This window comes from Lysinibacillus sp. UBA6686 (assembly GCF_002455205.1).
Lineage (GTDB): Bacteria > Bacillota > Bacilli > Bacillales_A > Planococcaceae > Lysinibacillus > Lysinibacillus pakistanensis.
In genome coordinates this window covers 1-57,671 of record NZ_DKJS01000032.1, presented here as the reverse complement: position 1 = coordinate 57,671, position 57,671 = coordinate 1, and the positions used below count along the sequence as shown (strand labels likewise).

Annotated in this window: 53 protein-coding genes, 2 pseudogenes and 1 other annotated feature (1 of these 56 running past the window's edge); of the genes and pseudogenes, 20 read left to right on the top strand and 35 right to left on the bottom strand. The window is 36.4% G+C overall.

What is annotated here, in order from left to right:
- Window positions 1-761, top strand: partial view of a C40 family peptidase gene (locus tag B2R82_RS08220; protein WP_286924401.1) — the 3' portion only. The gene continues 154 nt to the left of window position 1, outside the view; 761 of the gene's 915 nt are visible here — the last part of the coding sequence; its start codon lies off the left edge, out of view; it ends in the stop codon at window positions 759-761.
- 181 nt (window positions 762-942) lie between these two features.
- Here B2R82_RS08220 and B2R82_RS08215 read toward each other — a convergent pair whose 3' ends face one another.
- The 7 genes from B2R82_RS08215 to B2R82_RS08185 all read right to left on the bottom strand — a co-directional run bounded on the left by B2R82_RS08215 (window position 943) and on the right by B2R82_RS08185 (window position 7,050).
- On the bottom strand, window positions 943-1,650 hold the full coding sequence (locus tag B2R82_RS08215; RefSeq protein WP_286924400.1) for a DNA alkylation repair protein: 708 nt from the start codon (window positions 1,648-1,650) through the stop codon (window positions 943-945).
- Between the two features lie 67 nt (window positions 1,651-1,717).
- Complete coding sequence (locus tag B2R82_RS08210; protein WP_286924399.1) at window positions 1,718-1,933, bottom strand: hypothetical protein; 216 nt, start codon at window positions 1,931-1,933, stop codon at window positions 1,718-1,720.
- A 170-nt stretch (window positions 1,934-2,103) separates the two neighbouring features.
- Window positions 2,104-2,274, bottom strand: coding sequence for a hypothetical protein (locus B2R82_RS08205; RefSeq protein ID WP_286924398.1), 171 nt, complete (start codon window positions 2,272-2,274; stop codon window positions 2,104-2,106).
- Between the two features lie 189 nt (window positions 2,275-2,463).
- Window positions 2,464-2,853 (bottom strand): GNAT family N-acetyltransferase, encoded by a 390-nt coding sequence (locus B2R82_RS08200; protein ID WP_286924405.1) that lies wholly within the window; start codon window positions 2,851-2,853, stop codon window positions 2,464-2,466.
- Window positions 2,854-2,948: 95 nt separating this feature from the next.
- Window positions 2,949-4,472 (bottom strand): DHA2 family efflux MFS transporter permease subunit, encoded by a 1,524-nt coding sequence (locus B2R82_RS08195; RefSeq protein ID WP_286924397.1) that lies wholly within the window; start codon window positions 4,470-4,472, stop codon window positions 2,949-2,951.
- A gap of 358 nt (window positions 4,473-4,830) precedes the next feature.
- Complete coding sequence (locus B2R82_RS08190; protein WP_286924396.1) at window positions 4,831-4,980, bottom strand: hypothetical protein; 150 nt, start codon at window positions 4,978-4,980, stop codon at window positions 4,831-4,833.
- Window positions 4,981-5,619: 639 nt separating this feature from the next.
- Window positions 5,620-7,050, bottom strand: coding sequence for a PLP-dependent aminotransferase family protein (locus tag B2R82_RS08185; protein ID WP_286924395.1), 1,431 nt, complete (start codon window positions 7,048-7,050; stop codon window positions 5,620-5,622).
- A 355-nt stretch (window positions 7,051-7,405) separates the two neighbouring features.
- Here B2R82_RS08185 and qoxA point away from each other — a divergent pair, with 355 nt between their 5' ends.
- The 4 genes from qoxA (at window position 7,406) to qoxD (ending at window position 11,181) form a co-directional block, all read left to right on the top strand.
- On the top strand, window positions 7,406-8,284 hold the full coding sequence (gene qoxA, locus B2R82_RS08180) for a cytochrome aa3 quinol oxidase subunit II (RefSeq protein ID WP_286924394.1): 879 nt from the start codon (window positions 7,406-7,408) through the stop codon (window positions 8,282-8,284).
- Window positions 8,285-8,352: 68 nt separating this feature from the next.
- Window positions 8,353-10,302, top strand: a complete 1,950-nt coding sequence (gene qoxB, locus B2R82_RS08175) for a cytochrome aa3 quinol oxidase subunit I (RefSeq protein ID WP_286924393.1) — start codon at window positions 8,353-8,355, stop codon at window positions 10,300-10,302.
- Window positions 10,299-10,895 carry a cytochrome aa3 quinol oxidase subunit III gene (gene qoxC / locus B2R82_RS08170; protein WP_283868049.1) on the top strand — a complete coding sequence of 199 codons (597 nt, stop codon included), beginning with the start codon at window positions 10,299-10,301 and terminating at the stop codon, window positions 10,893-10,895. The genes qoxB and qoxC overlap by 4 nt, the downstream gene beginning before the upstream one ends.
- 1 nt (window position 10,896) lies before the next feature.
- Window positions 10,897-11,181 (top strand): cytochrome aa3 quinol oxidase subunit IV, encoded by a 285-nt coding sequence (qoxD, locus tag B2R82_RS08165; RefSeq protein WP_286924392.1) that lies wholly within the window; start codon window positions 10,897-10,899, stop codon window positions 11,179-11,181.
- A gap of 61 nt (window positions 11,182-11,242) precedes the next feature.
- On the opposite strand, the gene B2R82_RS08160 is transcribed toward qoxD, so the two are convergent.
- The gene (locus B2R82_RS08160; RefSeq protein ID WP_286924391.1) at window positions 11,243-11,797 is read right to left on the bottom strand and encodes an XRE family transcriptional regulator; all 555 of its coding nucleotides are present in this window, start codon (window positions 11,795-11,797) and stop codon (window positions 11,243-11,245) included.
- A 145-nt stretch (window positions 11,798-11,942) separates the two neighbouring features.
- Here B2R82_RS08160 and B2R82_RS08155 point away from each other — a divergent pair, with 145 nt between their 5' ends.
- Entirely contained in the window at window positions 11,943-13,142 is a 1,200-nt protein-coding gene (locus B2R82_RS08155; protein ID WP_286924390.1) for a CynX/NimT family MFS transporter, read from the top strand.
- 3 nt (window positions 13,143-13,145) lie between these two features.
- Here B2R82_RS08155 and B2R82_RS08150 read toward each other — a convergent pair.
- From B2R82_RS08150 to B2R82_RS08135, 4 genes and pseudogenes are all read right to left on the bottom strand, one after another.
- Window positions 13,146-13,900: pseudogene (locus tag B2R82_RS08150) on the bottom strand (nucleoside hydrolase); the annotation flags it as partial.
- A 143-nt stretch (window positions 13,901-14,043) separates the two neighbouring features.
- The gene (locus tag B2R82_RS08145; RefSeq protein WP_286924389.1) at window positions 14,044-17,214 is read right to left on the bottom strand and encodes an ATP-binding cassette domain-containing protein; all 3,171 of its coding nucleotides are present in this window, start codon (window positions 17,212-17,214) and stop codon (window positions 14,044-14,046) included.
- A 148-nt stretch (window positions 17,215-17,362) separates the two neighbouring features.
- Window positions 17,363-17,773 carry an SRPBCC family protein gene (locus B2R82_RS08140; protein WP_286924388.1) on the bottom strand — a complete coding sequence of 137 codons (411 nt, stop codon included), beginning with the start codon at window positions 17,771-17,773 and terminating at the stop codon, window positions 17,363-17,365.
- Complete coding sequence (locus B2R82_RS08135; protein WP_283868043.1) at window positions 17,770-18,096, bottom strand: ArsR/SmtB family transcription factor; 327 nt, start codon at window positions 18,094-18,096, stop codon at window positions 17,770-17,772. Before B2R82_RS08135 ends, B2R82_RS08140 begins: the two co-directional genes overlap by 4 nt.
- A gap of 367 nt (window positions 18,097-18,463) precedes the next feature.
- On the opposite strand from B2R82_RS08135, the gene B2R82_RS08130 reads away from it, so the two are divergent.
- On the top strand, window positions 18,464-19,096 hold the full coding sequence (locus B2R82_RS08130) for a TetR/AcrR family transcriptional regulator (protein ID WP_286924387.1): 633 nt from the start codon (window positions 18,464-18,466) through the stop codon (window positions 19,094-19,096).
- 124 nt (window positions 19,097-19,220) lie between these two features.
- Window positions 19,221-19,907 carry a M23 family metallopeptidase gene (locus B2R82_RS08125; RefSeq protein ID WP_286924386.1) on the top strand — a complete coding sequence of 229 codons (687 nt, stop codon included), beginning with the start codon at window positions 19,221-19,223 and terminating at the stop codon, window positions 19,905-19,907.
- A gap of 247 nt (window positions 19,908-20,154) precedes the next feature.
- Here B2R82_RS08125 and B2R82_RS08120 read toward each other — a convergent pair whose 3' ends face one another.
- Entirely contained in the window at window positions 20,155-20,901 is a 747-nt protein-coding gene (locus B2R82_RS08120) for a diphthine--ammonia ligase (protein WP_286924385.1), read from the bottom strand.
- 352 nt (window positions 20,902-21,253) lie between these two features.
- Between B2R82_RS08120 and B2R82_RS08115 the strand changes: the two genes are divergently transcribed.
- Window positions 21,254-22,249 (top strand): NAD(P)/FAD-dependent oxidoreductase, encoded by a 996-nt coding sequence (locus B2R82_RS08115; protein ID WP_286924384.1) that lies wholly within the window; start codon window positions 21,254-21,256, stop codon window positions 22,247-22,249.
- 31 nt (window positions 22,250-22,280) lie between these two features.
- Window positions 22,281-22,526: a ferredoxin gene (locus B2R82_RS08110; RefSeq protein WP_286924383.1), complete on the top strand. Its 246-nt coding sequence runs from the start codon at window positions 22,281-22,283 to the stop codon at window positions 22,524-22,526.
- A 79-nt stretch (window positions 22,527-22,605) separates the two neighbouring features.
- Here B2R82_RS08110 and proS read toward each other — a convergent pair whose 3' ends face one another.
- The 7 genes from proS to B2R82_RS08075 all read right to left on the bottom strand — a co-directional run bounded on the left by proS (window position 22,606) and on the right by B2R82_RS08075 (window position 29,573).
- Window positions 22,606-24,042 (bottom strand): proline--tRNA ligase, encoded by a 1,437-nt coding sequence (proS, locus tag B2R82_RS08105; protein ID WP_286924382.1) that lies wholly within the window; start codon window positions 24,040-24,042, stop codon window positions 22,606-22,608.
- A 335-nt stretch (window positions 24,043-24,377) separates the two neighbouring features.
- Window positions 24,378-26,099 (bottom strand): putative bifunctional diguanylate cyclase/phosphodiesterase, encoded by a 1,722-nt coding sequence (locus tag B2R82_RS08100; protein ID WP_286924381.1) that lies wholly within the window; start codon window positions 26,097-26,099, stop codon window positions 24,378-24,380.
- A gap of 392 nt (window positions 26,100-26,491) precedes the next feature.
- Complete coding sequence (locus B2R82_RS08095; protein WP_054771784.1) at window positions 26,492-26,662, bottom strand: hypothetical protein; 171 nt, start codon at window positions 26,660-26,662, stop codon at window positions 26,492-26,494.
- A 269-nt stretch (window positions 26,663-26,931) separates the two neighbouring features.
- Window positions 26,932-27,081, bottom strand: a complete 150-nt coding sequence (locus B2R82_RS08090) for a transcriptional regulator (protein ID WP_283868035.1) — start codon at window positions 27,079-27,081, stop codon at window positions 26,932-26,934.
- A gap of 162 nt (window positions 27,082-27,243) precedes the next feature.
- On the bottom strand, window positions 27,244-27,765 hold the full coding sequence (locus B2R82_RS08085) for a DinB family protein (protein ID WP_286924380.1): 522 nt from the start codon (window positions 27,763-27,765) through the stop codon (window positions 27,244-27,246).
- A gap of 110 nt (window positions 27,766-27,875) precedes the next feature.
- Complete coding sequence (locus B2R82_RS08080; RefSeq protein WP_286924379.1) at window positions 27,876-28,838, bottom strand: tyrosine recombinase XerC; 963 nt, start codon at window positions 28,836-28,838, stop codon at window positions 27,876-27,878.
- 321 nt (window positions 28,839-29,159) lie between these two features.
- A complete protein-coding gene (locus B2R82_RS08075; protein ID WP_286924378.1) occupies window positions 29,160-29,573 on the bottom strand; it encodes a hypothetical protein in 414 nt (137 codons plus the stop codon).
- A gap of 75 nt (window positions 29,574-29,648) precedes the next feature.
- Here B2R82_RS08075 and B2R82_RS08070 point away from each other — a divergent pair, with 75 nt between their 5' ends.
- From B2R82_RS08070 to B2R82_RS08060, 3 genes are all read left to right on the top strand, one after another.
- On the top strand, window positions 29,649-31,139 hold the full coding sequence (locus B2R82_RS08070; protein ID WP_286924377.1) for a circularly permuted type 2 ATP-grasp protein: 1,491 nt from the start codon (window positions 29,649-29,651) through the stop codon (window positions 31,137-31,139).
- The gene (locus tag B2R82_RS08065; protein ID WP_286924376.1) at window positions 31,093-32,058 is read left to right on the top strand and encodes an alpha-E domain-containing protein; all 966 of its coding nucleotides are present in this window, start codon (window positions 31,093-31,095) and stop codon (window positions 32,056-32,058) included. The genes B2R82_RS08070 and B2R82_RS08065 overlap by 47 nt, the downstream gene beginning before the upstream one ends.
- Before the next feature lie 61 nt (window positions 32,059-32,119).
- On the top strand, window positions 32,120-32,974 hold the full coding sequence (locus B2R82_RS08060) for a transglutaminase family protein (protein ID WP_286924375.1): 855 nt from the start codon (window positions 32,120-32,122) through the stop codon (window positions 32,972-32,974).
- Between the two features lie 477 nt (window positions 32,975-33,451).
- Here the strand turns inward: B2R82_RS08060 and B2R82_RS08055 are convergent, their stop codons facing one another.
- Window positions 33,452-34,327 (bottom strand): tyrosine-type recombinase/integrase, encoded by an 876-nt coding sequence (locus B2R82_RS08055; protein WP_286924374.1) that lies wholly within the window; start codon window positions 34,325-34,327, stop codon window positions 33,452-33,454.
- Between the two features lie 331 nt (window positions 34,328-34,658).
- On the opposite strand from B2R82_RS08055, the gene B2R82_RS08050 reads away from it, so the two are divergent.
- Window positions 34,659-35,453, top strand: coding sequence for an enoyl-CoA hydratase/isomerase family protein (locus B2R82_RS08050; protein ID WP_286924373.1), 795 nt, complete (start codon window positions 34,659-34,661; stop codon window positions 35,451-35,453).
- Window positions 35,454-35,500: 47 nt separating this feature from the next.
- Here B2R82_RS08050 and B2R82_RS08045 read toward each other — a convergent pair whose 3' ends face one another.
- Complete coding sequence (locus B2R82_RS08045) at window positions 35,501-36,316, bottom strand: hypothetical protein (RefSeq protein ID WP_286924372.1); 816 nt, start codon at window positions 36,314-36,316, stop codon at window positions 35,501-35,503.
- Between the two features lie 224 nt (window positions 36,317-36,540).
- Between B2R82_RS08045 and B2R82_RS08040 the strand changes: the two genes are divergently transcribed.
- Window positions 36,541-37,716 (top strand): aminotransferase class I/II-fold pyridoxal phosphate-dependent enzyme, encoded by a 1,176-nt coding sequence (locus B2R82_RS08040; RefSeq protein WP_286924371.1) that lies wholly within the window; start codon window positions 36,541-36,543, stop codon window positions 37,714-37,716.
- 79 nt (window positions 37,717-37,795) lie between these two features.
- Here the strand turns inward: B2R82_RS08040 and B2R82_RS08035 are convergent, their stop codons facing one another.
- Both B2R82_RS08035 and B2R82_RS08030 read right to left on the bottom strand, forming a co-directional pair.
- Window positions 37,796-38,995 carry an AI-2E family transporter gene (locus B2R82_RS08035; protein ID WP_286924370.1) on the bottom strand — a complete coding sequence of 400 codons (1,200 nt, stop codon included), beginning with the start codon at window positions 38,993-38,995 and terminating at the stop codon, window positions 37,796-37,798.
- Window positions 38,996-39,059: 64 nt separating this feature from the next.
- Window positions 39,060-40,010: an LCP family protein gene (locus tag B2R82_RS08030; RefSeq protein WP_286924369.1), complete on the bottom strand. Its 951-nt coding sequence runs from the start codon at window positions 40,008-40,010 to the stop codon at window positions 39,060-39,062.
- A gap of 174 nt (window positions 40,011-40,184) precedes the next feature.
- On the opposite strand from B2R82_RS08030, the gene msrA reads away from it, so the two are divergent.
- Window positions 40,185-40,706 (top strand): peptide-methionine (S)-S-oxide reductase MsrA, encoded by a 522-nt coding sequence (gene msrA, locus B2R82_RS08025; protein ID WP_286924368.1) that lies wholly within the window; start codon window positions 40,185-40,187, stop codon window positions 40,704-40,706.
- 128 nt (window positions 40,707-40,834) lie between these two features.
- Here the strand turns inward: msrA and recQ are convergent, their stop codons facing one another.
- From recQ to argS, 4 genes are all read right to left on the bottom strand, one after another.
- A complete protein-coding gene (gene recQ, locus B2R82_RS08020; protein WP_286924367.1) occupies window positions 40,835-42,613 on the bottom strand; it encodes a DNA helicase RecQ in 1,779 nt (592 codons plus the stop codon).
- 8 nt (window positions 42,614-42,621) lie between these two features.
- Window positions 42,622-43,725 (bottom strand): hypothetical protein, encoded by a 1,104-nt coding sequence (locus B2R82_RS08015; RefSeq protein WP_286924366.1) that lies wholly within the window; start codon window positions 43,723-43,725, stop codon window positions 42,622-42,624.
- 244 nt (window positions 43,726-43,969) lie between these two features.
- Window positions 43,970-45,154 carry a CynX/NimT family MFS transporter gene (locus tag B2R82_RS08010; RefSeq protein WP_286924365.1) on the bottom strand — a complete coding sequence of 395 codons (1,185 nt, stop codon included), beginning with the start codon at window positions 45,152-45,154 and terminating at the stop codon, window positions 43,970-43,972.
- 139 nt (window positions 45,155-45,293) lie between these two features.
- Entirely contained in the window at window positions 45,294-46,973 is a 1,680-nt protein-coding gene (argS, locus tag B2R82_RS08005) for an arginine--tRNA ligase (RefSeq protein ID WP_286924364.1), read from the bottom strand.
- 46 nt (window positions 46,974-47,019) lie between these two features.
- Window positions 47,020-47,238: a binding site (T-box leader), on the bottom strand.
- Window positions 47,239-47,445: 207 nt separating this feature from the next.
- Between argS and B2R82_RS08000 the strand changes: the two genes are divergently transcribed.
- Genes B2R82_RS08000 through B2R82_RS07990 form a run of 3 tightly spaced genes read left to right on the top strand, consistent with a single transcriptional unit; the run spans window position 47,446 to window position 49,598 of the window.
- Complete coding sequence (locus B2R82_RS08000) at window positions 47,446-47,997, top strand: sigma-70 family RNA polymerase sigma factor (RefSeq protein WP_286924363.1); 552 nt, start codon at window positions 47,446-47,448, stop codon at window positions 47,995-47,997.
- Window positions 47,978-48,373 carry a helix-turn-helix transcriptional regulator gene (locus B2R82_RS07995; protein WP_286924362.1) on the top strand — a complete coding sequence of 132 codons (396 nt, stop codon included), beginning with the start codon at window positions 47,978-47,980 and terminating at the stop codon, window positions 48,371-48,373. Before B2R82_RS08000 ends, B2R82_RS07995 begins: the two co-directional genes overlap by 20 nt.
- Window positions 48,360-49,598: an FtsW/RodA/SpoVE family cell cycle protein gene (locus B2R82_RS07990; protein ID WP_286924361.1), complete on the top strand. Its 1,239-nt coding sequence runs from the start codon at window positions 48,360-48,362 to the stop codon at window positions 49,596-49,598. Before B2R82_RS07995 ends, B2R82_RS07990 begins: the two co-directional genes overlap by 14 nt.
- A 774-nt stretch (window positions 49,599-50,372) precedes the next feature.
- On the opposite strand, the gene B2R82_RS07985 is transcribed toward B2R82_RS07990, so the two are convergent.
- From B2R82_RS07985 to B2R82_RS07975, 3 genes are all read right to left on the bottom strand, one after another.
- Window positions 50,373-50,747, bottom strand: coding sequence for a hypothetical protein (locus tag B2R82_RS07985; protein WP_286924360.1), 375 nt, complete (start codon window positions 50,745-50,747; stop codon window positions 50,373-50,375).
- A 263-nt stretch (window positions 50,748-51,010) separates the two neighbouring features.
- Window positions 51,011-51,691 carry a class I SAM-dependent methyltransferase gene (locus B2R82_RS07980; protein ID WP_286924359.1) on the bottom strand — a complete coding sequence of 227 codons (681 nt, stop codon included), beginning with the start codon at window positions 51,689-51,691 and terminating at the stop codon, window positions 51,011-51,013.
- Between the two features lie 376 nt (window positions 51,692-52,067).
- On the bottom strand, window positions 52,068-52,256 hold the full coding sequence (locus B2R82_RS07975; RefSeq protein WP_286924358.1) for a CPCC family cysteine-rich protein: 189 nt from the start codon (window positions 52,254-52,256) through the stop codon (window positions 52,068-52,070).
- A gap of 330 nt (window positions 52,257-52,586) precedes the next feature.
- Here B2R82_RS07975 and B2R82_RS07970 point away from each other — a divergent pair, with 330 nt between their 5' ends.
- Window positions 52,587-54,191 (top strand): ABC-F family ATP-binding cassette domain-containing protein, encoded by a 1,605-nt coding sequence (locus tag B2R82_RS07970; protein WP_286924357.1) that lies wholly within the window; start codon window positions 52,587-52,589, stop codon window positions 54,189-54,191.
- 50 nt (window positions 54,192-54,241) lie between these two features.
- Here the strand turns inward: B2R82_RS07970 and B2R82_RS07965 are convergent, their stop codons facing one another.
- The 4 genes and pseudogenes from B2R82_RS07965 to B2R82_RS07950 all read right to left on the bottom strand — a co-directional run bounded on the left by B2R82_RS07965 (window position 54,242) and on the right by B2R82_RS07950 (window position 57,530).
- Window positions 54,242-54,985, bottom strand: a complete 744-nt coding sequence (locus tag B2R82_RS07965; protein WP_286924356.1) for an amidohydrolase family protein — start codon at window positions 54,983-54,985, stop codon at window positions 54,242-54,244.
- Window positions 54,986-55,156: 171 nt separating this feature from the next.
- On the bottom strand, window positions 55,157-56,392 hold the full coding sequence (gene fabF / locus B2R82_RS07960) for a beta-ketoacyl-ACP synthase II (RefSeq protein WP_286924355.1): 1,236 nt from the start codon (window positions 56,390-56,392) through the stop codon (window positions 55,157-55,159).
- A 29-nt stretch (window positions 56,393-56,421) separates the two neighbouring features.
- Window positions 56,422-56,979, bottom strand: coding sequence for a TetR/AcrR family transcriptional regulator (locus B2R82_RS07955; RefSeq protein WP_286924354.1), 558 nt, complete (start codon window positions 56,977-56,979; stop codon window positions 56,422-56,424).
- A gap of 81 nt (window positions 56,980-57,060) precedes the next feature.
- Window positions 57,061-57,530, bottom strand: a pseudogene (locus B2R82_RS07950) (DinB family protein).
- Window positions 57,531-57,671 lie beyond the last annotated feature (141 nt).

Sequence of the window (57,671 nt, the reverse complement as noted above, 5' to 3'; positions counted from 1 at the left end):
AGACAGGCGTTGACTGCTCGGCATATACACAATTAGTTTTTGCTAAGTTAGGAATTTCATTAGAGCGTACTTCAAAAGCTCAGTATCAACAAGGTTCTTCTATATCTAAAGACCATTTACAGACGGGGGATCTTGTATTTTTTAATACATCAGGAGACGGTGTTTCACATGTTGGAATATACATAGGTGATAGCAATTTTATTTCTGCTACTACTAGCTCTGGGGTTAAAATAGATAAAATTAATGACCCATACTACTGGGGATCTCGTTACATAGGGGCAAAACGTATTGCAAACTTCTCTGAAAATGAAATTGGCGAAGTAAAAAACGCAGAAATAGATTTTAGCATTTATGCGTCACGTGGAGAGGTTGCTCTTCGACTTGCTGAGATATTACATTTAGATACAAGTGATACAAACTCAAGTTTCCCTGATGTTAAACCATCATCTAAATATGCAGGTGCTGCTGGGGCATTAAAGAAAATTGGTGTCTTTACTGGTGATGAAAATGGAAAATTTAATCCAGGCTCCTCTATTACACGCGGTCAATTGTCAAAAGTTTTAGTGGAAGCATTTAAATTAAAACAACAAGGAAATGCACAGGAATTCGCAGATGTTCTCAGTACACATTGGGCATCTAATTATGTAGCCATTCTCTCCTCTAATAAAATTACGGTAGGTAAGGGAGACGGGACATTTGGAGTAAACGATAATGTAACATTGGTTCAATTAGATACCTTTATCGAGCGACTAACTAAATAACTTTTTAAAATGGCGACTCCTGTATGATGGAGACGCCATTTTTTTAGTACTCGATTCAGGAAAATTTCTTTTAGAGGTTTTATCTCTTTATGATATATAAGTTGATCTATTAAATGGCAAGTTTAGGTTATTTAATATTCAACAAATCCCACTAAGAGTGAAAAAATGGAGATTTCATTATTCAACATCTTACATATTTACGTTTGAAACCTAACCTCCCTTTTTCTACTTCTTTCTGGATACTTTCGTAAGCGTGTAAAATAGTGCTCTTTTTCTTGTCTCTTTTGAGCTCGACTGGCCCTACTTCTTTCGCAATTTCAAGTGCCATACCATGTAGTGGCACATATGAAATCCCAACAGTGTATAGAAAATTATTCATAGCTGATTTCGTTCGCTCCGGAGCTTGGTGAATCGTATTTTTTACCATTTCAAGCATGCCGGCAATTTTACTCTCTGAAAATTCAACATCAGCGCGATTTCCTAAAAGCCAACAGTAGCAGCTCCAACCAGCTGACATTTTTAACTCTTCCCCACTAGTAATCCATAGATCTGCAACTTCTTGTGCAATATCTGCTTCCGCTAAAGTAACAGCTACCACGTAATCCGATAGCATATAAAAATATGCAGCATCTATCCAACGATTATAATCTGTCAGAGTCATAGCATTTGAATCTGCAATAATACCCGCGAGGTACATGGCATCGTAATTGCCTGTCGCATAAAGTTCTTCTGCTAATGCTTGATCAATTTTTATTTTCTTTGCAATCGGCTTCATAGCGCCTGTTGCTACGCCAAAAAGTGGTTCATGTGCCCCATTGGACATGTATATTTTTTTAGTTCGTTCCTTACCTAGGGCTTCAAGCTCCTGCATAATCATTGCTACATTCATCTTTTAGCACTTCCTTTTTTATGATTATCCTTAGCGCCTTCTTATTTTAATAAGGGTGAGAATAAACTTATTCCTTGTCCCCAATATTCCTTGCCAATCCAATAGCTAACTTCTGGATGACCAAACTGCTCAAAACAAGGAATATACCAACTACCTTATTTTTGACAATAATCGTTTGCTTAATAATATCCTTATCATTAAGTATTTTGTTCCAGTGTGTAGAGAAGCCAATCCAGTCATTAGGGTCTTTACTCGCAAATGCAGCCTTATCAACCAAAAACATATTTCGAATCCTTCACCTTTGTCTTTTTCTATTTTAACGAACGTGCATTCTGATTTCAATGGATTTATAAATTACTAAATTTGTTTTCTTATCAAACCCTATAAATTTGCTGCATAATGGCTGCATTGAACAATTAGCTACTTGGCATCTCGATCTCAGTAGAATAATAATTACACCATATTGATATTTACTGTTTCATCTTTTTTAGATGGAACGTATAGTGTTAAAACAAATGCGATAATCGCTAAGATGGTCATGAAATAATTGGCATCACTTGAACCTAAAATGGAGGCGATTGTTCGAATAGCTTCAACCGTAGAATTTGGTGTTTCTACTAGCAATGTTTTCGCATGAATGTATGTGGTGGCTCAAAGATGGAATTCATTTTAGTTCGGAGTATATTGCTGATCAAATTATTGAGTTATATGTATAATCATTCATCTACTCAAAAAAACGTTCATCATTTTTAGATGAACGTTTTTTACGTATGTCTTACGTTATACTATTGTGTATTAAAGAACTCGAATACATTATTTAGGGGAAATCCATTCATATTGAATATCAGGTAAATTCTCTTCATTTTCATGTCCTTTACCTATGACTTTAAAACCATGTTTTTCATAAAATCGTTGAGCATTTTCATTTACCTCAAATGTATATAAGGTTAATCTACCGCATGATTGTGTCTTTACTTTATCTAATAATATTTGACCTATACCGATTCCTTGATAATCTATATGAATATACAGTTGGTTTATTTCCCTTCTATTATAAACAATTACGCCGACTACCTTTTCATCCATTAACGCTAAATCTATTTGAAACTGTTCAGGTAATAGATGATTTAAAAAGTAAACGTGATTTTCAAAACTGTGAATTTCTTTTTGTCCAATAGCCTGTTCCTTACTATTTCGCCACATAGCTACCGTTTGTTCAGCGTATTTAGGTTTATACGGAGTAATGCGGACCTTGTATTGGTTTACTACAATCTCCCCTTTGTGGATTGACAAATTATCTATTCCCCCTGAACATCCCTCTGAATCTCCATATCTATCACTTGATTAGGTTTGACTCTTTTAATAAAGAAAGCGAGAATAAGAGCAATCACCGTAATCAATGTTGAAATAAAGAAGGTGAAATTAATACCATGTAGCATGGCTTCATTCATAATTTGTTGTTGTACTTCAGCTGTAGCCTGTGCGGATGATTGAGCAGCATTGGCACTCATATTGTTCATTGCTTTAGCAGCTAATTCCTCTGCTTTTACAGTAGTTATATTGTTCATAACGGTAATTAATACTGCAGAACCTATAGCACCAGATACCTGCTGCAATGTATTGTTCATCGCTGTTCCATGTGGATTATTATGGGCTGGTAACTGATTTAAACCGTTTGTCATTACTGGCATCATAACCATTGACATCCCAAACATACGTAAAGTGTAGAGCACTACAAGAGTAGAATAAGCAGTATGCAAACCGATTTTGCTAAAGTAATAAGTTGTGACAATGGTAATGATCAATCCAATGACAGCCAAAGTTCTTGCACCGTATTTATCAAAGAGTTTACCTGTAATTGGCGACATAATCCCCATGACAATAGCGCCAGGAAGCATTAACAGGCCAGAATCCATTGGTGAAATCCCACGAATAGTTTGCACATAAATCGGCATTAGGATCATGGCTGAGAACATTGCAACCGAAATTACGATTGAAATGGTTGTGGATAAGGCGAACATCGAATATTTGAAAATACGAAACTCAAGCATGGGCTCATCCATTCGTAGCTGACGAAGGATAAAGGTAATTAAAGCAAGTGTACCAATAATAATCGTACCGTAGACAAGTACATTATCCCATCCTTTTTCCCCTGCAGAGCTAAAGCCATAAAGCAAGCCACCAAACCCGATACTGGATAAAATAAGAGATAGTACATCCAGCTTAATAGCACGTTGTGGTGTAACATTCTTTAATTTAAAGGCTGCAAAAATTAAGGTTAAAATGGCAATTGGCAATACCAAATCAAATAACATTCTCCAGCTATAATGCTCGATTAACCATCCAGAAAGTGTCGGTCCAATCGCAGGAGCTGTAATCATTACCAGCCCAAACATCCCCATTGCTGCCCCTCGTTTTTCGACTGGAAATGCAGTTAACATAACATTCATTAATAATGGCATCATAATTGCAGATCCAGAAGCTTGAATCATACGAGCCCCTAATAATACGCCAAATGCGGGTGCAATACTAGCTAAAAATGTTCCCAAAGTAAACAAGGCCATTGCAATTATAAATAACCTTTTATCCGTGAAGCGTTGAATGAAGAACGCACTTGCGGGTATTAAAATCCCGTTAATTAGCATATAGCCTGTTGAAAGCCATTGTACCGCAGTGGCATTGACCTCAAATTCTTCCATAATAGCTGGAAGAGCAATATTTAGTAATGTTTCATTCAAAATGGCAACAAATGCCCCAATAAATAAAATGGCAATCATGCCGTATGGCGGTTTTGTCTGAACAGATATTGTTTTCTCTGACATGTAGTATCAGTCCTACTTTCTTTCTCTTTTTCATTTACAAACTCTCATCTTAATGAAGCTTCTTAAGAGTCTTATTGCTTCGTCAATGAGCTTAGTAGTTTTTTCCTCCAATCCATTGTAGTGCCCCTTCTGATTTCATAGCTACCACCCCTTTAAAAACCAATCATAAAATTGTTGACGAAAGAATAGAATGTATTGTATAATTAAAATAGGGATAATGCGCGTTCTATAAATTATACAATGTCTAGCCATATAAATTTATCATAAGACATCATTTATTTCAATGTTTTCTACATAATTTTTTTGCAAAAAAAGTCGATTCCTTCACTACAGGAATTCGACTTTTTCTTTGCTTATCCTATTTTTTCGTTAAACCTTCACTAGTTAATTCATAAATGGTTGATGCTACTTCTTTTAAATAACGCCGATCATGTGAAACACTAATAATGGCTCCACCATCAACATCTTCCACTGTAAACTTAATTTTTTTACCTATTTGTAAATCCATCCCCTTGCAAACACTAGTATAATCAGAGCTTATCAACTTAATACGCAGCAATTAAATTGTGTACAAAACCAGCCACCTAGTGTCGATTGAAAATCGACACTAGGTGGCCCGATGGTGTTTTTGACTAAGGTTTAATAGTGTATATAAGGAGTGCCTATTTCCCTTATACACAGTTGTGGGAAATTTAAAATATAATAAGTAGTGACTGCCTTGATTTTTTTCATCAGCAGTAAAAGCTAAAAAATTGAGACTGTTAGAACAGGTAAAACACAGAGACAAAATTAACGATACGTGTTGTGAATGTTATAACCTCTTTTAAAAAAGTGGGTTTTTTATTTGTAGCTTTTTAATAACCCCATTAACATTTAAATCACACTGAATTAGATAACTACCTCTTACCTAACAAATTTACATGGCAACAAAGGGTTTATCCTATCACTCTCCCAATAACTTACAGATTTCATTACCTGTGCGAATAATTGTGAATCAATCCACACTTCAATGATAGTAGATAGCCTTTATGGATTTTTTTCTGATCCATGTCTATATCATAAATTGTTTACGAATATTTTTAACCATCCACTTTGCCACTATTTTAGTCATCCACTTGTCTATAATTTACAAAAATTCATCTTCTTACTATATGCTATTAAAAGCTTGTGCAAACCTTTTAATTCCTTCATCGATTGAATCCATATCTTCTCTAGCATACGTAAAACGGACAAAGCCATTCTGGGATCCCATGGTTGAACCAGGAACATAAATGACTCCTTGTTTAATCGATTCTTCCAGTAATTTTGTTTCACTATAATTCTTCAACACTTTACACCATATGTGGATACCGCCTTGAGGAATAGAAAACGCCACCTGGTTTTTTAAATAAGTATCGAGACTTTGAACAATTGTATTTCGTCTTTTTTCTAATTCTCTAATTAAACTTTTGATATGCAAATTAAAGTTTATTGATTCTAAAAAATCATTGGCTATCCACTGTGTAAAGCTAGAATGACCAAAGTCAATTTGTTGCTTTGCATCAGATAACCTTTCAATAACGGATGTGGGACCAACAATCCATCCAATCCGTAATCCCGAGGCAACGACCTTAGACAAAGAGCTAATGTATAAAACATTGCCATTTTTATCTAATGATTTTAGGGTAGGAGTTTTATCCCCGGAAAATGCTGTCAAGCTATAGGGATCATCCTCTACAACTGGAATACCAAGCTTTGAGGATATATCTAAAATAGCCTCTCTTCGCTTAATATCTAAAGAAGTGCCTGTTGGATTGTGAAAATCAGGATTTAAAAAAATCATTTTAATACGATGTTTTTTATATAATGTTTGCAAATCGTCTGGATTGATACCATCTTTATCAACAGATAAATAGTGTATTTGTAAGCCTGCAGATTTAAAGATAGGCAGATTATAATTGTACGAAGGATCTTCGATTGCAATTGCATCTCCAGGCTTTAATAAGCATTGAACAATCAAATGTAATGCTTGCTGCGCCCCTGATGTAATCAGTATGGAAGAAGGTTTTGTGTCAATTCCTCGGCTATTTTTAATATGTTTCATGAGGGTAGTTCGAAGTATTTCACTCCCCTGTGGATGATCATATCCAAGGCTACCAATAAAAGAGCGTGTTGCTGTAATTTCTCTTAAAGAGCTTTTAGGGAAAAGATCTTCTGATAATTCTCCTGTGGCTAAATTTATTAGTTTGTGTTCCACTGCTTCCTTTCTTATTTTTTGTGTGACAGGTAGATTTGGTAAAAAGGAGCCTGCCTCAATATATCGATTCCAGCTAGGAATTCTTTTCCTTGTGATCCCCCATATATCCTTACTAATGGTTGTGCCACTTCCTCTATTCCGTTCAATAAGCCCCAATGCTTCCAATTCGTCATATGCACTAACGACTGTACTTCTATTTACATTCAAAACGTTTGCTAAGTATCGCTCTGATGGTAAAGGTTTATCGGGAGGAAATGTCCCATCTGCAATACCTTTTTCAATATATTCTGCGAGTTGTTTATAGATAGCTTTTTTAGCATTTCGATCAGGTTTCCAATCCATATATACTCACCTCTATAGAGCATGATAATTTTTTTTAGCAGTATCAGATTAGCTAAAAAATCAATCATAATATAACATCTTCTGTCACTAACCATCCACTTTATTATTACTTTCCCCATCCACTTTAAAATTCAATCCCTATCATCCTATAAAAAGCCTTACTAGACGTGTATTTATCTCGATAAAGTTATACTGAAATTATTTTTTTCGTTTTAGAACATTCTGTGTTATCTTGCAAAACGCCTTGTCTTTCAAAGTATGTGCCACTATGATAAAAATCAATTGTGAATCAAAATCCATACAAAACCTATAGTAACCGATAGCACTTCAAAGAATCAGATAAAGGGGTTTGTATATGAAAAAAAATTGGCTTAAATTAGTCAGTCTTTTCACTATTGTCACTATGTTAACCGGCTGTGACCCGTTATTAGTATTAGATCCAAAAGGCCCTCAGGCTCAAGTACAAGCCAAAGATATTATGCTTTCTATAGGGATTATGTCTTTTATCGTACTAATCGTTTTCGTGATTTTAGCTTATATGTTAATGAAATATCGTGCTTCTAAGCAAAGTCCCGACTATAAGCCTCCCCACATTAAGGGGAGTACAATGGTTGAAATCATTTGTGTAGGCATACCTGTTTTAATAGTTGCTTACATGTCTATTATTTCCGTTCAAAGTAATTATAAGGTGGAATCGACGCCAGAAAAATACAAAGATGAAAAGCCATTGGTCATTTATGCTTCAACCTCTAACTGGAAATGGCATTTTAGTTATCCAGAAGAAGATATTGAAACCATAAATTATTTGTATATTCCTGCAGAGCGACCAATTGAATTCAAACTTTATTCGTATGGACCGATTACTAGCTTCTGGATTCCCCAGCTTGGTGGTCAAAAATATGCAATGGCCGATATGGTGAATACATTGCATTTGGCTGCAGATAAGCCAGGAGAGTTTATGGGAAGAAATGCAAACTTTAATGGAAAAGGGTTCGCTGAAAACACGTTTAACGTTACAGCAGTGACTCAGGATGATTTTGAAGACTGGGTAATGGAAGTAAAAGCAACAGCAGATCTATTAACGGAGGAAAAATTTAATACGTTACTAGAACCAGGGCATGTGGGACAGTCCACTTACACAGGAACGCATTTATCGTTTTTGCCAGCACCTGAGGGTGAAAATGGTGGACATCAGCATGGTTCTTCTCACGTAAAAGATCATGCATCTCAATAAAACAATCTTGAAATTCTCGAAATGAACTAGTTTACGATAAGGTTGATGTCGAAAGGAGACATAGTCAGATGGATTACTTTGAACGATTTGCGATACCCCATCCAAGCCCGGCTATTTATGCCTCAATGGTCGCTATTGGTCTTACGGTGATAGCGATGATTGTAGGATTAACCTATTTTAAAAAATGGGGCTACCTTTGGCGTGAATGGTTAACAACAGTTGACCATAAACGAATTGGTATTATGTATTTAATTTCAGCCCTTCTTATGCTTTTCCGTGGTGGAGCGGATGCTATTATGATGCGAGCACAAATGGCAGTACCTGATAATAAGTTACTAGATGCCCAGCATTATAATGAAATATTTACAACACACGGAACCGTAATGATTATATTTATGGCCATGCCGTTTATTATGGCCTTTATGAACTACATTGTGCCACTTCAAATTGGCGCAAGAGACGTGGCCTTCCCACGTTTGAATGCTCTAAGTTTTTGGCTATTTTTCATGGGGGCCATGCTATTAAATATTTCCTTTGTCATTGGCGGCTCTCCTGATGCTGGCTGGACGAATTATTTCCCTCTTGCTAGTAATGAATTTAGTCAATCAGTAGGGACGAACTATTACTTGTTTGCTCTACAAATTTCTGGACTCGGTACATTAATTACCGGTATTAACATGATTGTTACGATTCTTAAAATGCGAGCACCAGGTATGACATTAATGAAAATGCCAATGTTTACATGGTCTTCTTTCGTCGCAAATGTAATTATCGTTTTTGCCTTTCCAGTATTAACAGTTGCACTTGTCATGGGAACTTTTGACCGCCTATTTGCTACGAATTTCTTCACATCTTCCAACGGCGGTATGGATATGCTGTGGGCGAATTTCTTCTGGGTATGGGGACATCCTGAGGTTTATATCCTGATTTTACCGGCCTTTGGACTTTACAGTGAGATTATTTCTACATTCTCTGGCCGCAATCTCTATGGCTATAAATCGATGGTCGGTTCAATGGTTATTATCTCCTTCCTATCGTTTTTAGTATGGACCCATCATTTCTTTACGATGGGACAAGGTGCTTTAACAAATAGTATTTTTTCAATAACAACGATGGCCATTGCTGTCCCTACTGGAGTTAAAATCTTTAACTGGTTATTCACCCTATGGAAAGGAAAAATTGTCTTTACAACGCCGATGTTATATTCAATGTTGTTTATCCCTACGTTTACAATAGGTGGCGTAACAGGCGTGATGCTTGGTATGTCTGCGGCTGACTACCAATACCATAATACAATGTTTTTAGTAGCACACTTCCATATGGTGATTATTCCAGGTGTTGTATTTGCGATGTTAGCAGGCTTACATTACTATTGGCCAAAAATGTTTGGCTTTATGTTAAATGAAAAAATAGGCAAAGTAACCGCCTGGATTATTGCGATCAGCACCTTACTAGCCTTTATGCCAATGTTCTTCTCTGGCTTAGATGGACAAGCACGGCGTATGTACACTTACTCAGCCTCCACAGGTTTTGGAATGTGGAATATGATTTCTTTTATCGGTGCAATTGGCCTTACAATTGGCTTTATTTTAATTGTATACAACGTTTATTACAGCATACGTTATGCTCCAAGAAACGTTGGCTCAGATCCATGGGACGCACGTACATTAGAATGGGCTATACCAAGTCCTGTGCCGTACTATAACTTTGCAAAGGTGCCGTATGTCATTTCAACGGAGGCCTTATGGGATGCAAAATATCGTCAGCATGATTTGTTCCCAGAGCAATATGAAAACATTCATATGCCAAATAACAGTGGTGTACCTTTCATTTTAGGCTGTATTTTCTTTGCATGGGGCTTTTCATTTGTATTTGGTATGTGGATTCCAACTATTGTTACAACTATCGGTATTTTTATTTGTATGGCGCACCGTTCGTTGGAAAAAGATCCAGGACATTATGTTTCTGTCGAAAAAGTGAAAGCAACGGAATCGAAATTGCGAGGTAGTCAATCATGAAAATCGATCAATCACTTCCTTTAGAATATAGTACACAGCAAAATCAATTGAATATACTAGGCTTTTGGGTATTTATCGGCGCTGAAATCATGCTTTTTGGAACGCTGTTCGCAGCTTACTTTGTTTTAGTGGATCGCACTGGAAATGGTCCTACAGGAGCTGATATTTTTGAAATTACACCTGTTTTATTTGAAACTTTTATTCTCTTAACAAGTAGCTTTACCATTGGCTTAGGCATACATGCCATGCGCAAGGGTTATACGAAAGCGATGATAACGTTCTATGTTTTGACGCTACTACTTGGTGTAGCATTTATTGGTTTTGAAGTGTATGAGTTCATTCACTATGTGCATGTTGGTGCAGGATTACAAACAAGTGCCTTTACAGCTACCCTTTTGACAACATTAGGGACGCATGGTGCGCACGTCACTTTTGGGGTGTTCTGGGGTATGTTTATTGTCTACCAACTAATTCAGCGTGGGTTGACGCCTGAAACAGCCAATAAATCTTTCATCTTCTCCTTATACTGGCACTTTTTAGATGTGGTATGGATCTTTATCTTCAGTTTCATTTACTTGAAAGGAATGGTTTGAAATGAGTGATTTATTCCCACTAAAACAAGTTATGGGATTTGCCCTGTCAATTATCCTTACCATCATTGCTACATGTGTGTATTTTTTTGATATATCATCGCCCATTACCATGACAATACTTTTAGTCACAGCATTTATTCAGGCTGGCTTGCAGTTAGTTGTCTTTATGCATGCTGGTGAAACAGAGGATAAACCTGCGATCTTTACCAACATTTATTATGCGTTGATCATTGCGCTCGTTACCATTTTTGGGACGTTATTATGTATGATTTGGGGATATATCTAGACGAGAGTATGAAAAAAGTCGTCCTTTACTTGATGAGTAAGGACGATTTTTTTATGACAAACTATCGAGTTGTATAGCTTAACGAGAGCATCAAATGTACTTTTTCGTTGGAACGATTAATGTATGTGTGAAGCTCTTCGCCATTAAATTTAATGACATCCCATTGATTTAATTGATGAATTTTTTCTCCTACCTTCATCTCCAATTGCCCGTTTAACACAAGGACAATTTCTTCTGATCCCGCTAAGTGACATTCACTGTTCTCACTATTTGGTTCGATGCAACCTCTATACCATTCCGTTCCATGTGTATTAAATAATGGCTCGACAAACCAATCATTATTATTTCCTAAAAATTGGTAATTTGATCCAAATCTATGCACTTCTATATTTTCCTTAAATGATAGTAAAGAGACGAGTGGAATATTAAGCCCTCTACATATTTTCCAAAGAATATTGACGGTTGGATTCGTTTCCCCTCTTTCAATTTTTCCTAACGTCAATTTACTAACATTACTTACATTTGCTAAATCATCAAGACTCATCCTTTTGCTTTTTCGAATTTCTCTTAGATTAAGCCCAACTTGACTAGATAAGTCAATATTTTCCTCATTCAACGTGTCGCACCCCTTCTGTTGACTTCGTACATTTAGTATATTATAGTATACAAGTCGGTTAATTGTAGTTTATTTATTTGTTTAGAAAGTTAACTATAGTATATCAAACAATCATTCATATTTACAAAAAGAGGTGTTTTCAGTTATGACTAAATCAAAAAATCTTACAATTATTTGGAGTGTTTTTTCATTGTTTATACTCTCTATGAATCTACGAGCTTCCATTACATCCATCTCACCAGTATTGAAAAATATTCAAATGGATTTACAGATGTCTAGTGTAGTAGTAAGTTTACTAACTGCCCTACCTGTTTTTTGCATGGGGATTTTTGCTCCATTGGCTGGGAAGTTAAGTGAAAGATGGGGTATTGAGTTGACGATTGCTTTATCCGTTTTATTAATTGGTGTTTCTACGGCATTGCGTTTAGTAGCGACTTTTCCATTGCTTTTATTACTAACAGCTATTTTTAGTGGGATAGGTATAGCCATTACAGGCCCACTGATCTCTGGCTATATTAAAAAGGAATTTCCTAAATATTCTTCTACTATGATTGGTGTATATTCAGCAGGGATGGGAATTGGAGCCTCTTTAAGCGCTGGTTTAGTCGTGCCTGTTATGCATGCTTTTCATCAATCGTGGAATGCAGCTTTAGCAATATGGTCAGTATTCGCACTTATGGGAATCATTGTTTGGATGCCTATTATCAAAAAATCAAAGCAAGCTGAAGTAACAATCGAGAAATCTGGCAGTCAAAAAAGCCGATTACCTTGGGGAAATCGATATGTTTGGCTCCTTATGATAATGTTTGGTTTACAATCAGGTGTTTATTACGCCCTGGCGACCTGGCTCGCTCCAAAAGTGCAGGACGTTGGTTATAGTGATGCCTACGCCGCAACAACGGTAACTATTTTTTCCGTTATGCAAATGATTTGTAGCTTTATTATTCCGATTTTAATTAATAATAGTGTGAAGAGAAAACCTTGGATGCTACTTTGTGCATTAAGCTCCTTTATCGGCATTCTGTTATTAATAACTGGCGGGATGTCACCCATTTTCTGTGCCACATTAATGGGCATTGGTGCTGGAGGCTTATTCCCATTGGCCATGATTCTACCCTTAGACGCAACTGCTACGCCAAAAGAAGCAAGTGAATGGACTGCCATGGTTCAATTTGGTGGTTATATTATTAGTGGCATTATTCCGATGCTTGTTGGTGTTATAAAGGATGTAACAAACACTTTTGACTTTGCATTTTTCGCATTATTATTTATTTTAGTTGTATTAATGCTGATGACGTTTAAAGTTAGAGCAAAAAATGATTCCAATACTTACTTCCTTCAATAGAGAAAACATATTAGGATAAATCGTAGCCATAAGTGTTAACGCATCATGGACGGGGCTTCCAAGAAGTGAAGGGTCCCGTTCTTGATAAAATCGGGTATAATATTGCATTAATGGTTTGAGGATTTTCGTTTTTCCAAAAGAATCTATATAATCAACCATCCCCGGTGTGACAATGGCCTTTTGTGTAGCATTCAATGGAATGATCGTTACATTCGTTGCGTAAGTGAGTACAATATTGACTGCAAATGGATCTCCATGAAAATTTGCTTCCGCCACTGTCGTGACATTGCCAGGCACCCAAAATGCCCCACCCATCATATAAATTTCCTTCACATTCTTCATTAGTTTATGATAGAGAATAAACATCGTCGCAAGTGAGGTAAGACGACCGATATTGACGATTATTAGCTCATCTTTATATTTTTCAATAATTTTGATGATGTCCCAAAAGTTTTCGATTTTTATTTCGGAATCTTCATTCGGTACAATGGGACCAAGCCCTCGTTCCCCATGATTTCTGGATAATATGTCGGCTGTTCTCCCGTTAACGGAATCTCTGCCCCCAAAATAACTGGTATTTCCTTAAAGTCGAATAATTTCATAACATAATAGATATTGGATACGGGATCCTCTCTCGATACATTTCCGTAATCGGCAACAAGCCCTACGATTTCTATTTCTTGGTTTAGCCTTGCATAGATTAAAGCAACGGTATCATCAATTCCAATATCACCAAATAACAATACTTTTTTTACCAAAGAATATCTCCCCTTTTAATACCCATCCATTAACTTATAATACGGTCGAGGTGTCAAAGACAACACGGTTTGAATTTCTTTGGAAATTGTTCAACAAAAAACCCATTTGCAATGGATTACTGCAAATGAGTTTCTTGTTCTTATTAATTATTCTGCTCAAGGTATTGATAAATCGCCATCATCTCTTGTTTATTCAGCTCTCTGATGCGATTGAAAATAGGAATATCGGCAACAGCTTCAATATGTGTTCCTTCTGTAACAACATCACTTACTGTGCCAGTTAACCAAGTTTGTACATCAATGCCATCGATGATTTCCTTTCGTCCTTCTTCATTGATCCCACTTGCTCTACAACTCACACAAGGAACAGATAATTTAAATACACCATCATGAAGATTATCCTCTGAAATGACTTTCTTCCCTTTACAGAATGGGCATGGATGACTTGCTTTCACCTTGTTAATTTGCGTAACGATTTTTTTGTAGCCAAATGCCTCATAGACATACGTTAGTTTTTTGAATTTTCCATTGGTGAAATATTTATCGATAATGGCTTCTCGAGTTTCGTTAATAGTAGCAAAATCACAGATGGTAATTAGATTTTTATTGCTTATTGCTTTCATGTTGTCCTTAATACTATCCCAGAATGGCAGCGCGTTTTGTAAAACGATTTCATAACCGACAAACCTTGCAAGCTCTAATTCAAGCATTTTCAACGATACCTTTGTTTCCCTAGGTAGTAAGGAGACATCGGTTGTAAGCGACATATCTCCCCCAACGATGGCTTTGATTTTTTCTAGCTCCGGTAATTCCCCAACTGTTTTTATGACCTCATCAATCGGTTGATGAATAATATCACGTATATCGAAATCACCGAATTGTAATTTCTTTTGGTGATTGAGGACCGAACCATGACATATTGGGCAAGGTATCATCACTCTAGTTTCTTTCATTTGCTCTTTAATGATTGATTTGGAAATGACAATATAGCGACCAATAATAAAATTAAAGCCTTCCCATTTTTTCGAGGATTTCGTTGCTTTATCATAAAATGACTTTTCCCAATAACCATATAAAAATGTATGCTTTTCATCTTCGGTCATGTCATTATAGCTTTTACTAATATCTTGCCCAAGTTCATTTTTTATCTCTTCAAAGAGGAACTCCAGTTTGGAATGTTGATAGTATTTTAAGACCTCCATCACATCTGGATGTAGTAATCCATCCCAAAATGGAACGTTTTTGTCTTGAATGACAAGCTCAAAATCAAATTTTTCGATTTCTAATCTTCCTGAACAGCTTGGACAATGATTTTCTTGACTAAAGAAATCGAAGCTTCTTGTATCCTTATTCGTTGGATGTGCAGCGATAATATGATTTATAAGTCCAGCTATTTCATATAAAAAACTATATTGGCTATACAGATGTCTTTCAAGATCAATAGCTATGACGGGGGCTATCTTGTTTGATTCATATTCACCATAAATGAGACGGGCCATTGAGGATAGGCTTTTTAAGATGCCACCTTTATAAACATTTTCTGCATTTTTAAAATAACTTATAGGATGGTCTTCTAAGTATTGAATACCATTTCTTGATTCCAGCGTGGATGCGATTTGTAATGGAGCTGTATCTTTTGCATAGTTATCCTGATTAAAATAGTGTTCATGGCTAACCACCTCAAGATGTGTCACTGGCTCCTGCTGTCTTTTACCAAAATCAACAATAAAATCTGAGCTTTCTAACATATAGGCATTGTGCTCAATCATCATGATGGAGATGGATTCATCTTGTAAAATGTCTCTGATACTATCAATAAATTGATTTAAAATGTTTTGAGATAGCCCTTTAGAAGGCTCATCAAAGATAAAGAGTGTATGTGGATTTCGAGAATTTGCAAACAACTCTGACACTAAATGCACACATTGGAATTCACCAGTTGATAGGGATTGTGTTTTTCTTTCCAGCGTCAAATAACCAAGTCCAAGCTTAATAAGCAAGCTTAGACGCTTATGGGCAATATCTTCATTCGGAAGTTCGTCAATAATATCCTCAATCGAGCGTAGAAAAATATCATCAATATCCTGACTATATTTGGTTAATTTCTTTTTAATATCGAGGAATGTTGCGACAGTGGAACGGCTAGTAATCGATTGGTTGCGATCTTGTCCTACCATCACTAGTTTATCTTTTGGATAGCGCTTTACAAAATCCTTTGCAATACACTCATTGACAAGTGTTGACTTCCCGCAGCCTGACTCTCCTGTAAAGGTTACCAGTCGGTTTTGAGGAATTTCTATTTCGTCCATTTGAATATTTCGGCAATGTAATTCATGGAATTGATAGAAGGTAGTTGGTTTTTTCTGATTTCGTTCCCAAAAGATTGGCTGTGGTCGAGGAGATGCATCGACGATTTGTCCACCATATTTGCCACTACCTGGTCCAAAGAATATAGGCTGATTAGCCGTGTCTAGCACTGTATCGGAATGATCGATAAGCCAAATTTGATTTTTAGAGCCTAATTGCTGTATTTGTTCTAAAATTTTAACTAGGGTGTTATGATCAAGACCAACAGAGATTTCATCAATAATTATGACCGTATTTTCACTTGTTGCCATAAATTCTGCTAAGTAAAGTCTAGTTAATTCCCCTCCTGACAAGGTGCCCATAATGCGATTTAATGTTAAATAGCCAATATTCATTTGGATAATATTTTGAAGAATATGTTGTTTCTCTTCACTAATTTTTAATTCCTTTGTCAGGGAAAAGATTGTTTCGATGCTTAAATTGTGAATGTCAGATATACTAAATTGTTCATTCCATAAAGTTACTTTATGTTGTTCTACTTCCTGACTATAGCGCTTGCCCTCACATTTTTTACATTCTATATTTTTTGTTGTACCGCGTCCTTTACAAGCAGGGCACCAGCCCAATGCATTGTTAAAGGAAAAAACCTCAGGAGACAGATGGAATTCATCTGCCAGTCGATCACGAATCTCTTTAAAAACACCCGTATGCGTGCCAATTGTTGAACGTGGATTTGTAGAAATGGATGATTTCCCTAAAAAAAGAACTAAGGGCATGTCCTCCATTTTGATGGCACTGAAATTTGTTTCCATAATATTTGGAAATAAATATTGATATTCAGCCTTTGGCAATAAAGAAACAAGGCGTTTTTTTGATTCTTCCCCAATTGTTTGACAAAATGTAGTTTTTCCTGATCCTGACAAACCTGCAATTCCTAGTGATTGATCCTCTGGTAAGACAACATCTAAACGATTAATATTGTTAGCAATTAGTTGATTGATCTTCATTATATTATCCTTCCATATACTAAATTAAGTAGGTGCTTAAGGTTTTTCAAAGAGCCCCTTGCTTTCTTTGAAGAGCTTCCTTCAGAAAATGAAAGAACACAATTCTTGCTAAGGAATTGCGCTCTCATTTGTCTCAATTTTGTTTGAACTAAGCTAATACTTTTTCAAGCTGCGAACTCATATTCGTCCAAGCGTATTTTGCCCCTTCGATAGCTCCTTGACGAGCTTTTGTTTCTTCACTAAATCCACCTTGATCAAGATGTAGCTGTGTTGTACCGTCTGCTGTTTGTGTTAATGTCCAAGTAACGGTCGTAGTTTCTCCAGCACTTGTCCAAGTATATGATAATTTATGTGGCTCTTCTATTTCAAGCACCTCACAATCGACAATGCCATCCCACCATTCGTTTGGCTCAGCACGGAACTGAAATTTATGGCCTATAATCGGCTGAAAATCATTGCTCCAAATCCATTTTGCAAGTGTATCCGAATCTGTCAGGGCATGCCATACCTGCTCAATCGAACTTGTAAATTTAAAATCTAATGATACATCTGGTTTCATTTTTTCTCCTCCAATAGTAAATGTAATTTTGAAATTCTTTCTTTCCAGAAACCTTCATAAATTGATACCCAATCTTGTATTTCTTTCAATGGAGCCGCATTCAGCCTATATCTCGTTTCTCTACCCTCTTTTCGAGCAATAACAAGACCAGCATCTTTTAGGATGGTCAAATGTTTAGATACAGCTGTACGCCCCATTTCAAATTGAGCCGTTAATTCATGAAGCGGTAACTCATCTGCCTTTGCTAACAAATTGAGCAATTGACGCCTAGTTGGATCAGCAATGGCTACATAAACGTCACGCTCTTGATGCTTGTTACTCAAAACCACCACCCTTTCTAATAGGACACTAAATGGTGTCTTAATTATATGCCACCATTTAGTGTCCAGTCAATTATTATTTTAGTCAAAATGATATTGGTTTTATACCTTTGAAAAACATATGTTCAAAATGCAATAAAGTTACAGAAGTTAAACCCTTCGAACTCCCTATCTGAACAACATTAAGACAGTTTTACTTGTCTTGGAGTAAGTACATTGCTCAAAATAATTTTTTGTAACCCTTTGGACGCTTATCAAAGCAAATAAAACTACATCATACTGTCTTTACATTGATCTTATAGGTAAACATATATATAATGAAATTAACCTAATAGGTAAAACCTCATTTCTTATAAAGGAGTGACCGATGTTGACAAAGTTATTAGATTTAAACCCTCAAAGGAGGGACGCTATTCTAAATGCAGCATTAAAAGAATTTTCATCAAAGGGGTATGACAATGCTTCAACAAATGTAATCGCAAAAGAAGCCGGAATTTCTAAGGCTCTTATGTTCCACTATGTAAGTAGCAAGCAGGAGCTATTTCTTGTTGTGTATGATTACTTCTCTGACCTAATTAAAAATGAATATCTTGAATTGATGAATTATGATGAAAAAGATATTTTTGACAGATTACGTCAATCGTATCAATTGCAAATTAAATTATGGGCAAGGTACCCCTGGATTTTTGAGTTTCATAAACTTTTACAGCCCACTAAATCCAAAGAGATTAGTAAGGAACTCGAAAACAGAGTACACGAAGAACATTTAAGCTGTTCTCCTAAATTATTTGATGGAATAGATGAAGCTAAATTTAGAGTAGGGTTGGATATTGAAAAGTGCAAACAATTTATACTCTGGGTTAATGTTGGATTTACCAATGAAATATTAGAGGATATTAGAGATTCAGATTCTCAGGCTATAAACTATGAACTCGTTATTGAAAAACTTGATGGATATTTTGATGAACTGAGAAAAGTATACTATACGTCAAGTAAAGAATAAGGGGTTGGGAAATGTGCTTTCAACACGAAAACGTATGTACTTATCAGTATTGTATTGCCACTTCCCCTTGTGGCATTAGTCATTTTTAATAATGTAGGTAAAGAATGACAGAGGAGGAATAATGATGATTGATGCGCGTGAGCCGATAATTATAGGGTTTCCTTTGAGGGGGGAATGGCACTCTCCTAACACTCCAGGGACAAAAATTCCGAGTCATGGTACAAACAAATTAGGATCAAGATATGCTTATGATTTTATACAAGTGGATTGGGAAAGAAAGGGTTGGCCGGCTTATCGCGTTAGCTTGGCGCAATATCTACTTTTTGGGGTTCCCTTAGATGAATATTATTGTTGGGGGCAAGACGTATACGCTCCTTGTGATGGGATCATTGTCATAGCAGAGGATGGTTATAAAGAACGAACACGAACAAGAGTACTTTCAGATATGACTAACGCTTATAAAAATGCTCATTATTTCGATCCGAAGAAAGACAACATACAATCAGTTGCTGGTAACTACATCATTATAGAATGTGGCGAAAATGTATACGCTGCATTAGTCCATCTTCAAACAGGCTCCATTCAGGCTTCAGTTGGGCAGAATGTAAAAAAAGGTGAAGTAATTGGTAGAGTGGGACATTCAGGTAACTCCTTTGCGCCGCATTTGCATTTTCAGCTTATGGATAGTAGTGACATCGCTACTGCAAAAGGATTACCTTGTGCTTTTGAACAATACGAATTATTTAAAAATGGGACATGGGAAAAAGTAAATAATAGTATTCCAACAAATAAGGATAGAATAAGATTTTAAAAATCCAATAAATAGGCATGAATTGAAACTGCATAAAGGGGTACCGTCAGGAAAATGGACTTGTAAATGCGCATTATCCTGACGGTACCCTAGCAACAAGCAGGAACGTAACAATGGCTTTATTAACATTTCTTTTAAAGGCTAAGGCAAAATATACTTTCAATAATTTAAAGGCCAATCCACAGAATGGAGATTTTATTCATTTAACGCAAATGAACTGAAAGCAAAAAGATGAAAACCATGATTATCAATGTTTTGTAATAAATCTAACATTGGGCTCATTTTTCCCCCTTTTTTTAGATTCTTTTTTTGCAAGTTCCAAAGGTAAAAATGCGTATCCTCCATCTCTAATAATCGGACATTTTCGAACAGTAATTGGATATTGGAAAAGAGGACCATCAATAACCGTTGTGTGGAATTCTCCACCTTCCCCACAAGGGTCAATGTTTCGGGCTTCAAGTTCCTTAATATAATCTGGTGTAAGAACTCGCCCTAAATCATCCTCCGTCATGCCTAAAGATAAATTGACCGTGACGATCATCGTAACAAATCCTAGGTGAATAAATTCATCGACAGCTTCTCGATGATCCATCTCCCATAAAGGCATGCCGAGCTTTAATCCTACCTTTTTTGTGATCTTTTCATGCCAGCAGCCATGTGCAGGCATATCTAAATCACCAGTAACCAATACCTCTGCCCCTTGATTTTTAGCCTGTTCTAAAAGACCTAAAAATACACTTTCATAATCTGCCCAACTCGCAGCAGCTGTATAGACAGGTAAACCTATCGAGTCAGCTTGTGCCTGTATTACCTCCGGTGGCATTCCATGTGATCTAGAACGCTGCCCTTCTTCCTCCAACATGACGATAAGACCCATCGCTTGGCCAACTTGTGATGCTTTATATATGGCTAGGACACTATCCTTTCCTCCACTAAAGGAAGCTATAAATTTGTGTCCTTTCGCGCCATTTTTCCAATCGATTAATGCTACCATTTATTTTATTCTCCCTTTTCTTAGTTAGCTATTATCAATAATTAGTTTGCACCATAATGGTGAGTCGCGAAAATAATCTACCAAGTTATTTATTTCATCAAACTGAAAGTGCAGAATATAGGTAACATGATTCTGTAGCAGTGTGTGAAAACAATAATTTTGGTAAGGGTTTGAACAATCATTTGAATGTTTTTGATACGACACATTTATCGTACTACATTTTGAAAATATTCATAACTAAATCTATCATTATTTAATTTAGAGTAAATATTAAATCTTTCACAGAATTTCAGCTACATTTCATTCTTGTTATCTAAGATATAACCATAAAGAATTAAGGAGAGTGAAATTAATGCCACAAGATGATCAAGTTTTTGACATAACTATTATAGGAGGCGGACCAGTAGGATTATTTACTGCCTTTTATGCGGGTATGAGGCAATTATCCGTGAAAATTATTGAAAGTCTTCCGCAGCTTGGTGGACAATTATCCGCATTATATCCTGAAAAATACATTTATGATATCCCAGGTTTCCCGAAGATTCGTGCTCAAGAACTTGTCGATAATTTAAAGAAGCAAATGAATCAATTCACCTCCTCAATTTGTCTTGAACAATCGGTTGAATATGTAGAAAAACAAACTGATGGCATATTTAAGCTGATGACAAATTCTGAAATTCATTATTCAAAAACGATTATCATCACAGCTGGTAATGGCGCATTTCAATCAAAGAAATTGACACTTGCAGGCGCAGAAAAATATGAAAATAGTAATATTCATTACTTCATTAATGATGTAAATAAATTTTCTGGAAAAAGAGTCATCATATTCGGTGGTGGTGATTCTGCTGTTGACTGGGCATTAATGCTAGAATCGATTGCTAAACAGGTAACATTAGTGCACCGTAGAGAAGTATTCCGTGCGCACGAAAAAAGTGTAGAATATTTACAAAACTCCACAGTTCAAATAATAACACCATTTGTCCCAGCTGAACTAATCGGAGAGGAACGAATTGACAAGGTCGTTTTAGAAGAAGTAAGAGGAACCCGCAAAAAAACAATTGACGTAGATGACGTTATTGTAAATTACGGCTTTGTTTCCTCCTTGGGTCCCATAAAAAATTGGGGGTTAGAGATTAAAGATAACTCAATTGTAGTAAACAGTCGTATGGAAACAAATATAGCGGGCATTTACGCAGTTGGAGACATTTGCACACATGAAGGCAAGCTGAAATTAATTGCAACTGGATTTGGAGAAGCACCTATTGCTGTTAGTAATGCAAAAGTATATATTGACCCAACAGCAAATATGCAAACGCCTCATAGTACAAGCTTAATGGAAAAATAGAAAGTCTAAACTATTTAAACAGGAGGAAAAAATGAAATATACAATTGTTGATAAAGATACTTGCATCGGTTGCGGTGCATGTAGCGATGTTGCACCAGAGATTTTTTGCCAAGATGCTAAAGGAAATTCACATGCACTGCTTGATAACAATAAAGGAACTGCTCAAATACCAGAAGAACTTCATGATGATCTATATGATGCTTATGAAGGGTGTCCATCCGAATCCATCAAAATAGCAGATAACTCTTTTGATGGAAATCCAAATAAATTTGAATAATTAGCCTCCCATTATTGTACATCACCCCAATTATTAGACAATTATCTAACAATTGGGGTGAATTTTTTATCACAATTTTTTAGTATGACTGAGCAAACCAAACCGTATGCTTTGCTTCGTTTCCGCAGCAAATACATGTCGTTTTAGCTGTTGGTGGATTAAATGGAATGTTACGAGTCGTATATTTTGTCTCTTCTTTTACTTTTTCCTCGCATGCATCATCCCCACACCATCCAGCAAGAACCCAGCCTGGAATAGTGCTGTTATCTTTGGCTGTTTTAATGTGCTGCTGTAATTGTAATAGGGTGTCAATCGTTGTATGAGTGTTTGCCTCACGGAATTGACGAGCTTTTTCAAGTAAACGCTTTTGCATCGTCGTTAGTTCTTCCTCAATGGCTGTCACAACATTAGACAAATCAATGTTTTGTTTTTCATTTTCATCACGTGCTTTCAGTAAAGCTTGATTGTTTTCAAGGTCTCGAGGTCCTAATTCAATACGAACTGGCACACCTTTTAGCTCCCATTCATTAAACTTAAAGCCTGGCGATTGGTCTGAATCATCAAGACGTACCCGAATACCTTTTGCCTTTAGTCCAGCAAAAATCTCATCCAAATGCTCCATAATTTGAGGGTTCTTTTTCCATGGACCCACAGGAATCAATACTACCTGAGTTGGTGCAATTTTTGGCGGTAAAATAAGCCCTTGCTCATCACCATGCACCATGATGACAGAACCAATTAAACGAGTAGAAGTACCCCAGGACGTTGTGTGTACATATTCGTGCTGGTTCGCTTTATTTAAATATTTAATATTAAAGGCTTCAGCAAATTTTGTACCTAAATAATGGGATGTACCGGCTTGAACTGCCTTGCCGTTTTTCATCATCGCCTCAATGGAATACGTATCGACAGCACCTGCGAAACGTTCAGAAGGCGTTTTTTGTCCATCATAGACAGGAATCGCCAATACTTGCTCCACAACTTCCTTATAAATCTCTAGCATTTGCATTGTTTCCTTACGGGCATCATCTTCATCTATGTGAGCTGTATGTCCCTCCTGCCATAGAAATTCAGATGTCCGAATGAAAGGCAGTGTTTTCTTTTCCCAGCGGAAGACATTAGCCCATTGATTAATAAGAACTGGTAGGTCACGGTAGCTTTTGATCCAATTTGAGTAAAGATGGCCAATCATCGTTTCCGATGTTGGACGAAGCGCCAAGCGTTCCTCTAATTGCTCACCCGCTGCCTCTGTCACCCAAGGAAGCTCTGGTGAAAACCCTTCAATATGATCCTTTTCCTTTTGGAAGAAGGATTCAGGAATAAGCATTGGGAAATAGGCGTTACGATGTCCTGTTTCTTTAAAACGACGGTCCATTTCCTCTTGAATATGCTCCCAAATTTCATAGCCATCTGGTTTAAAGGCAATACAGCCACGAACCGGAGTATAATCCATTAAATCTGCCTTTTGGATGGTCTCAATATACCATTTCGAAAAATCTTCTAGTTGTTTTGACATGTGTGTTTTCCTCCATTTTTATAAAATAAAAAGCACAAAAGCATCCTCTGAATAAGGACGTCTTTGTGCTAGATTGACGTGGTACCACCTTTAATTTAGTTTTAAGCGGTAAACTTAAAACCCTCTAACGTTTGGTAACGAAAACGATCCGGTTATGTTTGCATAACATCTCCGTGGTAGGTTTTCAGATAAGAAGCGGTGATATAGCTCTCAGCAGCTGCTATATTTTCTGGTTCACAATTCTTTCTTACTTGGCCACATCATCAATTTCTATATTTTCAATAACTTTAGCAAAACAGTTAAAAAATATCAATCATTTTGAGTTAACTTTCAATTTAAAAGTCGGATTTATCCACTGATACACTATCATCAATCAGTTTTGTAAAGTCTTCTACCGATAGTGGTTTACTAAAATAATAGCCCTGTACGTACTCACAGCCCTGCTCACGAAGCACTTTTAACTCGGCTTCTTCCTCTACGCCCTCTGCTACTACCTCAAGGTTTAATGCATGTGCTAAAGAAATCATCGCGGAAATCATGGCGATTCCTGACTTTTCTGGGACAATATCACGAACAAATGCACGATCTATTTTTAAAACATCTACAGGGAATTTCTTTAAGTAATTTAACGATGAATAGCCCGTTCCGAAATCATCTAAAGAAATCGTTATTCCTAGAGCTCTTAATTGCTTAATTGTATCAATTAAGTCCTCTGTGTAATCCAACATGCTCATTTCTGTAATTTCAATTTCTAATAAATGAGGATTTATTCCTGTTTCTGCAATAACGTCTCGAACCATGTCAACAAAGCCTGTTGTACTAATATGGATAGGAGAGATATTAACAGCCACTCGTAAGTTTAAATGGTAGTTTTCGTTCCAAGCACGTGCTTGCGCAGATGCTTTTCGTAACACCCAAACACCGATATCATTAATAAGTCCACATTCCTCTGCAAAAGGAATAAAGCGGTCAGGTGGCATTTGACCTAATTCAGGATCATACCAGCGAAGTAACGCCTCCATTCCAATCACTTTATCTGTTTTTAAATCAATTTTTGGTTGATAATGTAGCTCTAAAATATCTTTTTTTAATGCTTGATGTAATTTTGTTTCGAGTAATAGCCATTTATCATTTGCCTCTTCCATATTTGGACGGTATAAGCGATATTGATTGCCGCGTGTAGATTTTGCTGCATACATAGCAATATCAGCATTTTTTAATAGCTCTTCAATGGAACTTGCGTGATCTGGGAAAATACTAATGCCAATACTAATACTTGCATAGAACTCATACGTATCGACAATAAAGCTATCATTAAATACACCAATGATTTCCTTGGCCATCTCCTCAATACGGCTTACATCGTTAAGAATCATCACAAATTCATCACTATTGTGTCGGTAGAAAGAATTAGATGTATGATCAATATTGCGTAGGCGATTCGCCATCTCTACTAAAAACATATCCCCGATAATATGACCAAGTTCATCGTTAATGTTTTTAAAACGATTAACATCAATGAAAAACAACGCAAACTTTTCTTCTGTACGTCGGGATTGATGGAATTCATTTTCTAAACGTTGTTCTAATTTACGACGGTTTGGTAGTCCTGTTAATTCATCGTGATAAGCAATGTGAGTAATTTTTTTTATATCCTTCTGAGCAGTAATATCAACTCGTATAGCAATATATTGATATGGCTTTCCGTTATCATCCAGGAACGGAATAATTGTTGTTTTTACCCAATACAGGCTGCCATCCTTTGCGCGATTACATACCTCGCCATTCCACATATTCCCCTTACCAATTGTTTTCCACATTTCTCTGAAGAAAGATTTTGGATGGAAGCCCGAATTAAGCAAACGGTGATCCTGACCTAATAATTCTTCACGCGTATATTTTGATATTTTGCAAAAATGATCATTAACAAAAGTGATTTTTCCAGTTCTGTCTGTAATGGCAACAATGATTGAACTATTCATGGCTGAAAAAATATCTTGTAATTCTTTCAAACTGTAGTTAACTTGATTGATACTACTAGGCGTGATATTCATCATTTTCATTCTCCGTTCATTAAAATAAGAAGGGTTTGGTACTTTTGCTTTATCTTACTTCGAGGTATAAAGTTGTGGTATAGTGCCCTTTTTTATGTAATTATATTATAGTCCTAGAAAAGCAGTTAATTCAACCCAAATATCAAAAACATTCAAATCTGGATTTGATAAATTTCAAGGAAATCGACAAAATTTAGGTGCATTAAACATACATTATTTCTCTTATTTTAAAGATATGTAATTCTATAGTACTATCTAAAATGTTATCTTTAGGCTTTTTATCTTTAGAATATATGATTTTGATGTAATTTTTACGATACTTAAATAAATTCTTCTTTTAGGGTACATTCAAAAATGCCTTACTGTCACATACAGGCAGTAAGGCATTTCATGCGCTAAGAGATTTCATATTCTATTCGGCCTCCCAATGCTTTTGCTTGTTCATTGTATGCATCTAATTGCTCCTGCGATAAATTTAAAATGTAATAATGAAAATTGATTGGTTCAAGTCCGTGTTTCTCACATACTTGTCGATAAAATTCATAGCCTTCTCGATAATCTGTCATCCTAATAACTTCCTTTCAAATGTGTAGCTTAAATAATAATAATTGTTCTATAACAGAAACATTATTTGTTAAATAATATATAACAGATGAATTCTCAAGTCAATAAGTTGTCTGATATTTCTTTTAACTTCTTTTAGTAGAAGTCAAGCCCATTCTGGATACTATTATGCCGAGGCATAATTGATTTATTTAAAAGCCCAGTCCATATCAATTAGTATGGCTGGGCTTTTCATAAAATATTCACATCGGCTTCCGTAATAATCACATCCTTAAACGCCTAATTGTTTGGCTTGCATGTTATAAGCAGAAAGTTGCTGTTGAGATAACTGTAGGACATAATAACGAAAAGAAATTGGTTCTAATCCATAACGTTCACACATTTCACAATAAAATTCATAGCCATCACGATACTTTGACATAAGAATTCCTCCTCTAATCAAACTGTTTTATAACAGTTGTTTTTATTTTTATTTAATATATAACAGTTTTCTTTAGTCGTCAAGTATTTGCTTATAAAATAAATATAATGGACGACAATAAAAAACCAATATCTCCATCTTCAAATGGAGATATTGGATGTTCTATAAAGTGTTAGAGGTTGACTCTAATGCACCTTTGATCTCTTTTATTTGTTCAATATGTCGCTGTTCATGTAAATATATTTGTTCAATCCATTGATCAAGAGGCAATTCACCAAGTGCTGGATGCTTCACGGATTTCTCAGCTAATATGGATTTATCCTCGATTGTATCAAGAAAGGTAATTAATTTTTTTCTTGAAGCATTCAATAAATCCATTATTTGCTGAACAGTAAATAGATCTTCAGCCGGTTCAACAATTTTCGGCGCTATAATTTTATTAGATCTGTCGGCAATTTGTTGAACATTTTTTCGTTTTGTTTTTTGAGCATCTACTTGCTTTAATCCCCATGCAATCGCTTTAATAGTGGATTCCTCCACTAAAACTAAATGATGGCAAACTTGCGCTATACTCCAACTGCTTGCTTCGTGCTTCCCATTGAACTGAGTATTAGTTAACAGCTCGATTTCAGCCAATAAACTATTCCTAGTTTCCATTAGCTGATTTGTAATAAATGAATTCAAAGGCTTCTCCCCTTACTTTGTGTTTATTGAACTCTATTCAGCATATGTTCTATTATGACATATTCTCTTTAACATCGTAGAATTCCTTTAAATTTGTAAGATATAGTATTTTATTTATTGTGGACAATATTAAATGGGTTATTTTCGAGCACCTGTTGAAGTTGTTCATCTTCAATATGCGTATAAATTTGCGTTGTCGCCACACTTGAGTGCCCCAGTATATGCTGAAGGCTACGGATATCTGCCCCTGCTTTATACATCATGGTAGCAGAGGTATGTCGGAGTTTATGCGGTGTCAATCTTTCTTTTTGAAGTCCTGATTGATGATTAATCTGTTTCACTATTTTAGCTACGGTTTGCCGAGTAAAGCGTGTTCCCTTTTGAGAAACAAATAGGGGCTCTTCTCCCTCTCCTTTATAGGCTGTCTTTCCACAAGCTTCATAGTCTGTGAGTGCCTGCATACAGCTATCATTTAAATAAACTGTCCGTTCTTTATTTCCTTTACCTACAACAGTTAAATATCGACCTTGTATGGATGATTTATTTAACTGACAAAGCTCTGATACTCGAATTCCTAAATTCAAGAAAAACATCATCATGCAATAATTTCTGGGTGAGGCATGATTAGATTGAATGCCGTCGATAAATTGTCTAGCTTCCTCTATATTCATATAAATTGGTCGTTTTCGCCCAATCTTTGGTGTTTCTAATTCATCGGCTGGATTTTCTTCGATAAGACGTCGCTTTCCTTTTAAATATTTAAAAAATGATTTTAAAGTAGCAACCTTTCTTGCTCTCGCAGATGCAGAATTACCTCGCTGCACCTCACAATATTCCATAAATAAGTAGAGATCTTCCAGTGTGATGTCACGTATTTCTTCTATTGTAATAGTAGAAATATCGATAGAGGTGATATTGCCTATATCTAAATCCTGTTGGACAGCTAAATGAAATCGGAAAAAGAGTGCCAGATCATATTCATATTCTTTTCTTGTACGCTGAGACTTTCCTCTAATAGTTGTTAAATAAACAAGGAAGTCCTTCATAAATTTCGGCAGCTTGGTCTTTTGCATCAAATCCCTCCAATATGCTCTATTTTACCATGAAAAAACGTTCCCAAATATAAATTTGGGAACTTTATAATGAAAAAAATGCCCTTTTTTATTGCACAGAACATTTGTTCTATTTTAAAACGTTAAAAAAAGACGATTCTCTCTAGAAAGAAAATCATCTTTATTTTTTGAAAATTCCCCGTTTTATGCATAAAGCGTTAGAAGAATGAATATTTAAATCTAGTATACTTAATTGCTATGAGACGATTTAAAAAAAGACAAGATGGGGTATAATACATGTCGATTCGTCTCATAACGCGAATGGGATTATTTGGATTATATCTACTTCATAAATATGCTGTATGTTTCATCTACATGCTTTGACAATGTCCAGTTTGTTGAAAGCATTCGCTGAAGCTTGGTGATGGTTTCTTCATGACAAGTTAGATTCTGAATGCCTGCTTCTAATAATTGATAGTCCTTCCCTTCTTCTAATTGAAAACGAAGATGAAGTAAACGTTGAATGCCTGGCAATGTTACATATTTTATACGATAGTTACCATGTAAGGCATCTAAGAACAATTGTTCCCCTTCTTGGAAAAGTGCTAATGTTTCTAAAAATTCGTAATTAGGTACCCTTTCTTTCCAAATCGACACATCCCCCGTGTGCAATGTTTGTACAATTTCCTCATCTGTAATATCTAATTTTGAAAGCTTATCTAGCTCATATGCTTGCATTAAATTAATAATTGTCATTTTACCTGCTCCTTTTATGTATTCGCTATTAGTTTAACATTTTTTCTTTACTACTTAAATTCGGAGGCGATCCATATGATGAATTTATATGAATCTGGTTTATTTTTTGATGAAATGTTAGATGGCAAACAGCCGAAGCCTCATTATCGGTCCTTTTATCAGAAGCTGAATGCTTTTTCGAAGGCGCAGTTAGACGAGAAATATCAGCAAGCCCAATCTAGTTTTCTAAGACAAGGAATTACCTTTACCGTTTATGGAGCTCAAGGAGGGACGGAGCGTACAATGCCCTTTGATTTTGTACCCATTATCATTCCTTTTAAGCAATGGGAAATGATTGAAGCAGGTGTTAAGCAACGTGTGCAGGCCCTAAATTGCTTTTTACAAGACATCTATGATAAACAGACTATTATTAATGATGGATTAATTCCAAGGCAGCTCATAGAGAATAATCCTTATTATTATTACCAAATGCTTGGAGTAAAGGTTCCGATCAATAATCATATTTTCTTAGCTGGAATCGATTTAATTCGAGATGAGCATGGCACTTATTTAGTGCTTGAAGATAATTTACGTAATCCATCCGGTATATCCTATGTTTTTCAAAACCGTTATGTGATGAAGGAAGTGTATCCTGAATTTTTCTCAAAGCATACCATTCAGTCTCTCGATAAACAAATGGCCTTCATGAAAAAGGCTCTTCTCGCTCATCGACCACGATGTTTGCCACCTGATGCTGAGCCTAGGGCAGTTTTATTGACAGCAGGGATGTTCAATTCAGCTTATTACGATCATGTTTTTTTAGCACAGCAACTCAATATTCAGCTTGTAGAGGGTCGTGATTTAGTTGTTCAAAATGAAAAAGTGTATAAAAAAACAATCTATGGTCTAGAGCAGATTGATATAATTTATCGTCGAATTGATGATGATTTTTTAGATCCCATTGTTTTTCGGGAGGATTCACTACTTGGTGTTCCACATATAATGGCAGCTTATAAAGCTGGGAATATTGCAATTTTAAATGCTATTGGGAATGGGGTTGCTGATGATAAGGCGATGTATGCCTATGTACCTGATATGATTCGCTACTATTTAAAAGAAGAGCCAATTTTACAAAATGTCACGACCTATCATCTAAGTGATGACAGCCAGCGGACTTGGGTTCTAGCGCATATGAAAGAGCTAGTAATCAAAAATGTCAGCGCTTCTGGTGGCTACGATATGCTAATTGGGCCACATGCAAGTGAGGATGAAATTGCAAGATTTAAACAAAAAATTAATGAAAAACCATCTCAATATATTGCACAGCCAACCATTAAATTGTCTAGGGCTCCAGCCTTTCAAAATAGTCGGTTTTATCCTTGCCATGTAGATTTGCGTGTATATGTGATGAAGGGTGAGGATATTAATGTGTTACCTGGTGGTTTATCGCGTGTAGCACTAAAGGAAGGCTCACTAGTGGTGAATTCGTCACAGGGTGGTGGCGCAAAAGATACATGGATATTAAAGGAGGAGTGGCAGCATGCTAAGCCGAGTAGCCGACGCACTTTACTGGATGGCAAGATATAGTGAACGTACGCAAACAAACGCACATATATTACAGGGACAGCTGTTAAATATGTTGGAGCAATCTGGGAAAGAGCATGAGTATATTGATCATTGGGAAGCTATATTAAATATTTGTGCCTCAAAGGAAGAGTATTTGTCCTGTTTTGAAAAAATTCGAGTGAATCCTCTTATAGAATATTTACTTTTTTCGAAAAAGAATTGTAATGCCCTTTTGACAACTGTGAGTGCTATTCGAGAAAATGCACGTGTGACCCGTGATAGTATCCCTACGGAACTGTGGGAATTGCAAAATGCATTTTATTTGTCTCTTAAAGAGGAAATAATGGGAAGGCAAAAGCCTATTCCGATTATTGTGCTGAATTCTTTTTTGCAAAATGTTCGTAAGACTTCTTTAACAGTTACTGGATTAATTGAGGGGTCCATGGATCGCGATTTACCTTTTTACTTTATGCAAGTTGGGAAATGGATGGAACGGGCAGAAAAAACGATTCGCATGATATTAATCGTATTGGAGCAACATAAACACGTTGCGATACCCATGAATGAAGTGGATGGTGCCTTTCTACTTGAATTATCAGAGGCAACAGAATCTTATTTACGCAAACATCATCAAACAAATTTACTCTGTGTTATTCAATATTTATTGCAGGATAAGCATTTCCCTCGATCTTTCATGTTTTGTCTACAAAAATTAGAGGAAGCGTTTATCCATATAGAAAAGGACTCTCTTTCAGAAAGGTTTTTAGAGTTACACTCCCCTTTGAAAAGCTCAATCTTCGCCATGACGAATATGGATTTATGGAATTTTACTTTAGAGGATATTATTTTATTAATGGAGGAAAGATTGCGCCAATGTATTGAATTTAGTCAAACATTCGCGACAGTTTATTATTTATATGAACCCAGCATACAACCTTGAAGGGAATCAAATACAGCTCCCTTTCAACAAGCAAGTCAGTAAACAGAAGGAAGCGGACACAATGAAATTTGAAATTCAACATACTAATAAGTTTCAATATGAGTCTGAAGTTGACCAAAGCTTAAATACAATCCGCTTAAAGCCAAGAAGCGATGAGCGTCAGCGCTTATTATCCTATCGAATTGCTATTACCCCTTCATCCTTAACACGTGAGCATACCGATATTTGGGGGAATACAGTTGGAACTTTCTATATTCCTGAGCAGCATCAGGAATTGGAAATTCAAACTACTTCTATCGTGAGTATTCAGCGTGCGCCGTTTATTCATCGTATTCAATATTCACCAGAGATGCAAACGATATTTCATTCTCAGCTATTTTATGAACACTATCTGCCCTATTTAAAATTTACCCATTTTACGTATATGACAGAAAATCAATTAGAGGAAGTGTATCATGCCATTGGTCACGCTGAAAATCCAGTCCTTTTTTCACTTAATTTAATGCAGTATCTATATTCAACATTTGAGTATGACCCTAGTGCAACGGATGTGACAACAACTGCAAATGAAGCCTTTGTGCTTAAACGTGGTGTATGTCAGGACTTCACCCATGTCATGCTCGCGGTGCTAAGAGCGAAAGGAATTCCAGCTCGTTATGTAAGTGGCTATCTATACGTTGATGAACACTCAGCTTTAGTCGGTGATATTGCGACACATGCCTGGGTGGAAGTAATGATACCTGGGATCGGTTGGATTGGTTTAGATCCAACAAACAATGTGGAAGTTTTAGAAAACCATATTATTTTATGTATTGGTCGTGATTACTCCGATATAAGTCCTGTTGAGGGAGTTTATACAGGTGGGAAACATCATTTAACCGTTAAAGTGAATGTCAAAGCGTTAAATCATTTATAACAAAAAAGTCGGATTCCTGTACAGTAGGAAACCGACTTTTTGAGTTTTTATATAAAATTTATCTTATATTCCTATTATTTTTCAATTTTAAAATTATAGTGTTATATTTATCTAAGCTTATATTTTTTATCACAAACAATAGGAAAAATGAAACGGAACAAACTCCTATAGAGGTAAACATAATAAATTTAAAAACAAATTGATAGGTGAAATATGGTGAGGAAAATAGTACTATACAACAACTTGAGAACAATATTAAAATCCAACCTGGAGAAATTTGGACAATAAAGTCAGAACTTTTTCGCTTCATGAATTTCATTAAAATCCCAAAAATAAAATACATAAGCCGGATATAAACAATAATTATTAGGGCACTAATAAGAATATTCATAATAAATCATTCCTTATAAAACTTTTTACAATTACTCATCAAGGGGACTGTCACCTTTGTTCTTTTCTGGTTCTCTTGTTAGAAAGTTATTTAAAACGCCCTTGTCTTTCTGTTAGCACCCATTTTCTGACATAACCCATTGTTTGCTGAATATGTTCAATTGTTTTTTCACTCTGAAACGCCTTCTGCATAACGGTATAACGTAAATCTGTTGCTCTGACATTCATGCCAATATCCTTAGAAATAGCCTGAAAAATTCGCTCTACTGTCTTTGTTGAAATTGATTTTGAATGGCTAGCCTCACTGACCCACATCCATTCCCCTGCTTCTTGCTGATGCATCTCCTCTGTCGCACCTTTATAGTGTTTCAACATGTCCACTAAAATTGGAGAAAGTTTAATTTCTCGACGCCCATTGTGGTTAGCAATATAGATGAACGTTGAATCCGTGTGCATATGCGTCCATTTCATACGTACAAGCTCTGCTGGCTTACAACCTGTTTCCAGCAGCATTTGCACAATACAGCCATTACGTCTAGCCAGCCAAGCATGCTCTTGAGTTTTCGCATATTGAAAATAAGTTGGCCAGACATTCGTAATGTTCATCAATTGCTTCGTTGTCAGTAATTTCAATGCCTCTTTTTGTCTCTTTTTTGGCTGTAAAATGACCTCATAATCAAATGGTTCCACCCACTCTCGTAAAAAAACGAAATCAACAAAGCCTCGTAATGTAGCCATTTTATGATTAAATGTGTTGATATTTACGTACGTTTCCTTTAAGTAATTACTATATATAAATAACAATTCTTTGAACTGATGATTCACATCCAAGTAGTTTTTCTCATGGGCAAACGCTAAAAATTGCTTCCCATCTAAATTGTACTGTTTTTTGGTAGCAGCACTTTTCTTTAAAGAATGTAAGAGTAATAAATAGCTATTCCATGCCTGCTCTAATGTGACCAAGAATCTCCCCCCCTATTAACTGTGCGTGTTTTTATTTTATTTTACTATATTATGGGTGCGTAGGTTATATTTATTTTAATAAATGATAATGTCGGATAATCTGTAATAATCATACAAAATACCACTTCTCAAACTAGTATAGTAGTATCTTTTATTTTTTTATTTTCCTACAATAGCAACTCCCCTTTCTTCTGTTGTAGTACAATTTCTTTAAAATGCCTTTATTCTTGTAACACAAAGCAAATTTACATGAAAATTCGTATTATTTAGTGTTTATTACCGTTTGTGTTATATAATAAACGTATGAACTAATGTAGGGGGCGTTTCGAGTATGCAAGTGAAAACAACTCGATTAGAGGCAGAAGAAGCAAAAATTATTTATCAGGAAACAGCAGGACTAGCGATCATTACAATTCATCGTCCACAGGCGAAGAATGCACTAACCGCAAATATGTGGGATCAATTAGCTAAGATAGCCTTACAAGTTTTAGACAATCCTAAAAACAAAGTATTAATTTTACGGGGGTCTGGTGAAAATTTTACGGCTGGCTCCGATATTAAAGAATTTAATGCCATTTCTCTCGAAAAAGCCGAGGAAGCCTTTGTACATATGGAAAAAACAATCTCTACGATTGAGCGTTTACCCATTCCAACAATTGGCGTTATCAATGGACCTGCAATGGGGGCAGGCTTAGAACTTGCCTTAGCCTGCGATATTCGCATCGGCTCAGAAAAAGCGAAACTTGGAATTCCTGTTGGCAAATTAGGGATTACTTTAAATAACAAATTTGCACAACGCTTAGTACAACTTGTTGGGCCTTCTACAACGAAGGATCTAGTTTTTACAGGCCGTATGTTTAAAGCCGAGGAAGCGTTTAAGCTTGGTATGCTAAATTATTTAGTTGCTGCAAAAGATATTAATAAATACATGATTCGTATGGGTAAGCTTGTGGCAGGAATGTCCCCCGAATCACTATTAGCCGTTAAACAATCTGTTCAAGAATGCGTGGACAGTGTGCCAGCGTTATGGAAAGGCTCTACACCATTTGTCGGAAATGATTTTTCAGAGGGCTGTCGTGCATTCGTCGAAAAACGTCAACCTCAATTTACACGCCAATCAAAATAAAAAAATAGGTCCTCTGTACGCTTAAATGCGAGTAGAGGACCTGTTTTTTATGTTTTTCTCTTTAATATGGCTAATTTTATGTGAAGATGAATGGCATCTAGCTCGTAACCAAAATGCTGAATAAAATCGGATTGCACATTCTTTTGTAATGCATACAATTGATCAGGTAATGAATAATTGATTGGTACCTTAAGCTGTAATGTAATCGTGGTAAACGCATGCTCCCCTAATGTTAATTGCACTTGCTCAACCTTGTGAACAATATCATGCTGGGCACAGCAATATGTCAATAGCTGCACATAGACATGCTTACCAATTTCTATATATTCCTGTTGGAAATCAGGACGAACAATCGTTGTCTCCCCTATTTTTTCACGCTTTGACGAAAAAATTTCCATTCCTCTTTGAACTAAGCGTTTAAAAAAGTTTTGCTCTACTTGGCGATACGGTATAGGCATGACATGTTTACCTTGGGTTTGACGGATAAAGCGTGCTTTGTCAATCTCCTTTTGAGATCGCACATCTTCCACATAATAATAGTTTTCGATTGCCTTGAGCTCTAGCTGACGAGCTATTGTTTTTGTCATTTTATCAGACGTACCTATCAATAAAATAGACTGTACCTTATATGTATCAAGTGCTTTTTTTACTTCCTCACGATGAGCATCATCTGTAAAAATAGCACGGCGAACGGCTGTTATGGTATTTTTTTCAAATTTTGCGGAGAGACCTGCTACTTTCACACCGTTAACAATTAGTAGACCATCATCAATAATAGCCTCTACTCCAATTTTATGCGCGAAGACAAGGGCACTTGTACTTTTCCCTGTCCCACTTGGTCCACTTAAAGAATGCACTTCCATACTGTTCATCTCCCTTTCCTGTTTTTATGATAGCAGAAATGTTTCCAATTTTCCGTCATTTTTTATATTTCCAGCATTCCCTAAAATAGCTACGCTAATCTACGCAAACATCTTCTCCTTTTCAGAAAAATATTCTTTTTTCAGAATAACTTTCCCTTTATGTGCTTTAGTATGATAAAATGTGAACTACTATTCTGTTATACAACTATAAGGAGTGTACTAGTTTGAAAATTGTACCGTCTAAAAAAATGTCATTATTCACACCAGCAATCTTTGGAGATTTAAAAAACCATGCCAAGCTTCAGCAAGAAAAAGGCATGAAGATGATTGACTTAAGCTTAGGAAGTCCTGACCTTCCCCCACATGCAAAAATTCGTGAGCATTTGTCCTATAGAGCAGGCTTAGCAGAGTCCTATGGCTATACATTAACGGGTACGCAACGCTTTTACGATGCAGTAAGCCGCTATTATAAACGTCGTAGCAATATAGAGTTAAATCCCGCTTCTGAAATTATTCAAACAATTGGCTCTCAAGAAGGGTTAGTGCATTTACCAATCGCTTTTTGTGACCCAGGTGACATCGTGTTATCGACAAACCCTGCGTATGTTGCCTACGATGCAGGAATTCATCTTGCAGGTGCGACACCCTATTATATGCCTCAAACAGCTGACAACGACTATTTACCAGATTTAGATGCGGTTCCAGAAGAAATTGCTCAAAAAGCAAAGCTATTGATTTTAAATTTACCAGGCAACCCTGTCCCTGCAATGCCATCTTTAGCCTATTTCGAAAAAGTCGTTGCTTTTGCTAAAAAATATAACATTATCGTCCTCCATGATGCGGCCTATTCCGAGTTTTACTTTACAGGTGATGGCCCGATTAGCTTCCTTGCCGCTCCTGGTGCCAAAGAAGTTGGGATGGAAATTAACTCATTATCCAAAAGCTTTAGCCTTGCAGGTACACGTATCGCTTATATCGCAGGAAACGATGAGATGATTGCCATTTTAAAGCAATTAAAATCAAATTTAGATTTTGGCATATTTGAGCCTATTCAAGATGCAGCCGTTGTTGCGCTTGATAATGCAGAGGAAATTACAGCAAGCCTTCGAGCAACATTTTCTGAACGTCATAAAACATTAATGAATGGCCTACGAACAATCGGATGGGATGCAGCTCCTTCAGATGGAGGGATGTTTGTATGGGCGAAATATCCATATGATATTGATTGTACAGAATTAGCCTTTAAGCTAATTGAGCAAGTTGGCGTTGTGACAGTTCCGGGTATGGTATTTGGCTCAGCTGGACAAGGCTATTTACGTTTAGCATTGGTACAGCCAAAAGAAGTGCTACAGGAAGCGGTCAATCAATTAGCGCAAGTACAATTAACAGCACAATCTTAAGTCTTGGTATTAGGTTTATACCTACCACAATAAACTTCATAAAAAACAGTTACTGCTTTTACGCAGTAACTGTTTTTTCTCATACTTCATATTGCTGATGTTCCTCGTCTTCATACCGATTATATCGCTGTTTAAATAGTTTAAATAAATGGGTTACAAGCACTTTAAAGATAGCGTATCCCGGAATTCCTAAAATAACACCTGGTACACCAAATAAGGAACCAGCCGTTAATAATACAAAAATAATGGTGATTGGATGGATGCTAAGCGATTTCCCCATTATTTGTGGTGAAATAAATTTCCCTTCAATAAGCTGTACCACTGTCCAAACAATTGCGAGCTTTATCAACATAAACGGTGATGTTACTAGGGCGATAATAACAGCAGGTGTAATCGCAATGACAGGCCCCAAATATGGAACGACACTTGTAATCATTGCTAGGAACCCTAGTAATAAGGCATATTTCATGCCAATAATTAAAAAACCAATTGTTACCATGGCACCAATGCACATCGACACTAAAATTTGACCCTGTATGTAAGAGCTAATTTGCTTGTCCATATCGTGAAAAATTTCATGCACCTCTTTACGCATTCGAGGTGGACAAATGTTTAACATAAATTTCGGTAACTTTTCACCATCTTTAAGTAAATAAAATAAAATAAATGGCACCGTTACTAATGACAGAATAATGCCCGTTAAAGTTGAAAGGAAGCCAGTAATACCAGATGCAACACCCTGCGCTAAGTTCGTCGCTGTATCTTTCACCGTTTCAATTAAATCGGTTGTGACATTCTTAACAACCTCGTCATAGTTAAAGTTTATTTTATCTAAATACTCATTGAAGCGAGAATGTGTTAAGTACTCAACTATATTTTGCGTCAGTGCCATAAAATACCCTGGAAACTCCTGCGCTAAATTTGTAAACTGATCTCGAAGAAACGGATAAACAAGAACTACTAGTAATGTAATGAAACCGATGACAGCGATGTATAAAATCAAAATACCCCAGACTCTTGGGATACGCCAATTTTCTAGAATGCCTAATAATGGACGCAATAAATAATAGGCGATGATGGCAAGTACCCCAGGTAAAATTACTACCTCAAATAATACTTTTAGCGGGGTAAATATAAAAGAAACCTTTTGGAACATGAAAATAACACATGCCAGCAATAACAAAGTAATGAGTGTAAAAAATAAGTTTTTCCCACCTAAAAAGCGGATGAACTTAGTCGAAAACAAATTAGACCGCTCTTTTGGTCTTTCTTTTTCCATATACCCACCCCAATCCAAATGCTTTACCTTTATATTACAGGATAATGTTGACTTATGCGAACCATCACTCCAGCTTCATACCCAAAAAATCACTTAAAAAGGCTTTATTTTTCTCAACATCAATAACGATCGAATCCCCTGCATGACTAAAGGTCTTGAATTGATAGCTTCCTTCAATTGGGATAGTGGCCTTTTCAATTTTGACCTTCCCTTTTGACACCATTTTTAGTACCTGCTGAATTTCCCCAGAGGAGGAATAATCCGTTGTGACATACCCTTGTGCTGCTCCAACAAACTTTGGTAAGTTCAAAATATTTTGAGGTGCTAACACTTCATTCTTTAAGGCTTCAATGACCTTTTGCTGACGTGCCACACGGCCAAAATCACCCTCTGCATCGTGTCGGAAGCGAGCATAGCCAAGTAATTCTTTCCCGTTTAGGTTATGAACACCCTGCTTTAAGGCAACACCTATCTTTTCAGACATATCTTTTTCAACATCTATTTCAACCCCCTTTGGCGCTAAAATATCTACTAGTGATTCAAAATTTTTAAAATCTATAATAGCATAATGATGAATGGGAAGACCAAACATATTGCTAATTGTTTCCTTTAATAATTGCACACCACCTAAATAATAAGCTGTATTGAGCTTATATGATTGGTAGCCGGGAATATCTGCATATATATCCCTCATTAATGATACTAGCTTAACATTATTTGTTTTTTTATCCCAGGACAAAACCATCATTGTATCCGTACGTGATTTTTCCTCCCCACGACTATCAATGCCTAATAATAAATAATTCTCAATATCTCCTTTAACTGTATCACCGCTAAAATCCTCTTGCGCGACTTTTGTGTCATTTGCTAGCTCAAGTCCGCTTCGATATTGCATCACAGAATAACCAACTAGGACGATGATACATAGCAATAGCAATGAAAATAATGCCCTTCCTTTACGCAATCGACGTTTTTTGGGACGTTGTGAGCGTCTTGTATACTCTTGCTCTTCCATATTGCATAACTCCTCTATTGTAATATAGTTAATGTAACGATTCACCATAAGGAAAGTTTCATTAAAATATTGTGTCTCCTACAATTATCCATCTACTCGTTATTTTACACCGAAAGTGTCAGTAGAGAGCAAAATAATGCTATAATATTTTCACGTTAGAAAGGATGATCAACTATGATAGAAAAAGCTACATTTGCTGGCGGTTGTTTTTGGTGTATGGTCAAGCCATTTATTGAATGGGATGGCATACATAAGGTTACTTCAGGTTATATGGGTGGCCATTTAGAAAATCCTACTTATGAGGATGTTAAAAAAGGCACTTCTGGCCATTTAGAGGTAGTAGAAATTGAATTTGACCCTAGCATCTTTAGCTATGAGCAGCTTCTAGATATCTACTGGATGCAAATTGATCCTACAGATGCTTATGGCCAATTTCATGACCGTGGTGAATCCTATACAACCGCAATTTTTACCTATTCCGAAGAACAAAAACAGATCGCCGAAGCATCCAAAGAGAAATTAGCAAAAAGTGGACGCTTTGATAAGCCTATTGTAACCACAATTCGCGATGCTCAACACTTTTATCCTGCAGAAGATTATCATCAGGATTATTATGAAAAAGAGCCTGAGCATTATCAAAAGGACCGAGCAATTTCGGGTAGAGATCAATTTATTTCAGAGCATTGGAAAAAATAGTATCTTTCCGGGGATAGAATCAAAAGAGACTGTTACAAAATATAATGTCAGAAAAGCGTGAGAAATCAAGGTTATGATTTCTCACGCTTTTTTGTTTTGAGCAACAAGCCCTAGTCACGCGATTCAAACTAAATATTGGATGCTTCCTTCAAAAACGATTGGAGTGCCTCGAAGAATCTTTTGCCGTATTTTTCAAATTTTACTTCGCCAATTCCACTCACACGTCGTAAGCCTTCAAGCTCCATTGGCTTTTGCTCGCATAATTCTCGTAATGTTTTATCAGAGAATACCACAAATGGTGGTACTTGTTCCTCATCTGCAATCTGTTTTCGCAATGCTCTTAAATGCTCAAACAGCGGATCATTGTCTGCCAGCTTACGGACAATAACAGCTTCTTTTCGCATAACCTTGCGATTGCCAAGTAAAACCGCCTTGCCTTCCTCTGATACAAAGATCGTTGGATACGTACCGTGCTTAACGGCTAGTAATCCTTCCGCGATTAAAAATTCAATAAAACTAGAGACATCTTTGGAAGAGTACTGCCCTTTTAAAATGCCATAAGTTGACAACCGTGCAAAGCCAAATTCCGTCATCTTTTGATTTTTGGAGCCAATTAGCACCTGAGCCACCATTGTCTTGCCAAATTTTTGCCCCATCCGTACGACACAGGCTAGCACCTTTTGCGCATCTTCCGTTACATCCTTGATCTCTCGCCCATCATTACAATTACCGCAACGACCACATGGCTCTCCTGCCTTATCACCAAAATAGAGGAGAATTGCATTTTGTAAACATCCCTCTGTATGACAGTAATCCACCATCGTTTGTAGCTTTACTAGTTCCTGGGTAATTCGGGATTCATCCTGTGTCTGTTCAATTAAGAAGCGCTGTGTTTGAACATCCCCTGATGCATACAGAAAAATGCAGGCACTTGGTAAACCATCGCGTCCTGCACGCCCTGCTTCCTGATAATAGCTTTCCATATTGCGTGGCATTTGATAGTGAATAACGAAACGTACATTACTCTTGTCTATCCCCATGCCAAAAGCGTTAGTCGCCACCATAATACGCGCCTCATCTTTTAAAAAACGTTCCTGCTCTAACATGCGCATCTCCTCTACTAGGCCAGCATGGTACTTTGCAACAGATTCTCCAGAACGACTTAAGACATCATAAATTGCATCCACAGCCTTTCGTGTGGCAGCATAAATAATGCCCGCTTCCTGCTTGTTCTTTGTGAGGTAATTTTTAATATAACGTTCTTTGTTTTCACCGATCAAAACTGAAAAGGCTAGGTTATCTCGTGCAAACCCTGTAATTACCGCTGATCGCTCGTCAATCTCTAATAACTGTCTAATATCCTCACATACAGCTGGTGTTGCTGTTGCTGTAAGGGCTAAGACTGTTGGCTTTTGTGGCCACAATGTAAATAATTTTTGGATCGCTCGATAACTTGGTCTAAAATCATGTCCCCATTGAGAAATACAGTGGGCTTCGTCTACAGCTAATAGCGGTACTGACAAATAAGAGAGTGCCTGTAAAAATGCAGCACTTTCCAATCTCTCTGGTGCAATATAAAGCAGCTTTAAATAACCTGCACTTGCAAGCTGCATTGTTTCATTCACTTCTTGTACAGATAGGGTACTGTTAATATAAGCTGCTGGAATATTTGCCGCACGTAATGCTTCCACCTGATCTTGCATCAGAGAGATAAGAGGGGATATCACAAGCGTTAAGCCCTCCAGCATAAGAGCTGGAATTTGATAGCAAATTGATTTGCCCCCTCCTGTTGGCATTACACAAAGACTGGATTGTCCTTGTAATGTTTGCTGAATAATTTGTGCCTGTCCATTACGGAATGAATCATAGCCAAAATGATGTTGTAGCATTTGTCTTGCTTGCTCCATCCAACTTTTCACTCCTCAGTAGTTAGACGAATAAGCTTATACTCGCCCTGTTCATTTTTTATCATTTCATAAAGCATCTTCGAATTTGCAAGTGCCTCCTGACCTGCAGAATTCGTCAGTAAATATTCTGTTTTTGCACGCACAACCAAACGCTGATTTATCACTTTAATGTTTTTTATAGTAGTCTTGGAAAAATTAATTTTCGCCTGTTTAGAGGCATAATAAGAGACCATATTTTTCAAAGTATCCTGTAAATCGTCTGCTCCAACAATAGATTCCATTACACTAGCGTCTTGAATATCGACAGCTGCCTTTAAATGCTTATGAAATACATCTAAAAATTGCTTAATTTCATCTTCATTATAAGCAAAAATATTTTTTCCATACTTTTCAATCACCTGTGTTACAGCAGCTTGATCCCCCTGTTCTATATAGGGGTACAAATTTTTAGATTGAGATAGTCGATCACTAACCCTCATTCCTTCCTCAATCCACTCATCTACTAGTTGAGTTATGTCTTTAAATGGCAATATGTATGGCTGTGAAACTTCGTTTTGCTGACGATTAAAGTAGATACCTACAAATTCACCATTCTCTGCCTCCAGTACAGGACTCCCTAGGGGTAATGGTTGTTCTACATCTATATAATAAGCAGCGACTTTATCACTATATTTATGGATAATGTGTGGCAATCCATCGACATAAACCGAAAGCTTATTTAAATCTCCCCTATATACTGTTGGTACCTTTACAGAAGTTTTATAGGATACTTGTAAGATGGCGATATTATGTGCTGTAGACATATAATGCACAGTCGCTTCCTTAAGCTTATTATTCGCAAATTCAACGAGGGCAATTGGCTTAGAGGCTACGAGTGCCCCATTTGTGACTATATAAAGCTTATCTTGATCCTGCCTAACAATAAGTCCTGCACCAATACCGTTTTCACCAACAACTTTTACCTCTGGCACTATTTTCTCTTCCTGCTTTGTTACCGCTTTTTCTGATTTTGTCTCTGCTTTTTTTGTCTCAAACAGTTCTGCCACTGTTTGATTACTACAGCCTGTTAATAGAATAGCTGTCGCACCCAAAATGAGCATCTTCTTCCGCATAGCTTCACCAATACTTTCTTTCAGCTTCTTTCATTATCTATCATAAACAAGGTTTATTTACGTTTCAAGTTTACATAATAATATTATTATGTACGTTATATTATAAACATATTGGCTGCTTCTTTTAATCAATTCCTTGTACCTATAAAAATTGTTTCTTTTAAAACTTTGTTATGAAAATTGACTTATAAATCGTAGCAAAAATAATTTTTAAAAAAGACATGCTTAAACAATTTCGCATGTCTTAGAGAGAACTTTTCTTTAAACGATAAGTTGTTGCCATAATGGCAAGCATAATGATCATGAAAATAGCAAAAGTCACTGTATGATTACCAGTAATATCATAGCAATAGCCGATTACAACTGGAATGATGGCGCTTATTATAAATCCGCCAGACAACACCATAGATGACCAACTATTCGCCTCCTCATTCGTTTCTGCCTCATCCAATGGCAATAATAGTCCAATTGGAAATAAACCACTTAATACGATACCGATAATAAACACCGCCATTAATAGCAACGTACCTGAGCCTACCCATAATAATGCAAATCCTAATATGCCTAAAACACCTAAGGCAAAAAGCCAAGCTATACGACTTGTCCATTTTTCCATTAGTATCGGAACTACTATGTTGCCAATCATTTGTATAAAAGACATCAATGTTAAAATGGAGCTTGCTTCACCAAGTGAATAGCCCTTATCCTGCAAAATTGGTACCAACCATGACATCACTGAAAAAAATAGTGATGTTTGTAAGCCAAAATAAATTAGAATTGTCCAAGCTCTGCAGCTTTTCCATGGATTTCGTATTACATGTTCAGACTTTTCATCTTTCCTTGATAGCTCCCGCTCCTCTTTTTGTACTAACAGAAACCACATTATCAGAGCGCTGAGTGCTAGAATTGACCAGCTACCTAGAGCTATCGTCCAGCTGCCATCAAAATGACGATAAAGAGTTACGGTTAGTGCTGCACTCAGTGTTGCGCCTGTTCCTATTCCAAATGAATAAATTCCGACAACTGTAGTGAAACGATTCGGAAATTTCTTCTTGATGTAGGCATTTAGCATTGGACCAATGATCGCAATCGCAAATCCTGCAAGAAAGCTTGTAACTACAAGTAAACCATAACTTTCTTTTAAAAAACGTAATCCATTTGCTAGGGCAAGAAGGAGAATTAAGAGTGTAATAGCTGTTTTCGTGCCCAATTTTTTTTGTAATGGTACAGCGATGGGTGCAAAGATCCCCATACAAAATACTGGTATAGATGTTAAAAAACTCATTTTCGTATTAGATATATGTAATGATTCTAATAAAACATTATAGAGTGGTCCAATGGCGGTTACTGCTGGACGCATATTGAGGGCAATGAAAAAAATACTTACAACCATTAGCACCGAGGAAGCCTTCCATTGCTTATTTATCATATTTGTTTAACCTTCTCTCTAATCTATAAATTTTACCATTATTGTCAGACCTCCGATTTCTTTCTATTCCCTTTTATCATTTTTTCCAGTACTGGTCAATTTAAACAACATCTACCACAGTGTAGTAGATGTGCTTCATTTACATTTTCTTTGGTGCTGCAATACCCAATAATGCTAATGATTCTTTTAAAATGGTAGCAACGCATTGACAGAAAGCTAATCGTGAGCCTCTAATATGATCCTCAGCTACTATTTTATTTTGGGCATAGTATTTATTAAATAAACGAGCTAAGTGTAAGGCATATTTAGCAATTTGTGACGGATCCGCCTGCTCAAAGGCATTGGAAATTACTTTTGGAAACTGTTCTAGTAGTAAAATAACTGGCCATGCTTGGTCACCCAACTTTTCAAAAGATACTTCATTGCTTTGATCATTAATTTTTTCCAAAAGGGATGATATACGTGCATAAGTGTATTGAACATATGGACCTGTTTCCCCTTCGAAATTCATCATTTGCTCAAGAGAAAACTCTATATCATGTAAACGATCATTTTTCAAATCATTAAATATAACCGCTCCAACACCAACTTGATAGGCAACACTATCTTTCTGCTCTAGCTTTGGATTTTTTTCCTCAATATTGCGTTTTGCTGTAGTAATCGCTTCTTCCAGTACCTCACCTAGTAGAACTATTTTGCCTTTACGAGTTGACATTTTTTTACCCTCTTTTAGAATCATCCCAAAAGGTACATGCTGTAAATCTTTTGCCCATCCATATCCCATTTTCTCTATAACCCTAAATAGTTGATTAAAATGTAGGGACTGTTCATTGCCAACCACATAAAATATTTTTTTAGGGTCATAGTGCTGTTTACGATAGAAAGCAGCTGCCAAATCACGAGTCGCGTAAAGTGTTGCACCATCTGTTTTAGTAATTAAACAAGGTGGCATATGTTCAACTTCCACAACAAATGCCCCATCAGATTTTATAAGTAGCTCTTTTTCTTCTAGTTCCTTGACAACCGTTGCCATTTTGTCATTGTAGAAGGCTTCACCATTGTATGAATCAAAGTGAATTCCAAGAAGTTGATAGATAGTATTGAATTCCTCTAATGATGCATCTCTAAACCATTGCCATAGAGCTAATGCCTCTTCATTCCCATCCTCCAATGCTTTAAATGCAGCTCGTGCCTCTTCATTAAGGGTTTCATCCTGCTCTGCTTCTTCATGGAATTTCACATAAATTTTTAATAATTCTTCAATCGGTGCATTCGCAATCGCTTGTTGATTGCCCCATCGTCTATAGGCAACAATTAACTTACCAAATTGTGTTCCCCAGTCTCCTAAATGGTTGATACGAATTGCTTGATAGCCATTTTTTTCGGCAATATTAGCTAAAGCGTTGCCAATTACAGTAGAACGTAAATGCCCCATAGAAAATGGCTTCGCGATGTTAGGAGAAGAAAAATCAATAACAATATTCCCTTTTGATTCCTGCTGACTTCCATATAAATGTTGTTCTACTAATATTTTAGTAAGCACCTGTTTTGTAACGATTGACTGATTAAAAAATATATTGACGTATCCTCCTATTACTTGAACATCCTTTATGATTTCACATGTCAAATTGTTTTTTATCTCTTCAGCTATACTGTGAGGTGATTTTCTACATGTTTTAGCAAGAGTAAAGCACGGAAAGGCTACATCTCCTAGCTCCAATTTTTTTGGTTTTTCTAATAAATGTTGAATTTCTTTCTCTGTAAGCTGATCCTTTAATACAACAGCAATGCTTTTGGCTATTTGTTCCTTCATGTTCATTTCATCTTCCTCCTCTAAAAAAATTAAAAAAGCTCCCGTCTCTAATAATAGAGACGAGAGCATAGTTATCCCGTGGTACCACTCTAGTTGTCATTCCAAATGACCACTTTCCATTGTTAACGAGGTGACTCCCCGATATTCTCTACTACTAATTCGAGAACCTTCTCCAAAGTGCGTTTCATTTACGGCTTCTGCATTAGGCTTCCACTATCCCTAATTCGCTTTCCAGTTATCCATAAACTACTCTCTTTTTCATTGAATTTAACTGTAATTTCAAAATATTTTACAGTAGCTATAAATGAAAGTCAACGTTTGGTTTTAAGAATACTTAGTAAGTTAGCTTGTATTCTGTTCCTCTCTTGATGCTATTAAAGTAGCTTATTCACACGCAAAGGAATTGGATATCATTAAAAAGATAAAACCGGTGCTATGTGGTACTCGTCTAATATATGAACAGGAAGGAGGTGTGAAGATGGAGGAAGTGATATCTATCAGTGGATTATCGCGAAATCAGTTGATTGAGGAGCTTATGACTGATTATGGTCAGGAAGTTCTACAGCTTGTTTATACATATGTACATGATGTCGCACTTGCTGAGGATATAACACAAGAAATTTTTATCAAATGCTATAAGGCATTATCCACTTACCAGGGAAATGCTAGTTTAAGGACTTGGTTGTGGCGTATTGCTATCAATCATTCAAAAGACTATCTAAAGAGCTGGTACAAGAAAAATGTGGATGTCACTGAAACGAATGTCTTAGCTCAAACATTAGAAACGGGAGATTTGCTTGAGCAAGTTGTAAAAAAAAGTGAGGATGAAGCATTATTTGACTTAGTGATGGCACTTCCTATCAAGTATCGTGAACTTATTTTCTTATATTACTTTGAAGAATACTCGGTACAAGAGATTGCCTGTCTCCTATCGTTAAATAAAAATACAGTCAAGACAAGACTTCGTAAAGCACGTTCTCTGTTACAAAAAACATTAGGAGGGAATCCATTTGACGGAATCACGTTTTAAAGAAGCTATGAAAAATCAATTTCAAAAAGTGCAGTTTACAGAGAGGCATCGAGAAATTATACGTAAAGGGATTCAAGTAGAATTTTCGGATCATGTGCTGTTATCAATGCTGCAAACGATGCGCTCAGGATATGAGCTCATACAACTTCTCTATGCAAAAAACGAAGAAGTAGTTCATTTTAATGAGGGGATGATTTATGCTATGCTACATCGCCTCGAACAGCAAAAACTCATTGCTAGTAAATGGCACGAAAATGAAAAGCGATATGTTCTTTCACATAAAGGGATTAAGCTACTGACAAAGCTCAATAGAGAAAGGTATGATCTCCCTTCCATTCAGCAATTATTGAAGGAGGCACGTTATGCAAACGATTAAGCAATTTATTCAACATATAAAGGGGCATATCCGTAACAAGGAGGCACATGATGCGGTTGATAAGGAGCTTACCTATCATTTAGTGAAATCGAAGCAAGCCTGGCTGGAAAAGGGATATAGCGATATAGATGCAGAACAACAGGCTGTGCGTGAAATGGGTAATGCTACAAAGCTTGGTATATCACTTAATCAGATTCATCAGCCAAAGATCGATTGGCTCCTCATTATTCCATTTTTGCTAGCGGCACTTTGCAGTTTCTTACCGCTTCTATCAGCTGAATTCTTGTTAAGAGATTTTATTATCCGCAATATCGTGATTGTTGGTGGTGGCATTGCTGCAACGATTGTCTTAATGCGGCTCGATTTTCGCAAGTTAGAGCGCTATTCCATGCTTTTTTTTGTACTTGCATGTGTACTATTTCTCATTATTTTAAATGGTAATCAGGTGATGAATGGTGTGATCTTTTTCAAAGTTGGTCCTCTTGAGCTTAAAGGATGGATGACATTGCCGCTCTTTTTAATTGCGTTTGCAGGGCTTTTCACTAAACAAAAAAAATCTTTTTGGTTACTGCTTACTCTTTATTCTATTGGTGTGTACTTCTACATTCTTTTGCCGGACATTTCATTATTCTTTACATACACAGCAATCGTAGCCTCATTATTTTATGCAAGCAACTTTTCTCGTAGGCTAAAGCTAGTATGTACTGTTGCTTTCAGTTTCCTGTTTATATGCGTAATCGGCTACTTTTTAATTGCACCATTAAAACCATACCAACTTACTCGAATGCAGACTATTTATACACCAGGATTAGAAGATGCCTCTACTATCATTTATATTTCAAAAATGATGAAACAGCTCACATGGTTTGGTACTAGTAGTCAACCATTTGCTAGTGGGGCTCATACTGATTTTGTATTACTGACGATTTTACAAACGTATGGGATTGTTGCGGGGATAGCCATTGTATGCCTTCTCGCCTTCATTATTTACCGTATAGTCCGTACACTTTCCTTCATTCAAAACGAATACGGACGATTATTAATCGTAGGAGGAATTGCCTATATAACAACGCAAATTGTTTATCATACACTAATGTTGTTTGGACTTGTACCAATTATATCAATGCCAATCCCTTTCATTAGCCATGGTGTTTTCCCAATGCTGCTTGGAAGCGTTTCGATCGGCTTGACACTTAGTATTTATCGAAGAAAATCATATATTTGATAATTGGTATTCAATAACATTCATTGGGGGTTGGAGCATTATGAGATTTTTATAGTGTCACTAATCCTTGATTTAATAATGTTTAGACTTTGGAGCATATTTCATGCTATATTATCAAGTCAACGTAAAATAATACTTGAACTTGCATTTCACTTTAGAAAACGGTGACAAAATACACAAAAAGGACTCCCCAGATTTCGGAAATTAAATTTGAAGGTTTCTTCTGCTTGGAGAATGGGGATAAAATTTAACGACCACACAACAAAAAACACTTCCGGCTCATCGTGCAGCTGAAAGTGTTTTTCTTTTGTTCCAATATAAAAAGCAACCACATTTCTGCAGCTGCTTGATTATATATATTAATTATTAAGAGCATGTTTTAAAAGATTAAAAGAAATAGTGATTAAGTTTCAAATTCGACCGATTCATGCTTACTCCCACAATGGATTTCAGTATTTCAACGTTAGGACAATGCGATTGGGCAATAATAGACTAATAACTATTATGTCCACCCATTACGGAGTGGTATTTTTATGCTTTATTTAACGATCGCCCCTCGTTAGCCATCCATGAAGCGCAATAAACAGCACTTCATCACAGAAAATGAAAAGATGGTTAAATTCTTTCATGGGAGTTGAACCAAGGTTTTTTGGTTTCTGCCTAAAAGTCATTATTTAGCGAAGTATCTCTACCTTTATCTTTAGTTTTATATCCATAGGAAACCCTTCTTCTTCTACTAGGTAAGATATGACATAAGCGCCTTCAGGGAATCCGTCAATTACTTTTTAAAACATCCATTGCTACATTTGTTTCTTTATCTAGATTTTGAATTTTGTATAAAAAGCTTTCAGTACCAGTATTTAATAAGGTTATTTTAAATGGACTATCACCAGAATGAGTAAAATAAGATTCACTTTGACCTATTGGAGATGCTATCTCTTCATCAATCGCAAGAGGATAAAAACCTCTTATTGGTACTTCTTTCTCTATATCCGCGACATCTAAGAAAACAGGTTCCTTTTTCACAACTTCTACCACTTCTTCTGATGATCCTTTTAAAGATGGTTCTTCTGTTTGAGAGGAAAATGCATTACATCCTGTTAAAAGTATAATAAAAGTACTTATACAAGCTATTATATAATTTCTCATAAATCCTCCTATGCAAATGGTTAATAACCTTATAATAATACCATAAATTACATATTATTATTTAGCGTAAATTCGCCATCTCTTACTTGATTTGACTACGAATAAATAATATGAAAAACTATCACTATCATACTCCGTTAATTCAATAAGAAAAAAAGAGCATCATACTTAATGATCTTCTACTAAAGACCTGTTAATAACAAGTTAATTTATATCTCCAATATCGTGTAACTTCCAGAGAAATACATCCTTTTATTGATTTCTTAAATCTTTTGTGCAACAACAGCTTTTGAAAATGGAAAAGTATAAAAATAACGCTTTATCTCAACGTCATTGGATACTGAATTCAATAATTCAATGTATTCAGTAGTTTTACTGAAATCAGCAATGACTAATCGACCATTTGGCCGTAAAACTCGCCACATTTCAAGGATCGCCTTCTTTCTACCCTCAACACTTTTAATGTTATGAACGACAAATTTTGAGACAACAACATCAAAACTTCCGTCTGAAAATGGAAGATCCCGAACATCAGCGTCTACGATGTCAATTTCTGCCACATTCTCAGCAACCATATTAGCCTGTAGTTTAGATTTTCCATTTCCACCCAAATCCCATTGCGACCAAACATCAGAGGCTGTCACCTGACACCCCCTTTGAGCTGCAGAAATAGCTAAAAGCCCACGACCCGTTCCAATATCTAGAAGCTCATCACCTGATTTAGCTTCGGCAAGGTTCAAAATCACATCCCTTTGCTTTATTTTAATCATTGTTGAATAAATAAACATCCATAAACCAATCAGAAGACATATCAAACCATAGCTCAATCCATATACATTGATAGCTACTCCGAACACATTGGCTAACGTAAATATCAAACCGACAATAATCAAAAAAGCAACCCAAAATGGAGCATCAACCCCATAACGCATCGTAAATTTCATCTGTCTCAATCCCTTTCTTCCTACTAGGTAACAACAAAATAGTTTTATTATAAATTTTCACAAAATCCCTCCCAATAGTTTTTTTGTCTAATTATGTATATTTTATATAGAAAATACAATTAAAAACCCTACCCATTTGAGTAGGCCTAAAATTGTTATTTACTGTTTCGTCTTTGTTGAGTCGTAATGTACAACCCATTAAACAGTCAATGGTCTTAGTACCATTCTGTAAATCCTTTTTGTATTCCACAAAAAAACACCTACCAAAGTAAGTGTTTTGATAATGCCATTTTGAATTAGTGCTCTGTACTCCTTATATGCTATTAACACTCCACATTTTCTAGAAGCTCATCTTCTTTGGGAGGTCTAACAGAATCTATAAATCTCTTTTCAGGTGCACCAAATTCTTATACTTGTGCTTGATGTAAAGGAACATTATTTGGACAATCACTCTATCTGGCATGTCTTGTGCCACAGCAACATATTGCCAATAACAAACTTCACAAATATCATAGTCACCCTCAAATGTAAAATACCCACAAGAAGGACATTTTTTTATTGTCATTTTTATCACCTTTTCTATTTTGGGGCATATAGTTCAATCTGTTTTAACCAATACATAATTTATCTTCTGGTTTAAAGTTAATATTCCTCAAATAATTCCAAATTCATTGGTTGCAGTGTCATATCTAAAATATGTTCCTTCCTTAAATACAGAAGTTTGAGTGATGATGTGGGAGGTTTTTCTATTATTTAGTAACAGTTTATAGCTGGGGCAGGAACTGGGGCTAATCATTAAATTAAATGATGCTAAACCTTGGTTTAATAATGTTTATAGACTATGGAACATATTTCATGCTATACTAGAGCCATTGTGAAAAAAGGAGGAACTTGCATGATTCAAGTAAGTAATGTAGGTCTTCGCTATGGCGATCGTAAACTATTTGAAGACGTAAATATAAAATTCACACCGGGGAATTGCTACGGTTTAATCGGGGCAAATGGTGCTGGTAAATCAACATTCTTAAAAATTCTTTCTGGTGAAATTGAAGCACAGGAAGGTCATGTATCAATGGGTAAGGACGAACGTTTATCTGTCCTTAAACAAAATCACTTTGAATACGATGAGCATACAGTTCTTGATACGGTCATTATGGGTAACAAACGCCTATATGATGTGAAAACTGAAAAAGATGCAATTTATGCAAAGGAAGATTTTAGTGATGAGGATGGCATGCGTGCAGCTGAGCTAGAAGGTGAATTTGCAGAGCTAAACGGTTGGGAAGCTGACTCAGAGGCAGCAACATTATTAAACGGTTTAGGCATCTCAGATGATCTTCACTATATGCTAATGGGCGATCTTGAAGGCTCTGATAAAGTCAAAGTATTACTTGCACAAGCACTATTTGGTCAGCCGGATGTTCTATTACTCGATGAGCCTACCAACCACCTGGACTTAAAAGCTATCCAATGGTTAGAAGAGTTTTTAATTAACTTTGAAAATACTGTTATTGTTGTATCCCATGACCGTCACTTCTTAAATAAAGTGTGTACACATATTGCGGATTTAGACTTCTCTAAAATCCAATTGTATGTTGGGAACTATGACTTTTGGTATGAATCTTCTCAATTAGCGCAAAAAATGGCGCAAGACCAAAATGCCAAGAAAGAAGAGAAAATTAAAGAATTACAAGCGTTTATCGCTCGTTTCTCTGCAAACGCTTCTAAATCAAAACAGGCAACATCTCGTAAAAAAATGCTGGATAAAATTGAGCTAGATGATATTAAACCATCAAGCCGTAAATACCCATTCATCAACTTCCAAATCGGCCGTGAAATTGGGAATGATGTATTAACAGTTGATGGACTAACAGCAAGTCAAGAAGGCGAAACGTTATTTAAAGATATTCGCTTCTCTATGAATAAAGAAGATAAGATTGTTTTACTTGGTAGCCCAATGGCAAAAACAGCGCTTCTTGACATCTTAATGGAAGAAAAGGAAGCGGACGCAGGTACATTTAAATGGGGTGTGACAACTTCTCAAAGCTACTTTGAAAATGATCACGATAAATATTTTGAAGGCTCAGAAAAAACATTAGTGGATTGGCTTCGTCAATATTCTCCAGATGATGAAACAGAAAGCTTCCTACGTGGCTTCTTAGGTCGTATGCTGTTCTCTGGCGAAGAAGTGAAAAAATCCCCTTCTGTACTATCAGGAGGAGAAAAAGTACGTTGTATGCTATCTAAAATGATGCTTGCAACAGCAAACGTTATTTTACTAGATGAACCAACGAACCATCTGGACCTTGAATCGATTCAGGCATTAAATGAAGGACTTATGCGCTTCAAAGGGGCGATGCTCTTCACATCACATGACCATCAATTTATCCAAACAATTGCGAACCGTGTCATCGAAATCCGTGAAGACGGCTCGATTTTAGATAAGCAATTAACATATGATGAATTCTTAGAGTGGAAAGTTAGCCAAGGCTTAAGCTAATTCCACGTTTAAAATCCTCTACCGTAAGCCTTGGTAGAGGATTTTCTTGTTTATTTAAAATACCATTGAAGAGCATTCTTATAAAGGATCTTATCAGCAGCCTGTTCATCAAAAAGCTGTTGAATCAATTCAATATCTGCATATTCAAAAGGTCGTTTTGCTCTAGTAGATGGTAAATCTGTTCCAAACATAAGCGCATCTGGATTTACTTCATAAATCGATTTTAAAGTATTTTTAACATCCAGTTCCACACGACCAAAGCCAGTCGCTTTTACATGTACGCCTTTTTCAACCAGTCTTAATAAATGGGGTAGACCTTCTTCCGATAATCCTAAATGATCAATAGAAATGGCTGGTAATTCTCCAATCGTCAATGCAATCCCTGGTAGCTCTTTTGCATCCATATAAAGTTCACTATGCCAGCCCACTAAATCATAAACTCTTCTGGCAAAGGTATCTAACTTTGATAGATCTTCTGAACCTCCTCGTTTAATATTAAACCGTAATGCTCGTACCCCGTTGTTATGTAAATGAATAATTTCATTATCAGTCACTGTAAAAGGCAATTGAGTAACGCCGCAAAAAGCTGGCCCCATTTGAGTCAATGCTTTCAACAAGTATTCTTGGTCAAATCCTTGAAACGATCCTGATACAATCGCCCCACCCAAGACGTTGAATTCAGTAGTTTCATTTTGATAATCTTCGACAATAAAGTTTGGAGGTGTGTATCCCTGGTTTTCTTTTATCGGAAAATCAAAATCAATAATATGAAAATGTGCATCAAAAATTCTCATCTGCCATCTCCCCTTCTATAGCTAAATTTAACACATCATGAACATAAGCATAAATATAAATTTTCACTACAATACCATAAGAAAAACTTATTGACGAATGACACATAAAAAGATGGCATGAACATCCAATTTCATACCATCCTTTAATGAATCATCTATTTTTTTGACTACCTATTCCTCAAACTTTTTAAAAGCCAATACGGCATTATGGCCGCCAAAACCGAAGCCATTCGACAAGGCTAGATTGACTGGCTGATGTATCGCCTCGTTTGGCACATAATTTAAATCACATTCTGGATCTGGTGTTTCAAAATTGATTGTTGGAGGTATAATACTGTCCAAAATACTTTTTAAGGTAATGACAGCTTCTATCCCTCCAGCTGCCCCAAAGAGGTGACCTGTCATAGATTTTGTAGAACTTACCTTTAAGTGATAGGCATGTTCACCAAAAACGCTTTTTATTGCCCTTGTTTCAGATTTATCTCCCTCTGGTGTACTAGTCCCGTGTGCATTAATATAATCAACAGCTGACAAATCAATATCAGCCATTTTTAAGGCTAGATTCATCGCATTTGCCGCTCCTGTAAAATCAGGAGATGTAATATGATAAGCATCTGTTGTTACGCCATACCCTACAATTTCACCGAGAATTGTTGCACCTCTTTTTTTCGCATGTTCATATTCCTCAAGAAATACTACACCTGATCCTTCTGACATCACAAATCCATCCCGATGGCTGTCAAATGGACGACTTGCCTTTGTTGGCTCATCGTTCCTTGTAGACATGGCTTTCATACGAGAGAAACCAGCAAAGCTAAGGGGATTAATTGGCGCCTCTGTTCCTCCTGCCAAAATCCCATCTGCATAACCATGTCTAATATTTAAGAAAGCCTCTCCAATTGCTTGATTCCCTGTTGCACAGGCTGAAACTGGTGAAAAGCTTGGGCCTTTAAAGCCCGTTTTTATCGCAATAATACCTGCGGCCATATTGCTAATCATCATAGGTACCATAAAGGGAGAAACCTTACGTGGACCATTATCCAGCATGTTTTGATGATTGGCTAAAATAGTATCAATGCCTCCAATACCTGAGCCTATATAAACGCCTAAACGAGTTTTATCAATACTCTCCATATCTAAGTTTGCTTGCTCCAAAGCTTGCTGTGCAGCAGCAAGTGCATATTGAATAAAAACATCATATTTACTAATTTCTTTTTTATCCATAAACTGAGCGGCATCAAAATTAGTGATATATCCTGCAATTTGGGTAGAAATAGCAGAAAATTCCTCTGATTGTAGTTTTTTTATTCCTGACTTTCCTTCTATAATATTTGTCCATAAAGCTTGCACTGAATTACCTAATGGTGAGACTACACCATATCCTGTTATTACTACTCTTCGTACCATGAATGACTCTCCTTTACTTTTTCCATGAATTATTGTAAAAGTCCCTTTAATTGGTCAAGCATTTTAGTAAAGAAGCTTTCCCCTAATACGCGCTTATATTGTAGTGCTCCCTTCGTACTTGCTATTAGCATAATGGCAAGCGCCTCCAAATCCTCAGTCGTTTGTAATGAGTCCTCTTGCTTTGCATCTTTCAGTAAATCCACAAAGTAATCGATTTCCATTTGACTGAGCTGTTGAATTTTTTCCTGCATTTGCAATGGTAAATCATTATAATCTGCCTGTAATGCAGAAATCGGGCAAACACCGTCCTGTTCTAGAAATTTGACTCGTTGTAAAATCAAGGCAAAAGGCTTTTCTTCAGCATTTATAGTTGCTTCTTTAATAGTTGTATATGCCCCCTCAAGTCCATTTTGAATCCTTTCGCAAACAGCAATCCCCAAGTCTCCTTTCTTTTCAAAATGGTAATGAATACTTGCTTTTGTGACGCCTAATTCTTTAGCTAAATCATCATAACTAAAAGCTGAAAATCCTTTTTCTTGAATTTTTTTCAAGGCTAATTCGATAATTTGTAATTTACGATTTGTCATGACTATATACTAACTTACTAGTAGGTAAGTGTCAAACAAAAAAACAGCAGACCAAAATATGTTTGTCTGCTGCCTTATATTTTATTGCATTTCCTTTGTCGGTCCCATCACACCTGGCACTGGGAGACCTGCTTGTCGTAGCAGCACTGTCATCTGTCCACGATGATGTGTTTGATGATCGATTAGGGTACGTAATAATGCGCCTCTTTGAGTTGGACCTGCAAAGCCCTTTACTTCCTCGACCAAATCTTCGTCTGATAGCTTTGCTGCTTCCACTTTAATACTATTTGCTATTTTTTCGTAAACCGCTACAATCTCAGCAGCCGTAGCTGGAATAGGATCTTCTTGTCGAATCATCGGCACCTTTAAACCTGCTAAATAACTAAAGTAACCTGCCGCGCCAACTAAATGCCAGCCTAACCAACCAAGTGTACTATGGCCTTCCACGATGCTTTGTCCTAGTTGTCATCCGTTACCGCCTTTAATACTTGAATTGTCCCTTGAGATGCTGCTGTCCAATCATTTAAAAAATCATCTACTAGTCGATACATTATAATGCCCCCCATTTTTGGTAATTTCATTTCTATCATAGTAAATTCCAAACTCTCTTACAAGTTTCTAATATTTAGTTTACATAATAATATTATTATTTATTGGGCTAGAATGATTCAAATAATAATATTATTATGTAA

What these genes read in the sequence shown, in the direction of transcription:
- B2R82_RS08195 (WP_286924397.1), bottom strand. Translation starts at nt 4,472, where the DNA reads ATGTCAGAGAAAACAATATCTGTTCAGACAAAACCGCCATACGGCATG.
- B2R82_RS08080 (WP_286924379.1), bottom strand. Translation starts at nt 28,838, where the DNA reads ATGCAAAAGACCAAGCTGCCGAAATTTATGAAGGACTTCCTTGTTTAT.
- B2R82_RS08100 (WP_286924381.1), bottom strand. Translation starts at nt 26,099, where the DNA reads ATGATGAATATCACGCCTAGTAGTATCAATCAAGTTAACTACAGTTTG.
- B2R82_RS08060 (WP_286924375.1), top strand. Translation starts at nt 32,120, where the DNA reads ATGAAATTTGAAATTCAACATACTAATAAGTTTCAATATGAGTCTGAA.
- B2R82_RS07965 (WP_286924356.1), bottom strand. Translation starts at nt 54,985, where the DNA reads ATGAGAATTTTTGATGCACATTTTCATATTATTGATTTTGATTTTCCG.
- B2R82_RS08120 (WP_286924385.1), bottom strand. Translation starts at nt 20,901, where the DNA reads ATGGTAGCATTAATCGATTGGAAAAATGGCGCGAAAGGACACAAATTT.
- recQ (WP_286924367.1), bottom strand. Translation starts at nt 42,613, where the DNA reads ATGGAGCAAGCAAGACAAATGCTACAACATCATTTTGGCTATGATTCA.
- B2R82_RS08070 (WP_286924377.1), top strand. Translation starts at nt 29,649, where the DNA reads ATGATGAATTTATATGAATCTGGTTTATTTTTTGATGAAATGTTAGAT.
- B2R82_RS08090 (WP_283868035.1), bottom strand. Translation starts at nt 27,081, where the DNA reads ATGTCAAAGTATCGTGATGGCTATGAATTTTATTGTGAAATGTGTGAA.
- B2R82_RS08110 (WP_286924383.1), top strand. Translation starts at nt 22,281, where the DNA reads ATGAAATATACAATTGTTGATAAAGATACTTGCATCGGTTGCGGTGCA.
- B2R82_RS08155 (WP_286924390.1), top strand. Translation starts at nt 11,943, where the DNA reads ATGACTAAATCAAAAAATCTTACAATTATTTGGAGTGTTTTTTCATTG.
- B2R82_RS08045 (WP_286924372.1), bottom strand. Translation starts at nt 36,316, where the DNA reads ATGGAAGTGCATTCTTTAAGTGGACCAAGTGGGACAGGGAAAAGTACA.
- B2R82_RS08010 (WP_286924365.1), bottom strand. Translation starts at nt 45,154, where the DNA reads ATGATAAATAAGCAATGGAAGGCTTCCTCGGTGCTAATGGTTGTAAGT.
- B2R82_RS07975 (WP_286924358.1), bottom strand. Translation starts at nt 52,256, where the DNA reads ATGACAATAAAAAAATGTCCTTCTTGTGGGTATTTTACATTTGAGGGT.
- B2R82_RS07955 (WP_286924354.1), bottom strand. Translation starts at nt 56,979, where the DNA reads ATGACAAATCGTAAATTACAAATTATCGAATTAGCCTTGAAAAAAATT.
- B2R82_RS07970 (WP_286924357.1), top strand. Translation starts at nt 52,587, where the DNA reads ATGATTCAAGTAAGTAATGTAGGTCTTCGCTATGGCGATCGTAAACTA.
- B2R82_RS08190 (WP_286924396.1), bottom strand. Translation starts at nt 4,980, where the DNA reads ATGGATTTACAAATAGGTAAAAAAATTAAGTTTACAGTGGAAGATGTT.
- B2R82_RS08215 (WP_286924400.1), bottom strand. Translation starts at nt 1,650, where the DNA reads ATGAATGTAGCAATGATTATGCAGGAGCTTGAAGCCCTAGGTAAGGAA.
- B2R82_RS08200 (WP_286924405.1), bottom strand. Translation starts at nt 2,853, where the DNA reads ATGTGGCGAAATAGTAAGGAACAGGCTATTGGACAAAAAGAAATTCAC.
- B2R82_RS08125 (WP_286924386.1), top strand. Translation starts at nt 19,221, where the DNA reads ATGATTGATGCGCGTGAGCCGATAATTATAGGGTTTCCTTTGAGGGGG.
- B2R82_RS08075 (WP_286924378.1), bottom strand. Translation starts at nt 29,573, where the DNA reads ATGACAATTATTAATTTAATGCAAGCATATGAGCTAGATAAGCTTTCA.
- B2R82_RS08185 (WP_286924395.1), bottom strand. Translation starts at nt 7,050, where the DNA reads ATGGATTGGAAACCTGATCGAAATGCTAAAAAAGCTATCTATAAACAA.
- B2R82_RS08145 (WP_286924389.1), bottom strand. Translation starts at nt 17,214, where the DNA reads ATGAAGATCAATCAACTAATTGCTAACAATATTAATCGTTTAGATGTT.
- proS (WP_286924382.1), bottom strand. Translation starts at nt 24,042, where the DNA reads ATGTCAAAACAACTAGAAGATTTTTCGAAATGGTATATTGAGACCATC.
- B2R82_RS07985 (WP_286924360.1), bottom strand. Translation starts at nt 50,747, where the DNA reads ATGAGAAATTATATAATAGCTTGTATAAGTACTTTTATTATACTTTTA.
- qoxB (WP_286924393.1), top strand. Translation starts at nt 8,353, where the DNA reads ATGGATTACTTTGAACGATTTGCGATACCCCATCCAAGCCCGGCTATT.
- qoxD (WP_286924392.1), top strand. Translation starts at nt 10,897, where the DNA reads ATGAGTGATTTATTCCCACTAAAACAAGTTATGGGATTTGCCCTGTCA.
- argS (WP_286924364.1), bottom strand. Translation starts at nt 46,973, where the DNA reads ATGAACATGAAGGAACAAATAGCCAAAAGCATTGCTGTTGTATTAAAG.
- msrA (WP_286924368.1), top strand. Translation starts at nt 40,185, where the DNA reads ATGATAGAAAAAGCTACATTTGCTGGCGGTTGTTTTTGGTGTATGGTC.
- qoxA (WP_286924394.1), top strand. Translation starts at nt 7,406, where the DNA reads ATGAAAAAAAATTGGCTTAAATTAGTCAGTCTTTTCACTATTGTCACT.
- fabF (WP_286924355.1), bottom strand. Translation starts at nt 56,392, where the DNA reads ATGGTACGAAGAGTAGTAATAACAGGATATGGTGTAGTCTCACCATTA.
- B2R82_RS08030 (WP_286924369.1), bottom strand. Translation starts at nt 40,010, where the DNA reads ATGGAAGAGCAAGAGTATACAAGACGCTCACAACGTCCCAAAAAACGT.
- qoxC (WP_283868049.1), top strand. Translation starts at nt 10,299, where the DNA reads ATGAAAATCGATCAATCACTTCCTTTAGAATATAGTACACAGCAAAAT.
- B2R82_RS08035 (WP_286924370.1), bottom strand. Translation starts at nt 38,995, where the DNA reads ATGGAAAAAGAAAGACCAAAAGAGCGGTCTAATTTGTTTTCGACTAAG.
- B2R82_RS08140 (WP_286924388.1), bottom strand. Translation starts at nt 17,773, where the DNA reads ATGAAACCAGATGTATCATTAGATTTTAAATTTACAAGTTCGATTGAG.
- B2R82_RS08095 (WP_054771784.1), bottom strand. Translation starts at nt 26,662, where the DNA reads ATGACAGATTATCGAGAAGGCTATGAATTTTATCGACAAGTATGTGAG.
- B2R82_RS08050 (WP_286924373.1), top strand. Translation starts at nt 34,659, where the DNA reads ATGCAAGTGAAAACAACTCGATTAGAGGCAGAAGAAGCAAAAATTATT.
- B2R82_RS08065 (WP_286924376.1), top strand. Translation starts at nt 31,093, where the DNA reads ATGCTAAGCCGAGTAGCCGACGCACTTTACTGGATGGCAAGATATAGT.
- B2R82_RS08210 (WP_286924399.1), bottom strand. Translation starts at nt 1,933, where the DNA reads ATGTTTTTGGTTGATAAGGCTGCATTTGCGAGTAAAGACCCTAATGAC.
- B2R82_RS08015 (WP_286924366.1), bottom strand. Translation starts at nt 43,725, where the DNA reads ATGCGGAAGAAGATGCTCATTTTGGGTGCGACAGCTATTCTATTAACA.
- B2R82_RS08000 (WP_286924363.1), top strand. Translation starts at nt 47,446, where the DNA reads ATGGAGGAAGTGATATCTATCAGTGGATTATCGCGAAATCAGTTGATT.
- B2R82_RS08115 (WP_286924384.1), top strand. Translation starts at nt 21,254, where the DNA reads ATGCCACAAGATGATCAAGTTTTTGACATAACTATTATAGGAGGCGGA.
- B2R82_RS07990 (WP_286924361.1), top strand. Translation starts at nt 48,360, where the DNA reads ATGCAAACGATTAAGCAATTTATTCAACATATAAAGGGGCATATCCGT.
- B2R82_RS07980 (WP_286924359.1), bottom strand. Translation starts at nt 51,691, where the DNA reads ATGAAATTTACGATGCGTTATGGGGTTGATGCTCCATTTTGGGTTGCT.